We start from the raw sequence: 57,671 nt of genomic DNA on the forward strand, positions 1-57,671 counted from the left end.
AATGAAGCGATTGAATTGATCGAGTGGTATCGGGCGAGATGGGAAATCGAGATCCCGTTCAACGTTCTGAAGAATGGCTGTCAGGTCGAAGAGCTGCAGTTGGGCACGATCGAACGACTCGAGCGTGCGTTGGCGCTGTTTCTTGTGGTGGCTCGGCGTGTGACCTATCTGATGCGGCCGTGCCGGACCTGTCCTGATTTGGACGCACATCTGTTCTTCGATGCCGATGAACTTCGGGCCGCCCACTTGCTCACGAAAACACGAATGCCTGTGCAACCCAAGCTCAACGAGGTGTTACGCTCGGTCACACGCCTCGGCGGTTTCCTCGCTCGCAAGGGCGATGGCGAACCCGGCGCGGAGACAATCTGGAAGGGGCTCACAAAAGTTCATATCACCGCGCAAGCCATGCGCTTATTGCGCGATGACGGTGATGCCGACACTTCTGTATAACGACATGTGCTAGACCAGGCTTTCGATAGCCACGGCCGCCGGAGGCAGAAATGAAAGCCACATTTTGCGTCGATATTGCCACGGACTATGGCCACCCGTGAATGAACGGTATCGGATACTCGCTTACCTCGATCCGGTACCTGCTAGCGGCCCAGACACTTTAATTCGCGCTAAAGTCCTAATTTACGGACGTCCTGATGGCACGCTTGCAGCAAAGCTCGGTCGCAGAAATGCGATGACCTCGGCATCCGTAATCGGTTTGAGATGCAATCCGAATGCGGCGTTCAACGAAGTGACAAGGTGCTGCGTCCAAAGCGTATTCCAGACTACGCCGGCATGACCGTCAGAAACGATGGCGTTGTGCGGATCGTCGCCTGACGTATTGGTGATCGCCCAGCCAGGCGACAGATGCACCGTCTTGTAAAGCGGACGACCCTGACCGTCACGCGTGCCCCACAGGCTCCTGAACCACGCGCGATCGTCAAGAAAGTAGACACGGCGATCCGCCGCGGCCAGCTTGCGCAAGCCATTGTCGAAGAGACCCATGCCGGTGTCGATATTGGCTATCTCCCTGCCTGATTGCCATTTGTCGAATTCGTTCGACCCATCCGCATTGCTGAGCACACCTACAAGCACAACATAGGTATCCGGGTGGCGCCTGCGGATCAGGGCAACTGCCTCGCCGATTGCGTCGACACAGGCGTTGGTCAAGGCCCTCGGACGCGACGCAGTCCAATCACGGGATAGTTCGTCGAGGACGTCGTGCGCACCGATATCGTTGACACCGATCCGGATCAGCACGATGCCGCCTCTCCAGGCTTGCGGCTCTGTGTCCATCAATTCGACGAGACGAATTGCCTCGCGCAGTGGATGTCCCATCAGTTGGTTGCAGGTCGCGCCGCTCACGGCAAAATTGTAGCGGTAGTCATCTTTGGGAGGCGTGCGGGCGAGAAAACCGAAAGCTTCGTCGAAATAGGCGCGATACTTGCCGGTTCCCCAAGCCCCCCATTCGCCGAGATCGATCTGGTCGCCCCGCAGCCGGGCCAGCACCTCGGTCCACTGCCACGTGGTCGCGCGCCAAGGGCCCCCTCGATCGCCAGGATCGCCCAACATCAAGGTGTCATGGTAGGACTGGCTATCGGAATCCCCGAGCACCGCAAATCGTATCCTGCCAGATGGCACCTCCGACCCGGCAGCAACGGCGGGGGGCGGCCAGTGCAACAGCCCGGACACTGCCAGTTTGATAAGAACCAGGCCAGCCACGGTTAGTGCTCCGCAAAACGCGACTATTAACACTTTATGCAAACGGGACATAGCACGATTTCCAACGCAGCCTTTCGACACTTACTTTGTGTCAACCGTTGATTTTTCAGTTAGTGCCGACCGCTCGCGCTGGTCTCACGAAGTCAGTTCCGGCTGGCGAATCCGCGATCTCTTGCCCTCGAACAAGGCAAGAACCGGCTTCTCCAGGTACAGGTGAATACCCAGCGCAAGCGCAACCGCGAGGCCCGTCACGCAGCAGGCAGCCACATAAAGGCCGAGCGGCTTGTGAAACTCCCCAGATTTGATGGCCTTGGCGAACAGGATCATGAAAAATCCATGAGTCAGATAGAGTACATAGGACGCGTTGCCGAGCACGGTCAGGGCACGCCCTATGCGGCTACCTCTATCCTCCGTTCGCGCGAACGCGGCCACGAGGAGGGTCGCCGGAAGCCCCCAGGCCCACCATCTAAATGAGAACGGCAGGCCAAACGTTGCTTCAGTAGGTGAGGACACCGTAGCCCACCAAAAGAGCGCGACACATGTCACCGACACAATCCACTTGATACCGGGGCTTGATTCAGGCAGCCGCTTGCTTACCGAACCAAGAAAGATACCGCCCAGAAACTCGATCACAATTGGGCTTCCGTAATACTGGCCTTGCGCGGTGTCGCCGACCATATTGAGCGCTACGGGAACGCCCGCGAGCAGAGCGACAATCGCCACCACCTTGTACCTTTGCAACGGAAGACAAAGTGCGACCGTACAGATGAGGTAAAAGTAAAAATTCACAGACGAGCGTCCACGCAACGCCGATGACCAGGCCAGCCGATGTAGTGGGCGGAAGCAACAAGATCGACTCGCTCAGGCCTATTGCGCCAAGCTGCACATGCCGAAACGCAAGACGGCTGGAAGTCAGTGCAACGACAATAGCAAGGCACGCCCAATAAGACGGCATGATGCGCGTGAAGCGACGGGCGAAGAAGCGCTTGGCCGACGCTTGCGAGGAGAAACCCCCCGTTGTGTGCCACATCACCAGCCCGCTGATTACGAAAAAGATGTCGACGCCGCACGCTCCCAAACGCTGCACGGCGAGCGGGATGTGCGCCAGCGAGCTCCCCGAACTCTCTTCAAGGATATGGTGTGCCAACGCCGCAAAAGCGGCTACGAAACGCAAATGTTGCAGACCATCGAGTCTGGTATAGCGTTCCATATGGATAGCTAATAAATCCAGTGGATTGGAAAAAGCGGAAAACCGGCCCTGGTGGCTGCGGTTTTTGACCAAGGAGATCCGCAACTCATATCGGCGACGCTGGTCCAGGTCGGCGAGCTGTACGCGTTCGTCCAACTCGAGGCACCCGGCACCCTATCGGTGATATTTCCGCAAGTTTATAGAAGTGCGTGGTCTGCACACGCGAATTAACTGCTCGGGAACGTGGTATGGGTCACATTGTCTGGGCGCTTGCGCCTGCCCTCCCCCTTTCATCAGAATGAAAGGCAGTCTACGGGGTCAAATTCAATGACCTCTGTCATTCAAACTCCAGGAAACCTTTCCCAAGCATAGCCCAGCCTGTCGAGTTGGTCCGCCATGTGGCTCAGTCTATCGGTAGACCTGTCGAGATTGATGACGAATATCTTTACGGACTCTGGCAACGTGCTCCGTCGCACTCCCAATTTTGCGTCGCATGCGAATATCAGCGTCGGCGGTCGCCTCAGCACACGGCGCTGAAAGCCGTCAGCGATCATAAGAGGGTTTGCGGGAACCGTTCCGTGGATTGTCCAACAATTCCGTGGGAAAGGCAGTCTCGCAGCAATCGCGCGCCGCGAGTCCTGGCGGCCTGAGGGCCGGGGGCGCAAGCGCCGCGGGGGTGCACGAGCGTACGCAGGCGCACAAACAAGGCACGATCCGGCCGGCACAATTACATCCAACCTACATGCCGGACGGCCGCGTGCGCTGTTCCGGGATGGCCAATACTGCCACAGATCATGACCGCCAAGCCCAATCTCAAACGAAGCGCGATTTTCAATTTGCTGGGCAGTGTACTACCCCTTTTTGTTTCACTCGTCTGTACGCCGGTCTATCTGCATCACATTGGCGTGGAGCGCTACGGCATACTCGCCATTCTCTGGATGTTGCAAGGATATTTCGGATTCTTCGATTTCGGCTTTTCCTTCGCCACGTCCAACCGCATCGCGCAGCTTTCTCGAGCGACACCGGCCGAGCGGGAATCCGTATTCTGGACAGGGTTGCTGCTCAATCTCGGCTTCGGTCTCGTCGGGGCGCTCCTGTTATTTGCGCTCATGCATATCATGCTCGCCCAATTTGACATCGGCCCGATTCTGAGCGCGGAACTGAGGCCCGCACAGTCCTGGATCTGCGCCCTCGTCCCGCTCACGAACCTGACTGCCGCCTGCAATGGGGCTATGACGGGCCGCGAGCAGTTCGGCACCTGCAATTCAGTACAGTTTATCGTCGGAATGCTGCACCAGCTTGTTCCGATATGCGTTGCGATGGCCTTCGGGCCGAGCCTGCACTATCTCGTGTTCGCAACCCTGCTCGCCAGCGTGATGTCGCTCATCCTCACGTTCGGCACGATGGCCTATGTTTTCCCGCTGCGGCTTGCCGCGGGGCCCGACCGGCGGCATGTCCGGCAACTCTTTTCCTATGGCGCCTGGATTAGCATTACGAGTTTCGCAAACCCGGTGCTTGAGACAGCCGATCGCTTGCTGATCGGCCGCGTTCTTGGCGCCCAAGCCGTGACCTACTATCAGGTGCCGTTCAATCTTGCCGGACGCGCGCGTCTGGTGCCAAGCGTCATCACCCGTACTCTGTTCCCGCGTCTGTCTGCCCTGGACAGTCACGATGCCGCCCAACTTTCCCTCCTGGCCTTACGCGGACTCACGCACGTGATGACGCCGGCAGTCGTCTTCGGTATTTTTCTGATGCGGCCGTTTCTTTCGTTGTGGGTGGGGCAAGACTTCGCGAACAGGGCCGCCTCGGTCGGTGAGACCATTCTACTCGGCGTCTGGATCAATTCCCTCGCGTCTGTTCTGTCTTGCCACCTGCAGGCAAAGGGGCGCCCAGGCGTCGTGGCGCGGTTTCAGCTGGTCGAAACCGTGCTTTTCATCGCTAGCCTCTGGTGGGCGCTTCACGCCCTCGGTGTACTTGGTGCGGCACTTGCGTGGAGCGCACGTTGCGCGCTCGATGGTGCACTTCTCTTTTGGGCCGCGCATTTCGGCCGCGAGCATCTTCGCCAGCTCTGTGTGCCAGTGCTGTTGATTCTTGCCGCCTACGGAGGCTCGTTCGTTCTGGATTCGCTCTCGCTCGTGGGACTGACGGTCTGGATCGGTCTAACCTGCACGGCAATCGCATGGTCGATTTCCGCGGAACCTCGCGCGAGCACCCAAATCGTTCAGGTGCTCGCGTCTTTCTTCCAGCGCAATCGCGAGCGCATCAGGAAACGGAGAAATCCTCGGGAAGCCGGCAACGAGATAGCCTCCAACAGAGCAACTCGTGAATCCGGCCAGTAGCAACATGTCTTCCGGAAGCGATACCAGAAGCCACAATTTGCAGCGATGCGAGTTTCCGGAAGGATACGTTCAACGTCTCCACACATGCATCGGTTAAGGCCTGCGTATCAGGCCCCACTGAATCGGTGTATTGCGCGACGAAGTCTTCTCTTTCGAGAAGCAGAAAAAGCGCGTTGCGTTTCGACGCAAGAACAGCAGTACGACCGGTGGGACGCCGGAAGTTGGCTGTGGAGCGAAGGTCCGTTGATTTCCGTTTACAAACACATCGAAGGTCATCGATGCACCGGCGCCCAATGTGCACGCAGTGGTATTGAAAGTCACCTTGCCATCGAGCACATGCTTGCCGGTCGACCGGGGGGCGACGGTGCCGTTGAAAGCGCAGCCATCATTTGAGCCGGTAAATGTCCCATCGGACAGAACAGTCAGGGTAACGCTTGATCCGGACGTCTGTCCCGTCCAACTTCCCACCGCTTCCGCTATCGTTGCGGGTGTATCGAGTTGTAATTCCAGTTCGGACTAGACCTCCGGTACGACACGTTCAAAGTAATACCCGAAGTAACTATCAACTTCGTACTCTTCCTTAAAGGGTATGCGCATGCGGCGCTCCCTCAGGTCCCAGTGATCTCGCACCCGATAGCCATGGGCTTGCATGTCGGCGACCAGGCGCTCGATCGATTCCACACGGTACGGGCATACGGCGAACCCCAGATTCTGCAAGGTGAAGAATGCCTTTTCGGGATGCAGGGGTGTGATGTTAAACAAAACGTGACGCGGCGGGTGTGAAAGCTCTCCAATAAGCGAAGGCAGGCTGTATCCAAGATACTGAAGCGCGCCGGTACTAATGAGAACATCGAAGCCATCAACTTCGTGCGGCGTTTCGCAAAATTGCAGTGCTCCCAATTTGTCGCGTTCAGAAGCCAGGCGCCTGCCTGCGGCCACCACGTGAGGCAGGTCATGCACGCACCAAACCAGGCCGGCCGGAAATGAGATGTAATGCTGATATGCATAGTAGGCGAGACCGAGGTGGCCACCGAGATCAAAGACCCTGCGCCCACCTTCGTTCAGGATCCGATTGATCCAAAAGAGTGCTGGATAGTCGCATGTCGGCAGCGTGTGCAACTGATCCAGATAACTGGTGGTCACCGCTTCGACGTCGTAGGTAGACGGCAATCTCGCCGAAGAGATGCGGTGCGCCTCATTCAGCGCTTCTTGATATGTGCCGTAGACGCCAAAGTACAAGTTCCCACTACGATAGGGTTCGCGAAAATAGCGTCGGTACAGCGGTGCGCTTAAGAGCCTTATGATGGGGAATTCCGAGATCTCACGCGCAATGCGCAGTAGTCCTCGACGCAAGTGCTGCCGTCTCACGGCAGAATCGTTTGTGCTCATACCCTATCTCCTAGGCTAGCAGGATGTTGACTTGCGCACCGTGTAAAACGGGTGCGGAGGGCCGGGCGTTATGTAGATCGTGTTCGTAATCAAGGGCGCCCCGGTGATCCTGTGCTACCACGGGCACGTGCTGATGGAGAACCGCTCGGGGTTGATGGTCGGCGCCGCGGTCAGCCACGCCTACGGCTTCGCGGAACGCCCAAATGCGTTGCGCCTTCACGCCACCGCGCCGGCTGGGATGGCTGTCAGCGGTTACGACGTGCTGCTTGAAGAGAGTTTCGGAATCGCGCAAACGGTCGTCCGTGAGGATCACGGGTATCGCGTTGTTGATCGGATCGCCGATGAGGCCGCGCTCACAAAGACGATTGAGTGCATCGCAACCGAAGCTCTTCCAGGCGCGGCTCTGATCGCACAAGGTTAAATAAAGGGGTGCGAGGATAGTGTCGCCAATCGCAACTGAGTCGAGATTCATAGCGTTCATCCGGATACCATTTAGGCTCCTGCACAAAATCATCCAAGGCTCGCGAGAATGTTATCGGCCGACTTGCTCCAAACGAACGGCCGAGGATTCGCGTTATAGACGGCGAGATAATGCCGGAGCGCATCCTCAAGCTGCCACGTCTCACAGACATGGCGCACCTTCATAGGTTAGAGAACACTGCTTGTAGCCTACTACCCCGCCCGTCGGCCACATGTGCGGTGACAAACATCCACATCTATGTGGACGTTCACCCGAAATTGACCATCGTCTATACACAAATCCGCCCGCAGCGTGACGTCCGATAACGCCACGCACTCGCACCAATGACGGGAGGTCATCTCGCCGCTGCCGTTCACTTTTAGTGCAGCATCGTTTCTTCGCAAATGCCGCGCAGGGGAACGCCTCACTGGTCACCTCCAGCAGGCTGCGCTCGATCTCGAAGGCCTCTTCACCCGTGGGCACTGCGAGGCCACAGCGCAAGAGCAACTTCAGTCCTTCGAGACACTCGGCGGGCAACGCCGAGAGGCTGGCCCAGGATGCGCTTTTTTTACGTGGCTCGCGCCGCAAGCATTACCGGTTGGCCGCTTTCACCGCCTCCAACAGGTCTCGTGCTGCCTGTTTCCAGGTAAAAGCGGCAGCCTGCCGGCGACCATCCGCGATCAACGATTGACGCACCGCTTCATCGTCGAGCACCATTCGAATCTTTAAAGTCCACGCGTGCGGGTCGAAGGCGTTCGCATAAAGCGCGGCGTCGCCACAAACCTCAGGAAGCGCACCGAGCGGAGCAGCCACAACTGGACAGCCGAGCGCCATTGCCTCTAATGGCGGCAAGCCAAATCCTTCTGTCAGTGAAGGGAAGGCAAGCGCCCCAGCGTTGCTCAGCAACCCTACGAGCTCCGAATCGGAAACGCGGCCGGCGAATCGCACGTTCGGAGGCACCATGTGCCCGAGCGCTTCGAAGTTGGCTTTGGTCGCGCCACCGAACAGCACAAGCGCAACATCGTGAAGCGCCGGCGAGGCAAAGGCCTTGAACAGCATGGCAATGTTCTTGTGCCTCTGGGTGTTTGCGAGCGCAAGCACATAGCGCCTCGGCTCGAGTTCCAAAATCGCAAGCGGCCGCTCGTCAGGCTGCAGCTGCAAGATATGGTCACATCCATTATGTATGACCATAATCTTTTCGGCGCGGGCAATGCCATATCGCACGAGTTCATTTTTTGAGAACTCGGAAACTGTGAATATAACTTTGTGCCGTCTGCCAATGAAAAAGAACTGAAACTTGTACCACAGCCGAAAAGGCATGGAATAGGACTCTGGCGCGGAATAGACCTGAGCGTCATGTATCATCGTCGCGGAGTCGCGATGCAGCAGTGGTCCCAGGTTGCAGAGATTGAGAATGAAGTCCTTTCTGCGCGCAATCGGAAGGTAGCATTGCTCCCACGCTATGCGGTGCATCCTGCGAGCCAATGGATTTTCGCGAATGCACAGAATGTTACGGTAAGGCGGGACCTTCATGCTATTTCTGATCACCAGCGCATAATCGAGGCCGTTACCGGTTTGTTCTGCAATCAAGGCATCCGTCGCGGCGATGAGCTGTTCGGCTACTCTGTGCACACCCGTTGGTGCTGCCCCGAAGAACTTGCCGTTGAACGCTATTGTTTTATATTCAGCAGTTCTCACAGCTTCTCCGCTCGCTCAGGCGTCAGTCTGCCTCGCACACAGTCCCAAAAGCCGATCAGATTGCCGCTCAGGCGGCCACGACGGTCGATCCAGGGCTCCGGCGCGAGACTTCGCACAAAATTGCTGACGACATTGCGCGAAACATGATGGAGCGCATCGCGCAAAGACATCGTCTTCCTGCTCACCAGGTAGAGCGGATTGACGACCTGCGAATAGCCCAATTTGCGCCCGGACACCCTTCCCCCCTTGGTTCCCAAGTGCACTCCGAGTGCGGTATTGATGTGAACGACGCGACCGCCCCTGTTCCAGATCTGGCCACCGAAATCCCGATCCTCCTGCCAACCGTAGAGCACGAGGCGCTCGTCAAAGCGCAGGCCGGCAATGCTACTCGCCCGGAACGCCATGTTGCACCCATAGGGACCAGCGGTAGGCACCGCACTCAACTGCTCCGTGATGGCGCTCGCCCGCGCGAGAATTGCCCGTCCCTGTTCGAAAGAATAGCCCGGCCCGTGAATGCCGTCCGCGAGTAGTGTTCCAGTAACACAAGCGATAGTGGGATCGCTATCCAGCGCATTGAGGATTTCCGAAATCCACGTGCAATGCATCAGGAAATCATCGTCCAGAAAAATCACGATGTCGAAGCCATCGGGCACATGATTCAACGCCGTATTACGTTGCGCGGTGAGGCCGGGTGGTCCCTTGACCACGAGCAAACTGGGGTGATCGGCAAGATCGCCGACATCCTCGTGCGACACGCAGGAGACGATGATCAGATCTGGCCTTACAGTCTGCACATCGACGGAGGCGATCACATGCTTAAGGAGTTCGGCGCGGCCCCGCGTGGCGAAGATCAGGCAAATTCTTGATGCTTTTCCGGGCGACGGCTGACCTTTCTTTTCGGACATGATTTCTCGCGGGTTGAGACTCGAATCCATCATTCACCTCGTGGTTCAAAAGTCCATGGCAGTCCATCGCTCGAGCTCTGAACGCGCGTCTTGGTGCAGGCAGCGAGAGTGCGCCCGCTGCGGCCGCAAGCAAGTAGAAGCACGTGCCGAGATCGAACACCGAGCTCGCAGCCGAAGCGACGATCAACGCCGAAATCGCGCTATGTCGCGCCGCATAGCAAACGGCACGTTCGGTGAACGGGTAATGGGCCGGCACCGGCGAAAGGACAGATTTGCCGATAAAAAATCCGTAGCAGATCACCCCCACGATACCGAGGTTTGCCAGCAGCGCCACCAGGAAACTCGACGCGCGAATGCTGCCGAGTCCGACACCTATCCCAAAGGTATCGAGGAAGTTGGTCACACCTTGAGCGTTCCACCCCATTCGCTCGACGCCCGATGAGCTACCGGCCTTGTTGAATATCGTGGTGTCGACGAATTGCGTGAGCGCGTCCGCCACCGCCGGTAGAAAAAGTACAACGTAGAGCGCCCCCAGCACGCCCATGCAGAGGGAGAAGGCCCACATACGGTTCTTGCGCGCGCAAGCGGCACGCGCAATGAGGTGAGGCCGGCTAAACAGCAGTACGACCAGATACCCGCCCAGCCCAACATAGGCTGTCCCTGAAGTGGACAGCAGGAGCAGCATTCCCGACGCGGCAGCAAGCACGCCAGATAGTTTCGGCCGAAAGCCGACCAGCCAGAGATTGAGACAGAAGACAAAGAGCGGGAGCGTGAAACCCGAAAAACTCGAAGTTTCACTGAACGTACCGCTGATGCGTACCAATCCGCCCATCTCGGCGCCAGGCATGTAAGCAAACTGTGCTGTCTTGACGAACGCAAGCGCATCGACGCCAACAGTGTGCGACGCGATATCGATCATGCCTGCGAGCACATTTAGCGCAGTGAGCAGGAGAATCGCGTTCGCGAGCGTGCGGTACGCACCGCGAAATTGCAGAAACGCATACATACAGCAATAAATCAGGGTGTCTGCAATGCAATAGATGGCCTGCGACAAATTTCCGGCAACGGGGCCGAGCGGGCGCAGCAGGACATCCTGGCCGGCACCCGTAGCATCGCGATCGACAGGAAACACTAGCGTAGAACCGCCCAACAGGCGCGGCAGCACGATGGCGCCCGCGACACCCCACACGCAGGTACAGAGCAGCCAGAATCCTGGCTTGTCCAGCGAGAACGCATCGATCAGCTTTCGCCCACCGACCAGATTGAAGGCCCTCAGTGCAAAGAAGGCTAGAAAGAGTTGAGCCGGCATCACGCCGGTACCGCCCAACGACAGCGCAATCGCGCATCCGAGCAACGAATACACCGCGATCCCGTAGATCACGCCGCGATACGATGCATAGAGCGCCGCCAGGCCGCTGACGATTACCACGATCCCGAATATCGACAGTCCCACTTGCCTCACCCCCATCCGTTCACCACACGCCTGCGCGTGTGCAAACGATCTCGTCTTTGCGCCATCTCATGCAGAACGCCACTGCCGGGTCGGCGGCTTGCTCGCGAACGCCTCGCTGGCGTCCATCGCGCGCTCGACGACACTCAGAAATTCGCGCCTGAAACGCTCTGTCGTAAAGCGCATGGCATTACGGCGGCAGACTTCCGGACGCAACGCCGGGTGCTGCTCGAAGCGCTCCACCGCGTCGACGATGGACGCCACGCTCTGCTCGCTGAAAAAGAGTCCCGTGCCGCGCTCCGGGTCCGGCGATTCGACGACGATCTCCCGCACACCTCCACGGCCAAACGCAATGACCGGGGTACCGCACGCTTGCGCCTCGACCACCGAAATGCCGAAGTCCTCTTCTGCTGCGAAGACGAACGCGCGCGCACGCTGCATGTAGTCCGCCAGCACCGCGTCCGGCTGATAGCCAAGCACCGTCACGTTGCATGCCGCAGCTGCACTGGCGCGCGCCAGATCGGGGCCGTCGCCGATCACTACGAGACGACGCGAGGGCATTGACGCAAACGCTTCAATGATGAGCGGAACGCGCTTGTAAGGCACCATGCGCGAGGCAGTAAGATAGAAGTCCTCATGTTGCGTGCGCATTTGGAACCGTTCGACGTCGACCGGTGGATAGACCACGACGGCTTCGCTGCCGTAGACCTTTCGGATGCGCCGCCCCACGAAGGCCGAATTGGCGACGAACGCGTCGACGCCACACGCGGTACGCTGGTCCCAGATGCGCATGTAGTGAAGCAAGGAACGCACGATCCAGTTCTTCACTCCGTGCTGCAGGCCGGCTTCGGCCAGATATTGATGCTGCAGATCCCACGCGTAGCGAATAGGTGAATGCACGTAACTCACATGTATCTGATCTGGACCGGTTAGCACGCCCTTTGCCACGGCATGGCTCGACGAAATCACGAGATCGTAAGCTGAGAGGTCGAACTGCTCGATCGCCAGCGGCATGAGCGGAAGGTAGTGGCGAAACGATCTGCGCGCTCGCGGAAGATGCTGGATGAACGAGGTGGTCGCATGTTTTCCGCCCAATGCACCCCGCTGCGACTCCGGAAAGAAGTCGACGACACTGTAGAGATCGGCCTGCGGAAACAATTGAAGAATCTGCTCAACGACCTTCTCCGACCCCGCATAGGTGACGAGCCAGTCATGCACCAGGGCCACCCGGCCGAAACGGCGCGTGTCGTTAGCAAATGCGGGAGCGAGAGTTACATTAGCCACGGCGAAATCTCCTCGATCAACTTGACGACGGAGGCGCGCCAGGTCAGCTCCTCGGTCCGCGCGCGACCGCGCTCGCGCAAACACGCACGCAACGCGGCGTCGCCCGTAATCCGTTCGAGCAGTTGCGCGAGTTCAGCAGGATTGTCCGGGGAGGTGTACAGAACGGCATCCCCGCACGCCTCCTGCACGGCCGGCAACCGCGAAGCGACGACGGGACAGCCGAGAGCTAGTGCCTCGACAGGCGGCAGCCCGAAGCCCTCGTAACGCGACGGGTAGACGAAGCACGCTGCGCGCCGGTAAAGCGCGGCCAACGCGCCATCGCTTACATAACCGAGGTACTTCACGAACCCCGGCAACGCGTCCTGACCCGTGCCATAAACCCGCGAATCGCCTCCACCCACTACCACGATGTCGAATTGTGCGTTGCGGATGAGGCGCGCAGCCTCGGCGACGAGTTGAAAGTTCTTGTGCCGGTTGAGGCTTCCCACAGCAAGCACGAATGGACGCCCGTTCAGCGTGTGCGCCACTTTGTCTTCATCCTGTTGCACACGCAACATATGCTCGCCGCTCTCCGACACCACGCCGATCTTTCCCGCTGGAATCCGATAAGCGTCGCATAGCTCGCGCCGCGAAAATTCCGACACGGTGATCACACGCTGCGATACGCGGCCGATGCGCGGCGCCATCAGGCGGTACCAGGCAACAAAGGACCTGCTGTAGCTTTCGGGAACACGCGCAGGCGCCGCATCGTGCAGCACCGTCACCTGGCGTCGGCACAGCAGCGGCCCGGAATTGCAAAGATTGAGCAATAGCCGCCCGCGCGCTGCCTGCGGCAACGCGAACTGCTCCCAGCGCAGACCGCCACCTTTACCGCTTGCCCGAAGCCCGATATGCCGAAACGGATTCGCCATGCCAGCCAGTGCCTCGGGCACGACGATTTCAGCCCGCACTTCGGCAACGATCGTTTCGCGCGAATCGAGCAACTGATCGAGTGCCCGAAGAGTCTCGAATGCGAAACGATCGACCCCGGTCGCGCGGCGTCCGAGGAAGCGGCCATTGATCAACAGATTGGGAGGATGTACGGGTTTCATCGACGGCTTCCAGGGCATCGCTCGGGCCCGGTCGTCTTCCGTACGCAAAGTCACCGCGACACAAAGCCGGATTAGACGGGTCACGTCATGCAAGTCATATGGTCCAGAGTGTGAACGGCCCGCATCGCTAACAATGTTCGCCGCCGCTCATCCCGGGTCAGTTTGCGAACAGCGCCGCGTTGGTCATGGTCTGCACTTTCTCTTCAAGGCCTGAAAGCACTCGCTAAGGTTTCCTCACGGTCATGACGTCCCACGACACGGCGCACGAAATCATTCGTGCAGGAAACCATGACCTTGCGAGGGGGGTTATCTGCACGGCGTGACGCCACTGCAGAAGGGGCCAGCGCACTTACTGGTCCGTCGACCCCACGTCCTTCGCGAAGCCGTAACTCGTATAGCCGTATGCGCCGTACTCGTTGCCATAGCGGCCCGGACGCGATGTCATGTCGTTGAAGATCACGCCGCGAATCGGCACGCCAACCTGTTCGAAGCGGCGCACGGACTCTCGCAGTTCAGCCACGCTCGTGGCACCCTGGCGCGCGACCACGAACACCGTGCCTGCGAGCTTGCCGACGATCCCCGCATCCGCGACCGGCAAAATAGGCGGCGCGTCGATCAGCACGAGGTCATACGCATCATTGGCCCAGATCACGAACTCATTGAAACTGTCTTCGCGCAGCAGCTCGCTGGCATTGGTCACATAGCCACCCGTCGCGACGAAGTCGACGCCCGGCATGACTTCGCGATGCACCGTCTCGCCGAAGTCCTGCCGGCGCTCGACAATGTCCGTGACGCCAGGGGCGCTCGGCACGCCCAGGTAACGGTTCAGTGAGCCGCGCCGCAGATCGGCGTCGACCAGTAGCACCCGCTTGCCCGATGCGCCAAACACGGACGCCAGATTGACGGAAACGAACGACTTGCCCACCATCGGCGTGGGCCCCGCCAACAGCACGACATGATTGGCCGCATTCTGCAGCGAATATTCGAGCGCGCTGCGGAAGCTGCGCAGACTTTCGACTGCCGCGTCGAACACGGCCGTATGCGCGAGCACCGTGTTCGCACCTGGCTCAGCGCGCGGCAGGCGCCGCGCAATCGACTGTTGAATGCGGCTGCGCGGTACGGCCGCGAAAACGGCCAGCCCCGTCCCCACTTCAATTTCGTCCACCATGGAAACGCCGCGGTTGAACCTCTGACGCAACAGCACGATGCCGACACCGACAAACAAACCGCTAAAGAACGCCGCGATCACCAGGACGGCGCGCTTGGGCCGAACCGGGCGTTCCCCGGGCACTGCGGCGTCGATCATGCGCACGTTCGACACGCGGCCGGCCTTGAGCAGACGCATCTGCTCGCGATTGTTCAGCAGATTCGTGTAGATGTTCGTATCGACCGTCACTTCCCGCTGCAGGCGCACTAGGCCTTGCTCGATCGGCGGCAGCGCGCGCGTCTGCCCCACAAGCTCGCCCAGCGACTTCTGCGCTTCGGCCAGTTGCCCGTCGACAGCGACCAGGGCGGGATTGTCCGGGGTGAAGCGGGCCATTAGCAGCGCGCGCTGTTGGCGCAAATCGGCGATGCGCTGCTGGGCGAGCGCCGAACTCTGCAACAGCGCCGTAGCTTCGGCGCCCAGATTCACCGCGGCATGCTGCGAGCGGAACGTGTTGTACTCGTTCTCGGCCTTTTCAAGCTGGGCCTTGAGCAGCGGCAGTTGCTGGTCGAGAAAGGCAATAGACTTCTGCGCTTCCTCCTGCGTACGCTGCGCATTCTGCCGTATGTATTCGTCGCCAATCGCATTGAGAATGGTACTGTTCAGAATGGGGTCGTCACCCTCCATAGCAACACCAATAACATCGGACTCCTTTCCTTTTTCAGAAATCAGCAGCGCGGTCTGCAGAGCCTGGATTGCACTCAATTCGGATAGGCGCATCAGATCAAATGTCGTGCCTGGCTGCCCGTCGATGCGGTTCACCAACAGATCGATTGCACCGCCCACAGCCGGCTGGTGCAGCGCTTCGCCCACACGCCCTTCGAGCATCAGGCTGCCGGCGGTGAGCGTGTAGGCGCCGTCGCCCCGGTAGGTCAGGATGAATGGCCTGCCGTACATGCGCTCCGGCACGTCGAATTGCGTCACGTCGATGGCTTCGTCGGTCCACGCGTAGCCGCCCCAGCCGGACCAGCCGGCCAGGTTCAGATGGCGCGCGGCCCAGCGGCCCACCACCGGAAAATAGTGTGGCGCCGCGTGGATATAAAGCTTCGTCGCATTCACGGCAGACGATACGACCAGCCGCGAGCGCAGCACCTCCATCTCTGCCGTGGCTTCGGTCTTGACCGCAAACTGTGCCGAAAGATCGGCGAGAGCCGTTTTTGCGGGGTTCTGCCCCTCCTCCACCTGAATGAGCATGTCCGATTCGTAGACAGCAGGCGCCAGTAGCGCATACGTGCAGCCGATCAGCGTGAAAATCGCCGTGACGATCAGGATCGTCTTGCGGCCCGCGTATAGCACGTCGAGCAGATTGCTCATATGCCCGCCCTCAGGCGCTTGAGGCAAAACCACTTCTGCTGGCCCTTCAAGCATGTAATCGCGCTGAATCATTTTGTCCTCTTCATACGGTGACGCGCCGCCATGGCGGGCGCGCGTTCATGCCGGCATCAATAGCCCACCGCGCGGGAGGCCGCGGCGGCTTGGGTCGTCGGTAAGATCAGGCTGATGACACGGCTCCACTTCACGAGAGCAGACGTATCGACGAACACGACATCGTTGGGCTTGAGATCGAACGAATCGGCCGTAGCCATTGCGGCGGCATTGCTGGCGTCGAGGTGGAACACGACCGGCTTGCCGGTATCGCGTCCGCGCACGACATAGACCTGAGAGGCATCGCCCGACGCCTGGTTAATCCCGCCCGCGTTGCCGATCGCCTCGTTCAGTGACATATGTCCGTTGTTGAAGACCACGCCGCCCGGGCGCTCCACTTCGCCGACCACGAATACCTTGCTGTCCGTCTGCGCGTAGACACGCACGAGATCGCCGTCACCCAGCATGACGCGATCGGGATTGAAACCCTTGCGAATCATTTCCGGCATGTCAACGTTCACCGTGGTGTCGCCGCGCGTCACCGCGACATGCGAACGGTCGGCGTTGGCGGTGAAACCGCCCGCCCGGTTGATCGCCTCGGGCAAGGTCATGGGTCTGTCGTTGAGCACCTCCACACCCGGCGTCTTGACCTCACCATCCAGATACACGCGCTTGCTGCGGTACGTCTGGATGCGCACAGTGACCTGCGGCTCGCGCACGTAGCGCGCAAGCTTCGCCGCAAGGGCGTCGCGAACGCCCATCTCCGAGAGACCCTCGACCTTCATCGGACCAATATAGGCATACTGAATATAGCCGTTGGTGTCGACGGTATAGCCCGGCGCAACGGTATTGGCCCCCGCGGCGCCGTCGCCGCCGCCGCCCGTCGGGGGCAAGTTGAGTTCGGGATGGTCCCAGACCACAATGCTGAGAATGTCGCCAGGCCCGATCTCGTACGGCTTGGGGTTGGAAAAAAGCTTCTCGACATCCGCGGGAATTCCCTTGGGCCGCTGCGCGGCTTCTTTTTCCACCAGCTGGCCCGTGATCTCGATGACCTGGCCGGATGGCGCACCCACGACCCCCTTGGCCACTACGCTGTCCGGCACCGGCGCACCGGATGTCGTGCTAGCCGCGACGTCGGCGCCACCCCGCGGCGCGTTGAACGTCATGCCCGGCGACAGGGCGCAACCGCTCAGCCCCGCGAGCGCCAGCCACACGACACACCTCGCCTGGCGGCGTAACGCTCCAAACGCTGCACAATTGTGCGCGATGCGCGCGAGCGTAGCTCCGCTCGATTCCTTCGCATTCAGTCCCATTGCGATACTCCAATTCCCGCTACATCCAACCCCGTTGCAGACGTGCCGGCTCGTTCCCGATCGCTCCGGGAAGCTGGCATCCTTATCCGGCGCAGCGTCTTTGTTCTGCTCAATACGCGCCGTTACCGCGAATCACCACGAAGAACGTCTTGAACAGGATTCCCATATCCGTGTGGAAGGTCCAATTCTTCACATAGGCAACGTCGAGCAACACCCGTGTCGCGTAGTCAATGTCGTTGCGCCCGCTCACCTGCCACAGGCCGGTGATGCCCGGCGTCACCATCAGGTAGTACTGACTGGCCTCGCCGTAGCGCGCCAGTTCCTGGTCGATAATCGGCCGCGGGCCGACAAAGCTCATCTCGCCGCGCAGAACATTCCAGATCTGCGGCAATTCATCGAGACTCGTGCGGCGCAGAAAGTGGCCGATCCGCGTCACGCGCACGTCGTTCTTGAGCTTGAATTCGCGCTCCCATTCGGCGCGCGCCTCGGGATCGCTCGCGAGCAGCTCCTTGAGTACCTGCTCCGAATTCACCACCATCGAACGAAACTTCAGACAACGGAATGTTTTGCCGTGACGCCCGATTCGGGTGTGCCCGTATAACACCGACCCGCCATCACACCGGACCAACAGTGCGATGACAATGAGCACTGGAGAAAGTACGATGATTCCTCCCACTGCGGCGACGATGTCGAAGACCCGCTTCATGGCATGCCCCAGGACGGCACGGCGCACTGCGCTGCGCGGCGCGACCTCGAGCGGCTCGCGGCGCCACCACGCACGCGTGAGCCGCAGCACGCTGAATTCTGCAAAGAACAGCGTGTGCGACGCCAGCAGCGCAATACCTGTAGTCAACGTCCAGTAGATGAACCACGGCAACGCGAGCAGATGATCGTGATGAATCGCGTAGAGCAGCACGAGGCCACAGAACTGCACCGCGAGCCAGGCGAGGGCGGTGCGGCCCGCAACACTGAAAAGCGAACGGCTGCCGCGCGAGCCGTAGGTCCCGCAAGCGGGGAACACGGACAAGGCGAGCGCTGCGCAGAACGCCACCAGCGTTGGGTCGGGGTGATGCACGGCACCCGCCAGCGCGAAATTCGGGTTCAGGTGGACGGCGCATATAGCGCCAAGCACAATCAGCGCGATGTCGATCGCGCGCTGCGTTAGCTCATACATATCCCTACCCCAGTGCGAGTCGTATTCGTCAGACTTTCATGGTCGGTCGCAGTCGTCGGCTGCAAACGAACGACCTGATAAGCCACAGCAACACATTACGAAACGAGCAATCCTGGAACCGTGCGCAATCCCACCAACTTCGTATGATCGTTTTCAAATCCCGCTTGATCGCTGAACGCTCTGGGTAAGACGATTGCCTATTTCGCAGACGAATATGGCCTGTGCACGGGAGGTGGATCTGCAAGTGCTGGTTATGCATTTGGGGCTCGTGCGGCTCGCCCCGCTTTAGGTATATGCACGCGTGATCTGTGTCGCCAGCGTGACCTGCGTTGCAAATGGAATGCGAGCGTTGCTCGTCATGCCCGCCCGTGCGCCGTCCCACACACGAGCTCGCCGCGACACGTCAAAATGGCTGCGCTGCACAAGCAACGGTTCAGCGACGCCCGCATGAGGCAAGGTGCTCGAAGCCGGCGGTCGCCCCACGCGAGGAATATGTCGTGAAGGATCCCGTAGTAATCTCGACCTGGCTGCTCGCTCACACAACCATCTCGGATGAATCACGACACCGGCGCATCGCAAAGGCGCGCATAGGGTTTGGTACGTGCATGGCGAATATTCTCGCGACGGCCCTTGTCGCGCTCGCGTGCGCGTCGTCGGCGCAAGCTGGCGATGCGGTGCGCGCCATGTCCGCCGACGCCTTCATCGAGACGCTTGCCGTCAACACGCACGTCAATTACACAGACGGTGCTTACGCGAATGTGCACAACGTCGCCGACGATCTGGCATGGCTCGGCATTCGCCATGTTCGCGACGCGTCGCCCGCCAGCGGCGCCGCGCCGTTCTCGAGCTATGTCTATCTCGCGCAGCGCGGCATCAAGTTCGACTTCCTGATTCACCAGAACATTGCGGAGTCGATCGAACAAATCAAGCGCCTGAGCATCGCGGTACCGGGCCGCGTCGCGTCCGTCGAGGGCTTCAACGAGATCGACAACTGGCCGGTGACCTATGGCGGCCTAACCGGCCCCGCCGCCGGACTCGCCGCCCAACACGAGCTCTACACGCGCGTACACGGTGCTCGAGAACTTGCGGGCGTGGCGGTCTACGACCTCACCGGCTACGCGACCAAGCCCGTCGAAAGCCGCGCGAACGCCGCCGACTACGCGAATCAGCACTTCTATCCGCAGAATGGCGAACAACCCTCGTACGAAGCGAACGGCGACAAATGGCTGGGCTACGCTATCGAAAACGTCAAGAAGTTCGAACTGCCGATAGTGATCACCGAATTCGGCTACTTCTCGTTGCCGCAGTCGGGCTGGTACATGATTGGCGTCGACGAGCCAACGCAGGCGAAAGGCGTGCTCAACGGCTACATGGATGCGGCAGCGGCAGGCGTGAAGCGGACCTACGTCTACGAACTGCTCGACCAAAAGCCCGATCCGGAGAACAAGAGCAGCGAGATGCACTTCGGACTCTTTCGCAACGACAACAGCCCAAAGCGCGTGGCTCAAGCAATCCATGATCTCACGTCGATTCTGCGCGCCGACTCCGGGCATCAGGTCAACGGGGCAGCACATGGCGCGCTGGCCTATTCGTTATCCGGCATGCCGGTGTCGGCAAACAGCCTGCTGCTGCAGAAGAAGGACGGCCGCTTCGTGCTGGTGCTGTGGAACGAAACGCGGATCTGGGACCACGCGACAGGCACGCCGCTCAGCAGTCCGCCCGCAAATGTGGAAGTCGACTTCGGAACGATGGCAAGCCGTGTCGATATTTACGATCCGAGTGTGTCGGCAGCACCGCTCGCCAACCATCGGGACGTGCGCAAGCTCGGTGTAGCCGTACCTGACCACCCGCTCCTGCTGGAAGTGACGCTCGCTGGCGCACCCCGCTCTTGAGCCTTGTTGAGCTGTTAGTGCCTCACGAAATCACGCAGTGCAAAAAACGGCCGATACACGCCGGGACACGCTGCATAAAGGAACATCCGGATGCGAAAGCCGAGCTTCAGATGCGGTCTGCGCAGTGCCAGCGCGAGGCGCGCGGCAAATCCAGACGCTGCGATGAGATCGCGCACGTAGCGTTCGCGCGCAAGCTTGGGCACGAGGAGCGCGCGCATGCGCTCGCCTGGTTGTGGGCGATGAGCCGCATCGACACGAGCGGGCGCTCAGCGTCGTTCGCGGGAGGCTGCCCGGTGCGTTCGGCGTGCCGGTGATCTTGAGCGCGATGTTGAGCGTGCTCCTGGGGCATCGGCAATAAAGCGCCCGCGAGCGCGGGCGCAATGGCGGAATAGGTTTGACGCAGCGGTGGCCCTTCAATGGGCGCCTGACCCGGCGTGGGCGCGCCATACTATCACGCGTATTCGCCGCCGCCGAAGCGCCAGAAACACGCATGGCGGGCAGCCGCCCCCCTTTAAAGCCCGGCTGCCTCCACCCCGGCGCTGGCCATCGCGAACACGGGCTCGCCTTGCACGGCGCGCGCGATCCACCCCTCGGCGCCCGCGAGATCGATGCCTTGCGCCACGAACCACGCGTCGTCGTAATAGGTCGACCGATAGCGCTCGCCGCTGTCGCACAAGAGACTCACGATCGAGCCCGATTCGCCGCGCGCCTTCATGCGCTCGGCGAGCCAGAGCACACCGACGAAGTTCGTGCCCGTCGAGCCGCCCACGCGCTTGCCGAGGCGCCCGGCGAGGTAGCGCATGGCCGCGAAAGACAGCGCGTCGGGCACCTTGACCATGGCGTCGATGCAGGTGGGAATGAACGAGCGCTCCACGCGCGGGCGGCCGATGCCTTCCACGCGCGAGCCGGTCTCGAGCGTGAGCCCGGCCTCGGGCCTGCCCGCCACCACGCTGCGGAAATAATCGAAGAACACTGAGTTCTCCGGGTCGGCGCACAGCACGCGAGTAAGGTGCCGCCGATAGCGCACGTAGCGCCCGAGCGTGGCGATCGTGCCGCCGGTGCCGCCGCTCGAAACGAGCCAGGCGGGCACGGGATGCTCTTCGGCCGCCATCTGCCTGAAGATCGATTCGGCGATATTGTTGTTGGCGCGCCAGTCGGTCGCGCGCTCGGCGTAGGTGAACTGGTCCATGAAGTGGCCGCCCAGCGCTTGCGCGATGCGGTGCGACTCCTCGTAGATCTCCGAAGCCGTGTTCACGAGGTGGCAGCGCCCGCCATAGAACTCGATTTCCTCGATCTTCATGCGCGAAGTGCTGGCCGGGATCACCGCCACGAACGGCAGCCCGAGCAGGCGTGCGAAATAGGCTTCGGAGATCGCGGTCGAGCCGCTCGACGCCTCGACCACGGTGCTTTTCTCGTTGAGCCAGCCGTTGCACAGCGCATAGAGGAAAAGCGAGCGCGCGAGCCGGTGCTTGAGGCTGCCGGTGGGATGGCTCGACTCGTCCTTCAGATAGAAGCGCAGGTCGGGATAGCCGGGCAGGTCGAGCGGGACGAGATGCGTGTCGGCGGAGCGGTTGAAGTCCGCGTCGATCTTGCGGATCGCTTCGCGAACCCAGGCGGAATGGGGCATGGGCGAAATCCGTTGGATGAGGGTCCGGCCATCATGGCACAAGGGCACGCGCGGGGCGCCCAGGATGCGCGCCCTGGCGCCAGCTTCACGGGCAGCACTGGTCGCGCGCCGAAAGCGCCACGCCGCCTTTGTATAATCCCGGATTCCCTCTTCTCGCCCTGCGTTCACCTTTCATGCTTAGTTTCGCACTCGGCTTTCTTGTCTCGCTGCTGGTCACGCTGCTGATCGTGCGTTATGCGCATCTGCATGAAAGGTTCTCCGTCGACTCCGACCTTGCGGGCGTGCAGAAATTCCACGTGCGCCCCGTGCCGCGCATCGGCGGCACAGGCATCCTGGTCGGCCTCGTGGTCGCGGCGGCGCAGCTGCATTTCGCGTATCCGGCCGTATCGGGCGGCATCCTCGGCATCGTCGCGTGCGGCATGCCCGCGTTCGCCTCGGGGCTCGTCGAGGACCTCACCAAGCGCGTCTCGCCGCTTGCGCGCCTCATCTGCACCATGGCCGCCGCCGCGCTCGCATACTTCGTGCTCGGCATCGCGGTCACGCGCATCAGCGTGCCGCCGCTCGACTTCCTGCTCTCGTACGCGGCCATCTCGTGCGTCATCACCGTGCTGGCCGTGGCGGCGCTCGCCAACGCGATCAATATCATCGACGGCTTCAACGGCCTCGCCTCGATGGTCGCGTTCATGATGTTCGCCTCGCTCGCCTACGTGGCGTTCCAGGTGCACGACGCGGTCGTCCTCTCGGCCTCGTTCATCATGATGGGCGCAGTGCTGGGCTTCTTCATCTGGAACTTCCCGGCGGGCCTGATCTTCCTCGGCGACGGCGGCGCCTACTTCATCGGCTTCATGCTGGGGGAGCTGGCGATCCTGCTCGTGATGCGCAACCGCGACGTGTCGGCGTGGTATCCCGTGCTGCTGTTCATGTACCCGATCTTCGAGACCTGCTTCTCGATCTACCGGAAGAAGTTCGTGCGCGGCATGTCGCCGGGCATTCCCGACGGCGTGCACCTGCACATGCTCGTCTACAAGCGCCTCATGCGCTGGGCCGTCGGCGCGCGCACCGCGCGCGAGCTCACGCGCCGCAACTCGCTCACCTCGCCCTACCTGTGGCTGCTGTGCCTCGTCGCCGTAATTCCGGCCACGCTGTTCTGGCGTCACACGCTGCACCTGTTCTGCTTCGTGGTGGTGTTCGCGCTCACTTATGTCTGGCTCTATGTGAGCATCGTGCGGTTCCGCTCGCCCAAATGGCTCGTGGTGCGCAAGCGCCATCGCCGCACCTGAGCAAATGGACATCTAGCGGGAAAACGCGCGCAACTGCGCGCAAAAAACCGGCCGGCGCCGCGCCCGCGCATGTGTCCCCGGTTCACGCGTACAATTCCCGCACGCGGCGCACGTGTTTCGGCAAAGCCAATCCAGCGTGCACCCGACGTCCATTGGAAACACCAGGAGAGCCGACATGAGCCGTTATCTTGCGATTGCCCTTGCCCTCTTCGCCGTCACGCTTACCGCGTGCAATACCATCGCCGGCGCCGGCGAAGACATTTCAAAGGGTGGCAACGCCATCACGAACGAAGCAGAGAAGGTCAAGTAAAGTAGCCGGGATCGCTGGGGCCGGCCACGCTTCGCCTGGGCGCTGCCTGACCGGCCCTGTTCGTTTGGCTCGTTCTGGCCTGTCTAATCGCGCACCAACTTCCGCAGGCGCGCCACCTCCGCCTCCAGCTCCCGGGCACGCGACTCCTGCCGCACCACCGCTTCCTCCATCTCCCGGATGCGCTCGTCGCGCGCATCGAGCGCCGCCTTCACGTCCTCGGCCTCGAAGCGCTGCGGAATATGCTGCGGGCAGTTGCTGTCCCATGCCGTCACCGTGAACTCGATCGCCCGCCCGGCGCGCGCCTTGTAGCCCGCCGGCATGAGCCGCTCGACCAGCGCCGCGTCCTCCACGACGCGCGCCTCGCCCCAAATCTTGATGCGCCTGCGCCGCGCATAATCGATCAGGAACAGATACGCCTTCGGGTTGTCCTTCAGGTTACCGAGCGTGATGTATTGCTGATTGCCGATGAAATCCGCAAACGCGACGGTGCGCGCGTCCAGCACGTGCAAAAACCCGGCTGGGCCGCCGCGATGCTGGATGTAGGGCTGGCCATCGGCGTTCGCGGTAGCGAGAAACACACTGCGCTGCGCCTCGATGAACGCGCTCACGTCCGGCGTGAGGTCGGTGCCGAAGCCGCGCTGCGCTTCCATGCGTGCATAGATTTCGCGCGAGCCGAGCCGCGCCTGCATGGCCTTGACTGTTGGCGTGAACGCTACGTCGCTCGTATAACGGATTGCGGAAGGTTCCATTTGCGATTCCCTCACTGCGCGCTCTCGAGCCTGCAAGATAGATCCTTGCATCGGGAAAGAGAATCCCACGCCCACGGGAATCATCCTCCCGAAACCCGGAAGGACACGGCGCGTGCCGCGGGTCGCCATGAAGCACCCGACGACGCACGCCCGGGCGCATCCGACGCACCGGCCGCGCATGCCGCGCCGCCGCAAATCGCGAACGCGCTACCCTTGATGTTCGCGCCGCGCCGCGCGAATCCACTCACCGCTTCGGCCCGATGTTGCGCCGAAGCACTGGCAGGGAGGCAAGCATGTCGAACATGATCTGGGTCGTCGTCGCCAACCGCGTGACCGCACGCATCTTCGCGACGGAAAGTCCGCTGGGCGCCATCGAGGAAATCGAGACGCTGCTCCACCCGGAAAGCCGCGTGCCCGAACAGAGCCTCGTGAGCGACCGCTCGGGGCGCACCGAGCGCTCCGCCGCTGGCCGCCAGCAGAGCGATCCCGACACCCAGCACCACGAGCGCGAGACCAGCCTGTTCGCGTCGCAGGTTGCGACAACGCTCGCCAAGGCCCGCAACGACGGCCGCTACGGCACGCTCGTGCTGGCCGCGCCGCCCGCGTTCCTCGGCGCGCTGCGCAAGGCGCTCGACGCGCAGACGCGCAGCCTCGTCACGCTCGAGCTCGACAAGGACCTCGCGCTGCTCGACGCGCGCACGCTGCGCACGCATTTTCCCGAACGGCTGGTGCGGGCACAGGCCTGAGGCCCCTTCGCGGGCTGCGCGCAGTCTGTTGTCCGGGTTGCGCGCGTTGAGTTGGCGGCGCGCCGGCGGCGTCGGCCGGTGGCCTATGCGCCACCGCCGCCGCTGGCACGCCTCGCCCGCGATCAGCCCGCGAGATGGGCAATGCAGGTGCGCGCGAAGCCAAGCACGTGCTCGCCCGCCAGCATGCCGAGCAGGCCGATGAGCGCGATCGTGGGCGGCGCGGGCGACTTCACGTCGAGCAGGCTATAGATGAGGCCTACGAGCGCGCCCACGGCGAACGAAACCAGATAAGCCTTCATCGTCGGGCTCCCGTGCCGGGCTGTGATTGTTGTCATGGGTCGTCGCTGGACCTGGCCTGCGACGGCGAGGCGCATCAGGCGATGTCGATCACGACGCGCCCCGGCGTGCCCGCGGCAACGGCCGCATAGGCATCGCGCGCGCGCTCGAGCGGATAGCGCTCGGCCACCACCGGCGCGGCGAAGCGCCCGGCATCGAACGCCTCGGCGAGCGCACGCATGATCGGCGCGGACTCCACGACGCCCAGCTTGGCGCTATCGGCGCCGAAAAGCTGCGTCTCGTTGTGATAGAAGTCGATCAGATCGAACTCCACGCGCCGCTTGCCCGTGGCGCTGATCTCGACCACCCGGCCACGCCGCTTCGCGAGCGCGAGCGCCAGCTCGAACGCGACGCCGCCCACGGCGTCGTAGACCACGTCGGCGCCCGCGCCACCGGTCAGCTCGCGCACGCGCCGGGCCGTGTCGCCGTCCATCGGCACGAAGGCGTCGATCAGGCGCGCCGCCGGCGAGTCGGCAGGCGGCGCCTCGCGTCCGACACCGATCACGCGCGCACCGCGCGCCTTCGCGATCTGCGTGACCGCGCCGCCCACGCCGCCCGACACGCCAATCACGGCGATCGTCTCGCCCGCGGCGAGCTGCGCGTAATCGACGGTGCCAAGCCAGCCCACCACGAAATTCACGCCGATCGAAGCGGCCTGCTCATGCGTGAGCGACGCGGGCTTGCGCGCGAGCGCCGCCAGCGGAATTTCGATGAACTCGGCGTGCGTGCCGTCGCGCGTGAAGCCGATATCGCCGCCCGTGCCCCAGACTTCGGCGCCGAGCCAGTCGCTCGGGCCGGCCGTCACCACGCCGCTGAAATCGCGCCCTGGCACGCGCGGCGGCGCGGTGTGATCGAAGTGGCCGGAGACGTTCTTCACGTCGCTGGGATTGACCGAGGCGCTTTTCACCTGCACGAGCGCGCTGCCGGCCGCGGGCGCGGGCGTCGGCAGCTCGATGAGCTCGAGCACGTCGGGCGTGCCGAAGGTCTTGAACTGGATGGCTTTCATGGCGTGACTCCGCTTGGATCATGGTGGCCGGCTTCGCCTTGGGTGGGCGAAGCCGCGAGGACATGTTGCGGAGTCTAAATTGCCGGCATGCAGTCGAGTGGACAGATGCTTTCGAATTTCGGACAACCGGCAATCGGAGCGCCCGATCGGAGCGGGAAGTCGGCGCGGGGAATCAAAGCGCGTTCAACGGAATCTTGAGATAACGCACGCCGTTGTCCTCGGGCTCGGGCATGCGCCCAGCGCGAATATTCACCTGGATCGACGGCAGGATCAGATTGGGCATGGCGAGCGTGCGGTCGCGCGCGGTGCGCATCTGCACGAAGGCGTCCTCGGTCACCCCATCGTTCAAGTGGATGTTGCCGCGGCGCTGGGCGTTCACGGTGGTTTCGAAGCTCGGGCCGCGCGACTCGGGCGGATAGTCGTGGCACATGAACAGGCGCGTCTCGCCGGGCATTTCCAGTAGCTTGCGCACCGAGCGGTAGAGCGTGTGCGCATCGCCGCCCGGAAAGTCGCAGCGCGCCGACCCCACGTCGGGCATGAAGAGCGTGTCGCCCACGAACAGCGCGTCGCCGATTTGATAAGCAAGGTCGGCCGGCGTGTGGCCCGGCACGTGCATCGCGCGCGCCGCGAGCGGGCCGACTTCGAAGCGCTCCTCGTCCTTGAAGAGATGGTCGAACTCGCTGCCGTCGGCGGCGAGCGTGGCGTCCATGTTGAACACCGCGCCGAACACGCCTTGCACGTGGCGGATGTGCTCGCCGATCGCAATCTTGCCGCCCAGCTGCTGCTTCAGGTACGGCGCCGCCGAAAGATGGTCGGCGTGCGCATGCGTCTCCAGCAGCCATTGCACCGTGAGCGCATATTCGCGCACGAACGCGATCACGCGCTCGGCCGATTCCGTGGAGGTGCGCCCCGACTTCGGGTCGTAGTCGAGCACCGGATCGACGATCGCGCACACCGAGCCGCGCCCCGAGTGCACGACGTAAGTGACGGTGGCCGTGACCGGGTCGAAGAACGGCTCGACGATGGTGCCGGCGGTGGCGGTGGTGCCTGGCACGGCGGGCGCGGCGCTCGTGAGAACGGGGGCGGACTCGGACATCGGGGACTCCATGCGGCCTTGACGTGATGGTTGGCTGCTGAATGCGTGGGAAATACGCGTTGAAGACGAGGCTCGACCGGCCTATGATTTATTGAAACACATATTATTAATCGATATAATGTTTGTCAACCAACTGTCAGGCGACGAACGTCAATGTTTCCGTACCCCGCGTTCATCGCCCCATTCAGCGCTCAGCGCCACGACACATGAATTCACCGCTCCCCCCTGAAGCGCGCGAGGCGCTGCGCGAATCCGCAGAGAAGTGCTGCGCCCTGCTCAAGGCGCTCGCGCACGAAGACCGCCTGCTCCTCTTGTGCCAGCTCACCGAAGGCGAGCGCAACGTGGGCGAGCTCGAAGCGCTCGTCGGCGTGCATCAGCCGAGTCTCTCGCAGCATCTCGGCGTGCTGCGCGAGGAAGGTCTCGTCGAGACGCGCCGCGAAGGCAAGTACATCTACTATCGGCTCGCAAGCCACGAGGTCATCCAGGTCATGCAGACGCTTTCGAGCCTCTACTGCGGCCGGCTCAAGCTCCATTCGGCGCAGCCGGTGCGTTCGTCGTGAACCTCGACCTGGCCCACTTCACGCCGCTCACCTCCTTTGCGGGCGGCCTCATGATCGGCGCCGCCGCCGCGCTCTTCGTGCTCGGCAACGGGCGCGTCGCGGGCATCAGCGGCATCGTCGGCGGCCTGCTGCAGAGCGTGCGCGGGGTGTACGGGGAGCGCGCCTGGCGTCTCGCGTTCGTCGCGGGGCTCGCCGCCGCGCCGTGGCTCTGGCGGCTCGTTGCCGCGGGCGCCACCGCAGTAGGCACCGGGTTTGCCTCCCTTGGCGCTGGCGCCATGTCGCCCACCATCGATGCCTCGCCAGCAGCGCTCGTCGCCGCCGGACTCCTCGTCGGCGTCGGCACGCGCTACGCCTCGGGCTGCACCAGCGGCCACGGCGTATGCGGCATCGCGCGCGGCTCGCTGCGCTCGTTCGTCGCCACGGGCCTGTTCATGGCCGCCGGCTTCATCGTCGTGTTCGCCGTGCGCCACCTCGCGGGAGCCTGACATGGACAAGCTCAACGCCAATGTCCCGCGCAACGCCACACGCCATGTCCTGCGCAACCTCAGCGCCTTCGCCTGCGGCCTGCTATTCGGCCTCGGCTTGATCGTCTCGGGTATGGCGAACCCGGCCAAGGTGCTAGCCTTCCTCGATCTAGCCGGGCGCTGGGACCCGTCGCTTGCCTTCGTGATGGCGGGCGCCGTCGCCATCGCGGGCATCGGCTTTCGTCTCGCCCGCACGCGCAGCGCAAGCGTGCTCGGTGCGCCCATGCAGTTGCCCACGACACGCCGAGTCGATGCGCGCCTGATCCTGGGCGCCGTCACCTTCGGCGCGGGCTGGGGCCTCGCGGGCTTTTGCCCCGGTCCCGCGCTCGTCAGCGCCGCGAGCGGCCAGCCGCGCGCGTGGCTCTTCGTGGCCGCCATGCTCGCGGGCATGGCGCTGTTCGCCGCGCTCGAGCGCCTTGCCGCGGCCCACGCGCAGCGCCGCCATTCTTCAAGCTAGTCAGGAGTATTCGAGTCCATGCAAATCGTGCAACACGACGCGCGCTTCGCGAGCGCCGACCAGATCACGCCCGCCGATCTCGCGGATATCGCCGCAGCCGGCTATCGCTCGGTCATCTGCAACCGGCCCGACGGCGAAGGCGGTCCGTCGCAGCCGGCTTCGGCGCAAATCCGCGAAGCCGCGAAGCAGCTCGGCCTGCAATTCGCTTATCTGCCTGTCACGCCGGGCAAGATCGGCCCCGATGAAATCGCGCGCTTCGCGCAGTTGCTCGCCGACATGCCCGCGCCCGTGCTCGCCTATTGCCGCACCGGCAACCGCGCGACCAACCTGTGGCAGTTCGGGCAGGCGAGCGCGCAAGCGCATCCCGTGGCGGCGCCGGTCGAGGCGGGCACCGCAGCGGCAGCAGCGTGCGATTGGGACAACGGCAAGGGAAACGGGGGCGAACACCGCACGGACAAACACGCCGCGCCGGGCGGCACCGGCAAGCGCTGGGACGTGGTCGTGATTGGCGGCGGCCTCGCGGGCATCTGCGTGAGCGCGAGCCTGCTGCGCCGCCAGCCGGGCTTGAGCATCGCGATCATCGAACCGAATGACCACCACGACTACCAGCCCGCGTGGACGCTCGTGGGCGGCGGCGCCTACGACGTGAAGAAGACGCGCCGCCCGATGGCGAGCGTGATCCCGCGCGGCGCGACGTGGATCCGCGCGGCGGCCGAGCGCGTGGAGCCGCAAGCGGATCTCGTGCGCCTCGCGAACGGCGAAACCATCGCGTACCGCCAGCTCATCGTGGCGCCCGGGCTGCGGCTCGCCTGGGAGCGCATCGAGGGGCTCGAAGCGACGCTCGGCAAGAACGGCGTCACGTCGAACTATCGCTACGATCTCGCGCCCTACACGTGGGAGCTCGTGCAGCAGATGCGAAGCGGCACGGCGCTCTTCACGCAGCCGGCCATGCCAATCAAGTGCGCGGGCGCCCCGCAGAAGGCCATGTATCTCGCCTGCGACCACTGGCTCAACGCGGGCGTGCTCGGCAAAGTGAACGTGGAATTCGATCTCGCCGGCGCGGTGCTGTTCGGCGTGCCGACCTTCGTGCCGCCGCTCATGGAGTACGTGAAGCGCTACGACGCGAAGCTCGCGTTCTCGTCGAATCTCGTCGCCATTGACGGTCCCGCGCGCCGCGCCACCTTCGAAGCGAAGGACGCCGAGGGCAACGTCACGCGCATCGAGAAGCGCTTCGACATGATCCATGTGGTGCCGCCGCAGGTGCCGCCCGATTTCATCCGCGACAGCGAGCTCGCCGATGCAGCCGGCTGGTGCGAAGTCGATCACGCCACGCTCCAGCATCCGCGCTGGCCCAATGTGTTCTCGCTCGGCGACGTGTGCTCGGCGCCCAACGCGAAGACGGGCGCGGCAGCGCGCAAGCAGGCCGTGATCGTCGCGGAGAACCTGCTCGCCGCGCGCGCGGGTGAAGCGCTGCGCTATCGCTACGACGGCTATGGCTCATGCCCGCTCACGGTCGAAAAAGGCAAGGTCGTGCTGGCCGAGTTCGGCTACGGCGGCAAGCTGCTGCCCACCTTTCCGCTCGATCCCACGCGAGCGCGCCGCCTGATGTGGTTCCTCAAGGCCAGCGTGCTGCCGCGCTTTTACTGGAGCGGCATGCTCAAGGGCCGCGAGTGGTTCACGGGGGCCGCGCCCGCCGAAGCACAGCGCTGAGCGCTGCCAGCAACTCTGGCTGCTTTGCAGGGGCCCGGAGTAAGGAGCTTTGCTCCAACTCTGGTCGACCGCGAAGTATGGGACCAGAGTAAGGCGCTTTGCATGGGGCTGGAGTAAGTGCTGAAGCACTAACTCCAGCCGACAGCTAAAACGCCAACTCTGGTCGACCGCGAAGCATGGGACCAGAGTAAGGAGCTTTGCATGGGCCTGGAGTAAGTGCTGAAGCACTAACTCCAGCCGACAGCTAAAGCGCCAACTCTGGTCGACCGCGAAGCATGGGACCAGAGTAAGGAGCTTTGCATGGGCCTGGAGTAAGTGCTGAAGCACTAACTCCAGCCGACAGCTAAAGCGCCAACTCTGGTCGACACACAGGAGATCACGGATCATGGACGCCGCCACGCTCGTGAGCGCCGCACTCGGCTCGGTCGTCGGGCTCATCCTCGCGCTCACGGGCGCGGGCGGGGCCATTGTCGCCGTGCCGCTGCTCGTGTTCGGCCTCGGCCTGGGCGTCGCGCAAGCCGCGCCAATCGGCCTGTTCGCCGTCGCGCTCGCGGCCGGCATCGGCGCCCTGCTCGCGCTGCGCGAAGGCAAGGTGCGCTACAAGGCCGCCGCGCTGATGGCTGCAACCGGCGCCGTCATCTCACCCGCCGGGCTATGGGTTGCGCACCGCGTGCCCGACGCGCCGCTCACGCTGGTGTTCGCGCTCGTGCTGGCGCGCGTGGCCTGGCGCATGTTCCGGCAGAAGCGTGGCGCGCAGCACGATCTGCAAGGCGGCGCCGAACCCTGCCCCTCCGATCTGCCGTGCCGGCTCAACCTCGAGCGCGGCAAGCTCGACTGGACCGCACCCTGCGCGCAGGCGCTCGCCCTCTCGGGCGCGGCGGCGGGCTTTCTCTCGGGCCTGCTCGGCGTGGGCGGCGGCTTCGTGATCGTGCCCGCGCTCAAGCGCGCGTCGGACATTCCGATGCAGGGCATCGTGGCCACCTCGCTCGCGGTCATCGCGCTCGTCTCGACGGCGGGCGTGGCCGCGTCGGCGGCCAGCGGCCACATGCTCTGGCTCAATGCGCTGCCGTTTGCGGCCGGCGCGCTCGCCGGCATGCTGGGCGGCCGCGGCTTCTCGCGCCATGTGAGCGGCGCGCGGCTGCAGCAGTCGTTTGCGGTGTTCGCGGGATGTGTGGCAGTGGGCATGGCCGTGAAGGCCGTTCATGCGATGACGCTCGCGGGCGGCATCTGACGCGTGCGTGCATGTGTCGCGCAGCTCAGCCTTCGAAATCGAGCCCGCCAATCAGCACTTCCGGCTCCCCTTGCGTGCGGGTCGTGAAATCCACCGGGCGCGCCGTCTCCCATGAGGCCATCTTGCGCACCGTCGCCTCCAGATAGTGCTCGAAGCGCGTCTCGCCGCCAGGCTCCATGAGGCGTTCGATCTCGTCGACGTCCCACGTGAGCGACACATTCAACGCAAACGCGTAGGGATGGCGCACTTCGCTCGGCACGCCCCACAGACGCACGCGAGTGGGATGCCCGCGCCCCTCGTGGGGCACGACCTCCGCGCGCACCTCCGGACCGAACTGGCTCGCGAGCCGCGCGGCGATGCGCGGCGCGAATTCTTCTTCGAAGCGGTAAACGGCAGCGCTGCTCATGCGCGGGTGTCTCCTGCTGTTTGTGCCGATCGTCCTGATCGTGGCGGCTGGCCGGATCGACGACCGCGAAAGCCCGCCATGTGGCAACCCAAGCGGGTCATGCATCGAAACATGCTAGCGCGAGGCGGGCGCCGGAGCCAACCCCTGTCAGACGATCCGTGACCCGCACAGCCTGTGTGTTGCGCGCTGCCGGCGCTCAGGCCGCCTCCCGTGCGCGCCGCGCTGCGATCAGCGTCGCGCGCAGCCCCTCGAACGAGTAGAGCGCGAGTGCGACCCAGATCGCGCCATAGCCGATCGCGCGCACCGAGCCAAACGGCTCGCCATAGACGAGCACGCCGGTGAGCAGCTGGAGCGTGGGCGTGACGTACTGGATGAGGCCGAGCATCGAAAGCGGGATGCGCCGCGCCGCGGCCGCGAAGAGGAGCAGCGGCACGGCCGTGATCGGCCCGGCTGCGGCCAGCAGCAGTTGCAGCCCGAGCGGCGCGTGCGCGAAATGGCCCGCGCCGGCCATGCCGATGATCGTCAGATAGACGATGGCGACTGGAAACAGCAGCACCGTCTCGAGCGCGAGACCTTCTAGCGCGCCCAGCTGCGCGGTTTTGCGCAACAGGCCGTAGCCGCCGAAGGTCAGCGCGAGCGCGAGGCTGATCCACGGCGGCGCGCCGTTCTGCCAGGTGAGCCAGGCCACGCCGAGCGCGGCGACCGCCACCGCGCACCATTGCAGCGGGCGCAGCCGCTCGCGCAGGAAGGCATAGCCGAACAGCACGTTGATGAGCGGATTGATGAAATAGCCGAGGCTCGCCTCGACGATATGCCCCGCATTCACGGCCCAGATGTAGATGCCCCAGTTGGCCGAGAGCAGCACGGCGCTCGCGGCGAAGCGCGCGATGAGACGCCTGTCGCGCAGCGCGGGCCGCAGCCAGGCCCAGTGGTGCCGCACGAGCAGCACGGCGAGGATGAACACGAGCGACCACGCCATGCGATGCGCGAGCATCTCGAGGGCGGGAATCTGGTGCAGCGTCTTGAAGTAGACCGGAAAGAGCCCCCAGATGGTGAAGGCGGAAAAGGCGTAGGCGATGCCGGGATTCATGACTCTATTGATTGAGGCGGGTAGGCAACCGTGCGCGGCGCGCGTTATCCCGCAAATTTTGGGGGGAGATTTGAACCGACCCTGCGCCGATCCGCCGGTTTTGCGACAATAGCGGATTTTCGCCGCCAGCCTTTGCGGCTGTCCAGCCTGACGCTACGCTTACGATCTTCCGGTGGGCGGCACGGAGATCGCCGAGGCCCGGTCTATGAGACCCGGCCTGCGCGGCCCGACCTGGGCGGCCCAACGCAGGCGCCCCCACCTGGGCGGCCCCCTCTTTTCAACAAAAAGCAGCGCAAGAACCCCGATTAGCGACACCCGCGATGGTCCTACCTCATATCGATCCGCTCTATTCGCTCTCCGGCCTGCTGGTCGGATTTCTGGTCGGCCTGACTGGCGTGGGCGGCGGCTCGCTGATGACACCCATCCTCGTGCTGCTGTTCCACGTGCATCCCGCCACGGCGGTGGGCACCGACCTGCTCTACGCGGCGGCGACCAAGTCGGCGGGCACGCTCGTGCACGGGCTCAAGGGTTCGGTGGACTGGCGCGTGACCTTGCGCCTCGCGGCGGGCAGTGTGCCTGCCGCCACGATCACGCTCATCCTGCTGCACCGCTACGGCATGGACACGCCGCGCGCCGGGCATCTGATCCAGTCGGTGCTGGGGGTGGCGCTGCTCATCACAGCCGTCGCGCTGATCTTCCGGCCGCAGCTCGCCGCATTCGCCGCGCGCCATCGCCATGGGCCCAGCGAGGCGCGCACGCTGTTCTTCACGATCCTCACGGGCGCCGTGCTCGGCGCGCTGGTGTCGCTCACCTCGGTGGGCGCGGGCGCCATAGGCGTGACCGTGCTGCTGCTGCTCTATCCGGCGCTGCCGACGGTGCGCATCGTCGGCTCCGACGTAGCGCACGCCGTGCCGCTCACGCTGCTTGCGGGCGCGGGGCATTGGCTGCTCGGCTCGGTTGACTGGTCGATGCTGCTTTCACTGCTCTGCGGCTCGCTGCCCGGCATCGCGATCGGCAGCATGCTCTCCACGCGCGCACCCGAGAAGCTGCTGCGCGGCCTGCTCGCCGCGACACTCACGCTCGTGGGCGCGCGCCTCGTGCTCGCCTGAAGGTCCACGCAAGAGCACGCGGCGCGCGCGAACGCGCCTCTGCCCGCCCTGCCTGAAGCCGTTGGGCGCGCGCACAAGGTCGCCCGCACGGCGCGCTTGCCGCGCGGCGAGCTTTTCAGCAGGGGTGCCGGCGCCGTTCAGGCGTACGGCGCGCTGCTGAAGAAGCGGCCATTCAAATCGGTCTCGAACTGGCGCAGCCACTGTCCACGCGCGTCGATGCGGTACGCCTGAGCCCAGGCGCCGCGCCGCACGATCACGAACTCGCCGTGCTCGGGGTCATCGGGATCCGTTTCCCCATGCACGTCGAAGTGAATCGGAGCGAAGCCGTGCCGCGCGCACGCCAGCTCAAACGCCGCCCGGTCGACGAGCGGCAAGTCGGTGTAGGTATGGATAGTCATGGCATTTCCCCGCAGTGTAGCCATGCGTGAACTCGCAGAGCCCGCGCAATTAGAAGGTATACCCCCAATCGCAGGAATGCTGTGTGTCAGTCCGCACATGCGCCACCCGCCAGCCATCAGCGCTGCCATCGCCCCAAAAAAAACCCCGGCAACGTGCCGGGGCCTGTTCGCGCGGTTCGTGCCCGCGGCTCGCACCCGCGGTGCGCACCCGTCTGGCGCCGAACCGCGGGCAGTACGACGTTTTACTGCTGCTTGACCGACAGCTTGTTCGACACCGACTTCACGCCAGCCACGCCCTGTGCGACCTGGCCAGCCTGGTCGATCTGGCCCTGATCGGGCACGGTGCCGGTCAACGTGACTGCGCCGCTGCGCGAGCGCACCGTGATGTCCTTGACGTCGAGGCCCTGCGCCTTCGAGAGCGCCTTGCGCACCGTATAGCCGAGCTTGCGGTCGACCTTCTTGGCCGAGGCCGGGGGCGCTGCCATCGTCGTGTCGGCCGCGCCGCTGGCCGCCGAGTTGTCCTGGGCATACACGCTGCAAGCGACCGTCACGCAGGCCACGGCAGTCAGCGTCTTCAGAAAAGCGACCGATTTCATGTTTTCTCCTTGTTGCTTTCGCGTTGTTGCTTCACTCATTGCGAGGATGGACCGCCACCGGCCCGCCGGACGGACGGGCTCGCCGTCCGCCAGACCGGGTCTGACGGCTTCGTTACGACACCCACGGGCAGCGTGCGAGCGCGCACCGCGCGCCCAGAGACACTGTCATGGCCTGGACACGCTGCGGCGAGAGGCAAGGATTGATATGGCACGCGAGCGCATCGCGACGGCAGGAGCGGCGCACAGCGCCTGCATCGATTGCCTGATTATGCCTGGTAGCTTGTTATGGGCTGGACGGCCTTGCGGCGCGTACCGCATGGCGCAAGCGCCATGGCGATCCACAATTTAGCCTGGGCGCGGCACGAGTGCAAAGGGTTTAGCGGTGCGCCGCTGGCGGAGCGCCCGGAGCGGAGCCCCCCGGCGGTGCGCCCTGGGCGGTACGCCCCGGCGGAGTGCCCAAGGCGGTGCGGGTCGTGCGGTGGCAGCGCACATGCCGTTGCAACGGCCAATCTAATGTAACATCGGCGGGCATATCAGCGCGGGCGTACCGGCGCGGGCGTACCGGCCTGGATCCACCAGCGCCAGCACGATCGCCTGGCGCGATCCAGGACGCACCGCGCAGCGCAACGTTTCCCCCAACCTCCCGAGGCCCGCCATTCCCCAATGAAGTTCCGTACCGGCCGCAAACCTCCTCCCCGTCTCGTCGCGCGCTTCGTGGCGATTTCGTGGCGCGACCTGGCCGTCACCTTCGGCCCCATCCTGCTGATAAGCGCCGCCGCGATCTGGCTGGCCGTGCGCCTGATCCAACCCGCGCCGCCCAGCACGCTCACGATGAGCGCCGGCCCCAAGGGCAGCACGTTCTGGAATGCCGCGCAGAAGTACAAGACGATCCTTGCGCAGAACAACATCACCGTGAACGTGCTCGAATCGGAAGGGTCGGCGCAGAACCTCCAGCGTCTTTCCGATCCGGCCTCGCATGTGGACGTCGCGTTCGTCCAGGACGGGCTCGCCACCAAGCCGCCCGCGGGCCTCGCCTCGCTCGGCAGCGTGGCATACGTGCCCCTCGCGGTGTTCTATCACGGGCCACCGGTCAGGCTGCTCTCGGAATTCGAGGGCGAGCGCATCGCCATCGGCGCCGAGGGCAGCGGCACGCGCGAGCTCGCGCTCACGCTGCTCAAGGCCAACGGCATCGAGCCGGGCGGCAAGACAAAGCTGCTGCCGCTCTCCGGCGACGATGCCGCGCGCGCGCTCGTCGAGGGCAAGATCGACGTGGCCTTCCTCGCGGGCGACTCCGCGCAGCCGCCGGTCATGGGGCGCCTGATGCGCATGCCGGGCGTGCGCTTCTTCGATTTCGCCCAGGCCGACGCCTACGCGCGACGCTTCCCGTACCTCACGGCGATCACGATCCCGATGGGCGCGTTCGATTTCGGCCGCAACCTGCCCGCGGCGCCGCTGCACTTCATCGCGCCCACGGCGGAGCTGGTCGCGCGCGATTCGCTCCATCCAGCGCTCTCCGATCTCCTGATCGATGCGGCGAAGCAGGTGCACGGCCGCTCGACGCTCTTGCAGCGCGCGGGCGAGTTCCCCGCGCCGCGCGCGCAGGACTTCCCGATCAGCGACGACGCCGCGCGCTACTACAAATCGGGCAAGAGCTTCCTGTACCGCGTGCTGCCGTTCTGGCTCGCGAGCCTCGCGGACCGCCTCATCGTCGTGCTCGTGCCGATCATCGTGGTGCTGATTCCGGGCCTGCGGCTCGTGCCGAGCCTCTATGCATGGCGGGTAAAATCACGGATCTACCGCTGGTACGGCTCGCTCATCGCGCTCGAGCGCGCCGCGAACGCCGACAACTCGCCCGCCGAGCGGCGCACGCTGACGCGCCAGCTCGACAAGATCGAAGAGTCGGTGAACGGCATGAAGATGCCGCTCGCCTACGCGGGCCAGTTCTACGTGCTGCGCGAGCATATCGGCTTCGTGCGCGAGCGGCTGCTGGCCGTGCGCGAACGGCTTTCGGCCATGGACGACGATGCTGATAGCGACGCCGATAACGGGAGCGCGAACGACGAAGGCAGCGAGCAGGACGAAAACAGCGCCGGCGGCGACGGGCGCGAGGACGGCCGCGAAGGCACGGGCGCGGCCGGCAAGGACAGCGCAAGCGCCGATGCGCCGCGCGACACGCCGGCCAACAACACGCGCACGCGAAGCACGTAGGCGACGCAAATGGCGTCGGGCACGTGAGAAACGTGGGCGAAAAAAAGCAGCACGCAGCAGCGAATACGATCAATACTCAAATAACGGGTCGCCGAAGCGGCCCACATGAAGTCCATCTCGGAGGAACAGCATGATCAGCGGCATCGACGCCAACCGGCCGGCGTGGTTCTACGACTTCGTGTCGCCGTTCTCGTACCTGCTGCTGGAGCAATACGACAAATGGCCGGGCTTCGACTTTGCGCCCACGCCAGTGGTGTTGAGCGATCTGTACCGCCACTGGGGCACGCCGTATGGCTCAGCGATTCCGACCAAGCGCATGTTCACGTACCGGCACGCGCTCTTTCGCGCGGAGCAGCTTGGCATTCCGTTCAAGATGCCGCCCGCGCATCCGTTCGACTCGGTCAAGCCGCTGCTGCTCGCCATCGTGGCAGGCGGCGAGTTTGCCTGCGTGCGCGAGATCTTCCGCTTCATCTGGCGCGAGGGACGCGATCCGTCGAGCGACGAGGGTTTCGAGCAGCTGTGCGAGCGCGTGGGCATCGCGCATGGCGAAGCGATGATCGAGCAAGAAGCAGTGCGCGCGCAACTGCGCCGCAACACCAACGACGCCATCTCGATGGGCGTGTTCGGCGTGCCCACCTTCTGGATGAACAAGCAGCTCTTCTGGGGCGAGGACGCGCTGCCCATGGTGCTCTACTGTGCGCGCACGCCGAACTGGCTCGATTCGCGCGAAGTGAAGCGCATCAGTGTGCTGCCTTCGGGGCTCGTGAAGCAGGAGACGGCCTAAAAGCGGCCTAAAAGCGGCCCGGAGGCGCTGCGCGCACCGGGTCGCGCCGGCCGGCCCTGCTGATGCCGGTCATACCAGGCACCCTATGGCGGTCGCGCGCGCAGCAGAATAAGGTTACAAATCCAGCCGTGCGCGAGAGACGCGCGGCACCGCTCCCCACGCTTGACGCATTGCCATGGACGACACTGCCCTTTCCCTCGATATCTGGCTCGTGCGCGTGCTGCGCACGCTGCTGCTCGAGCGCAGCGTCACGCAGGCCGCGCTGCGGCTGAACCAGACGCAGCCGGCGATCAGCACGGCGCTGCGGCGGCTGCGCGAAATTCTCGGCGACCCCATCCTCGTGCGCGGCAAGGCCGGCATGGTGCCGACCGAATACGGCGAGTCGCTGCTGCAGCACGCACAACGCGTGCTGCGCGACGTCGACTTCGTAGCCACGCCGCACGGCGACTTCGACCCGGCGCGCTCGAAGCGCACCTTCCGTGTGGCCGCGCCAGACTACCTCAACGACTTCTTCATGCCGACGCTGATCTCCTGCTTTCGCGAGGCGGCGCCCTCGGCGCGTCTGGAGATCCTCTCGCTCTCGCCCACGCTCGATCATCACGCCGCGCTGGAATCGGGCGAAATCGACATCGTGATCGGCAACTGGCCGAAGCCCGACCCTCACTTCGCGCGCAGCGACCTGTTCACGGACAAAATCGTCTGCATGATGCGCGCCGACCATCCGCTCGCGCGCGCGCCGCTCACGCGCGATGCGTATCTCGCGGCAGCGCATCTCGCGCCCACGCCCTATACCGGCGCGAACGCGAGCCCCGTCGACCTGGGCTTCGCGAAAGCGCGCGCCCAAAGGCGCATCGTCGCGACGCTGCCCTACTTCGGGCTTGCGCCCCAGGTGCTGCTGCAGTCGGACCTGATCTTCACGACCACGCGCCGCTTCGCGACGCATTACGCCCGGCTCATGCCCATCGCCGTGGCCGAGCCGCCGTTCTCGTTTCCGCGCATTCGCTGCTATCAGATGTGGCACCCGCAGCCCGACCGGCCGAGCGACATCGACTGGCTGCGCGAGCTGATCGACACGGTGTCGGCCAAGCTCACCGAACCCGTGCGCAAGGCGAAATCGCGCAAAACTAGCGCCAGGCTTGCAGCCGGCGCCAACGGCAAAGACGCGGCGCAATCCGTCTCGATAACTGGCGAATAATTTCGCCAGAAAGAGCACGCACGCCGCCCGCGTGCCGATAAAAGCGCTAAAGGCGCGGCTTCATTGCACGGCGTTGCGGGCAAAAAAAGCACCCCAAGCGCAGGACCGAAGTCCAACGGTTGGGGTGTAGCTCACGGCAGACACTGGATTTTCCACGCCCACCGTCACATCGACATTCGGTGGGCGCTCGACATCAAACTCTCACAAGCATCGGTGTGCTCGCCCGGTGTTGCGCCTCGGCGAGCGGTGCGCGCATTTGCATGAGCTGCGCGGCCACCGCCACGGCAATCGACGAAGGCGCCTTGTCGACGATGCCCGGCACGCCGATCGGGCAGGTCATCTCGCTCATGCGCCCGGCCTCGACACCGCGCTCGATGAGACGGCGCTCGAACTTCACGCGCTTGGTCTTCGAGCCGATCAGCCCGAACCACGCGAAATCGCGCCGCTGCATGATGCGCAACGAAAGCTCGAAATCGAGCGCGTGATTGTGCGTCATCACGATGAAATACGCGCCGGGCGGCACCTCGTCGACGATCGCGGCGGGCGTGTCGGTCGCCTCGATCTGCACGTTGGGCGGCACTTCATCGGGGAACAGCTCGTCGCGCTCGTCCACCCACTGCACGACGCACGGCAGCATGCCGAGCAGCGTCACAAGCGCGTGGCCCACGTGGCCCGCGCCGAACAGCACGACGTGCATCGGCCCGTAGTGCGGCACCGGCGTGCCGCGCCGCCCGATCACGACGCGCCCGGTGGCGTCGATCCGTTCGCAATGATTCGCACCGCTCATCATCTCACGAGACTCCTTCGAAACTGCACGTTCAATCACATTCAGCCGCGCGCCATCGCCCGCACCGCACGCACGCCCTTGAGGATTTCCTCGGCGGTCGCGGGCGCATTCATCGGCGGATTGAAGCGATAGTCGGCCACGCTCGCCACGGCGTCGCGCAGCGCGAAGAACACCGAGAACGGCAGCAGCAGCGGCGGCTCGCCCACGGCCTTCGAGCGATGGATGCTGTCCTCCGCGTTGCGGTTGTTGAAGAGCTTCACGTTGAACTCGATCGGCGTGTCGTTCACGGTCGGGATCTTGTAGGTGGACGGCGCGTGCGTCATGAGCTTGCCATCCGGCTTCCACCAGAGCTCTTCGGTCGTGAGCCAACCCATGCCCTGAATGAAGCCGCCTTCCACCTGTCCCACGTCGAGCGCGGGGTTCAGCGACGAGCCCGCGTCGTAGAGCGCGTCGGCGCGCAGCACGCGCATCTCGCCCGTGAGCGTGTCGATCACGACCTCGGAAACCGCCGCGCCATATGCGTAATAGTAGAACGGCCGGCCGCGCAGCGTCTTCTGATCCCAGTACAGCTTGGGCGTCGCGTAGAAGCCGTCCGACCACAGTTGCACGCGCGCGAGATAGGCCTTCGCGATGAGCGCCTCGAACGGCACGATCTCGTCGCCGACGATCACGCTGTCGTTGGCAAAGCGCACGTCGCCTGCGTTGACGCGGCCCTCGCCCCACGTGGTGGCCGCGAGCGCGGCAAGACGCTCGCGCAACTGGCGCGCCGCATCCTGCGCGGCCTTGCCGTTGAGGTCGGTGCCCGTCGATGCGGCGGTGGCCGAGGTGTTGGCCACCTTGCTGGTGTCGGTGGCGGTCACGCGCACGCGGCCGAAGTCGATGCCGAGCTCGTGCGCCACGACCTGCGCGACCTTGGTGTTCAGGCCCTGACCCATCTCCGTGCCGCCGTGGTTCACGAGCACGGAACCGTCGGTATAGATATGGACGAGCGCGCCCGCCTGGTTGAAGTGCGTGACGTTGAACGCGATGCCGAACTTCACCGGCGTGAGCGCGATGCCCTTCTTGAGCACGTCGTTGTTCGCATTGAATTCGCGGACCGCGGCACGGCGCTCGCGATAGCCGCTCGTTTGCGCCAGTTCGTCGATGATCTCGTGAATGACGTTGTCTTCGAGCGTCTGGCCGTACGGCGTCTCGTTGTTCTCGGTCTTGCCGTAGAGATTGCGGCGGCGCACGTCGAGCGAATCGAGGCCGAGCGAGCGCGCGACGTCGTCCATGATGTACTCGATCGCGAACGCGCCCTGCGGGCCGCCGAAGCCGCGGAACGCGGTGTTCGACTGCGTGTTGGTCTTGCCGCAGTAGCCGGCGATGGAGACGTCGGGCAGCCAGTAGGCGTTGTCGAAGTGGCAGACGGCGCGCGTCATCACCGGGCCGGAGAGGTCGGCGGAGAAGCCGCAGCGCGAGGTCATGTCGACCGAAATGCCTTCGATCGTGCCATGGTCGTCGTAGCCCACTTCATACGTATAGTGGAAATCGTGACGCTTGCCCGTGATCATCATGTCGTCGTCGCGGTCCGGACGCAGCTTCACGGGGCACAGCAGCTTCCACGCGGCGAGCGCCGCGCAGCACGCGAACAGGCCCGACTGCGATTCCTTGCCGCCGAAGCCGCCGCCCATGCGCCGGCATTCCACGAGCACGTTGTGCGAGTGCACGCCCAGCACGTGCGCCACCAGATGCTGCATTTCGCTCGGGTGCTGCGTCGAGCACCAGACGTGCATGCCGTCGTCGTCCTTGGGCACCGCGTAAGCGATCTGCCCTTCCAGATAGAACTGCTCCTGGCCGCCCAGCAGCATTTCGCCTTCGTGGCGGTGCGCGGCGCGTGCGGCGCGCGTGGACGCGTCGCCGCGCGCGAGCTTCATCGGCGGCAGCACGTATTGCTCGGCGGCGCGCGCCTGCTGCGCGGTGAGCACCGCGGGCAGCTCTTCGTATTGCACTTCGGCGCGGCGCGCGGCAAGGCGTGCCGTGTCGTGCGTGGTGGCCACCACGATGAACATCGGCTGGCCGACGTACTGCACGACGCCATCGGCGAGAACCGGATCGTCGTGGATGATCGGGCCGCAGTCGTTCACGCCGGGAATGTCGCCGGCGGTCAGCACGGCCACCACGCCCGGCGTCGCGCGGACCTTGGACAGATCCATCGAGACGATGCGCGCGTGCGCCTTCTGCGAGAGGCCGAGCGCCGCGTGCAGCGTGCCCGCCACGGTCGGAATGTCGTCGGTGTAGGTGGCGCGCCCGCTCACGTGCAGATGCGCCGATTCGTGCGCACGCGAGACGTGCACCTGCGCGAAAGGTTCGCGCGCCTTCGCTTCTTCCAGGAACGGTTCGGCTTGCTGGTTCATTGTTTCGATCTCCGTATGTTTTCCGTTTCCTGGTGTATCAAGCCGCGCTTTGTGCGGATTCGGCCGCGACGGCGCGCACGTTGAGCGCTTGCGGCGCGAGCGGATTGTTCGGCCGCGTTTCGAGCCAGAAGCGATAAAGCGTGTTCTTCGCGGCTTCGAGGCGGTAGTCGCTCGTCGCGCGCATGTCGGAGAGCGGTGCGTAGTCGTTGGCCATCGCGATCATGGCCGCCTGCGCGGTGGCTTCGTGCCATTGCGCGTCGGCGAGCACGCCTTCCGTGTGGGTCGCGCGCTTGGGCGTGGCCGCCATGCCGCCGAACGCGATGCGCGGCTCGCGGACCGTGTCGCCATCGGCGATGAACGAGAACGCTGCGCACACCGCCGAAATATCGGAGTCGAAGCGCTTGGACACCTTATACGTGCGGAACTTCAGGTTCGCGCGCGCGCCGGTGCGAGTCGGCACCTTGAGCGCGAGCACGAACTCGTGCTCGGCCATGTCCTTCTTCTGGTAGGCCAGGTAGAGGTCTTCGAGCGGCAGCTCGCGCACCGTGTCGCCCCCGCGCAGCACCACGTGCGCGCCGAGTGCGATCAGGCCCGGCATCGAGTCGCCGATGGGCGAGCCGTTCGCGACGTTGCCGCCGATCGTGCCCGCATTGCGGATCGGCAGCGAAGCAAAGCGCTGCCACATCTCTTCCAGTTCGGGATAGTGCTTCGCGAGCTCCGCGTAGCCGCGCTCGACGCTCACGCCCGCGCCGATCTCGATCCACGCGTCGCTCACGTCGATCTGGCGCATCGACTCGACCTGGCCCACGTAGACGATGTCGCCCAGTTGGCGCATCTGCTTCGTGACCCACAGGCCAATGTCGGTGCTGCCCGCGAGAATGCGCGTGTTGGGGCGCGCGGCCTTGATCTCGGCGAACGCGTCGACGGTGCGCGGCGCATCGTATTGCTGGCCCTTGTGCTCGTAGTGGAACGTCTCGCCGCGCTCGAGCGTGGCGAGCGTCTGCGCGAGCGCCTTTACGTCGACGGGCTGCTTCGGCGCGTCGGCCTTGAACATCTGCTCGGCGGCGTCGAGGATAGGGCGATAGCCCGTGCAGCGGCACAGATTGCCGGTCAGCGCGTTGGCGATCTCGTCGCGCGACGGCACGCTGCAGGCCGCCTTGCCCGGGCAGCCCTGGCCTGGGTGTCCCGCATGACCCGCCGCGCCGGCGTGCTCATGGCCGTGCTTTTCGTAGAGCGCCCACATCGACATGACGAAACCGGGGGTGCAGAAGCCGCATTGCGAGCCGTGGCAGTCCACCATCGCCTGCTGCACGGGGTGCAGCGACCCGTCGGGCTGGCGCAGGTCTTCGACGGTGAAGAGCGCCTTGCCGTCGAGCGTAGGCAGGAACTGGATGCAGGCGTTGACGGCCTTGAAGCTCACGCCGCCTTCGGCCGTGCGCTCGCCGACGACGACGGTGCAGGCGCCGCAGTCGCCTTCTGCACAGCCCTCCTTGGTGCCGGTGCAGCGCGCGTCTTCGCGCAGATACTGGAGAACGGTGCGGGTGACATCCGCGTCGCTGACTTCGCGAATCGCGTTGCGGTGATAAAAGCGGATCGGCTGCTGACTCATGATTTCTGTCTCGTCGTGTTCTGCGGCTCGCTGGACTGCCCGAGGGGGGCTGCGTTTGCCGCTCTTTCAGTGGACGGTTCGAAAGCTATCACTGCCAATATTGAGAACCCATAGGCAGAGGTACATGGGGGATATATCGTTGATGCGATAAATCGTCGGATTGCGGTTTCGCTGCGCTTATGTGTTGTTGTCCGAATCGCGCGAATAGCGACTAGATTCACGCGAAACCGCCAATTCTGGGCCTGGACCTATGCACCACGAAGAGGCAAGCACGCCGCGGCACACCCTTCCATGGCCCGTAGCCGCGTGAAGTTCGCGCATCGTCGCTCAAATCCACGCATTCTCTCCTGAGCACGCCGCGCTGCGGCGAACGCGAAAACGCACGGAAAATCGCCTGTTCAACCCGTTGGAACGCCTTTTCAACATCTGCGGAAGAACCGGTTCCATGGGACAATCACGCCTTTCCCGCCGTTATCCATCCGCGTTTTCCCCATGTCCGCTGATTCAGCGCCCGAGCGCAACGCCGCGTCGACGACCTTGCAGATCATCCCGGTCGTCTTTTTCACTTTCCTCTGCTACCTGACCATCGGCATTCCGCTCGCCGTGTTGCCGGGCTACGTGCACAACGACCTCGGCTTCAGCACGATCGTGGCCGGCGGGGCGATCAGCGTGCAATACATCGCGACACTCTGCTCGCGCGCGCTGGCCGGGCGTTCGGCCGATACGCTCGGGCCCAAGAAGACGGTGACGATCGGCCTGATCGGCTGCGGCGCGAGCGGCGTGCTACTGCTGCTCGCGACGCTCGTCGCGCACTGGCCGGCGCTCTCGCTAGCACTGCTCGTGACGAGCCGCTTGATGCTCGGCTGCGGCGAGAGCTTGTGCGGCACGGGCGCGATCCTCTGGGGCATCGGCCGCGTGGGCACCGCGCACAACGCGCGCGTGATCTCGTGGAACGGCATCGCGACCTATGGCGCGCTTGCGCTCGGCGCGCCGCTCGGCGTGGAAATGGCGCATTACCTCGGCTTCTGGACGCTCGGCGTTTCGGTGATCGCGCTGGCCGCGCTCGGCTTCTGGCTCGCGCGCCCGATCGCGCCGGTGCCGGTCGTGCACGGCGAGCGCATGTCGTATCGCAGCGTGCTCACGCGCGTGCTGCCGCATGGCCTCGGCCTTGCGCTCGGGTCGGCGGGCTTCGGCTCGATCGCCACCTTCATCACCCTCTTCTATGCGGCGCGCCACTGGCCCAATGCGGCCTTCTCGCTCACGCTGTTCGGGCTGATGTTCATCGGCGCGCGCCTCTTGTTCGCCAACACGATCAAGAAGTTCGGCGGATTCCGCGTGGCGATCGCGTCGTTCTCCTGCGAATGCCTGGGCCTTTTGCTGCTGTGGCTCGCGCCCACGCCGCATGTCGCGCTGCTGGGCGCCGCGCTCACGGGCTTCGGCTTTGCGCTGGTGTTCCCGGCGCTGGGCGTGGAAGCGGTCGGTCTCGTGCCTGCGGCGAGCCGCGGGGCGGCGCTATCGGCCTACTCGGTGTTTCTCGACCTTTCGCTCGGCATTACGGGGCCGCTTGCGGGCTATGTCGCAAATCTGTTCGGCTATGGATCGGTGTATCTGTTCGCCGCCATCGCGGCTGCGGCTGGCGTGGCGCTTTCGGTCTCGCTGCATCGCAAGAGCGTGCGGGAAGCGGCACTCGCGCAGCCGGTTACCTCGGACGCGCAGTAGCAGTCCAGCAGTAAAAAACCGCACCGGGCAGCGCGCCCGATGCGGTTCATCCTCTTTCGCGTGGCGACGCGCCAACCGCCGCCATGCCGGTCATCGCCCTTCCTTACTTCTTCACTGCTTGCGGATCGATCTTCTTGCCCGTTTCCGCGTTATAGCGCTGGACGTACTCCTCGCTGAGCTTGCGCATCGCGCGGCCGATCTTGCGATAGTCCGCTTCGTTCAGGTTCGCGAGCGACACGCGGCCCGACGGATGCGCCGTGCCAAAGCCCTTGCCCGGCAGCAGCACGACGCGGGCCTCGGCCGCGAGACGGAACAGCAGTTCGTTGGGCTGGACCTGCTTGAGCAGCCAGTCGACGAATTCGCGGCCAAAGCGCTTCTCGCCCAGGTACTCCATGTCGATGATCGTGTAGTAATCGACCTGGTTCGGATCGCCCTCGTCGACGGCAATGCCCATCTCCTCGTAGAGCGCGCGCTTGCGGCTTCGGATCAGGCGCTTGAGCGCGTTCTTGTAGGCGTCGGGCGTGTCCATCAGAGAGAACAGCGAGAACAGCACCATCTGCACCTGCTGCGGCGTCGATAGACCGGCCGTGTGATTGAGCGCAACGGTGCGGCTGTCGGCCACCAGACGGTCGATGAACTTGAGCTTGTCCGGCTCCGTCGTGATCGATTCGTAGCGCTTGTGCAGGATCTTCTTCTCTTCCTTCGGCAGCTTCGCGAGCGTGGCGTCGAGCACGTTGTCGCGATGCGTCGCGATCGCACCCAGACGCCAGCCCGTCGCCCCGAAGTATTTCGAATAGGAGTACACGAGAATCGTGTTCTTCGGAGCGAGTGCGAAGAGCGACACGAAGTTGTCGGCGAAGGTGCCGTACACGTCGTCGGTCAGCAGGATCAGGTCCGGGCGCTCCTTGATGATCTCCGCGATGTACTCGAGGCTTTCATCGTCGATCTTCACCGAAGGCGGATTGCTCGGATTGACGAGGAAGAACGCCTTCACCTTCGGGTCGCGCAGCTTGTCGAGTTCCTTCTTCGAGTACTGCCAGTTGTTCTCGACGGTGGCGTTCAGATGCACGACGTTGAGCTGGTAGTCGTTGAGTTCGGGAATCTCGATGTAGGGCGTGAAGATCGGCATGCCCAGCGCGATGGTGTCGCCCGCCTTGATCAGGAAGTTCTCGCGCATCGTGTTGAAGATGTACGTCATGGCCGCGGTGCCGCCTTCCACCGCGAACACGTCGAACTCGCCGACGAACGGATGCTTGCCGATCATCTCGCGGCGCAGATACTGGCCGACGATGATTTCGGACAGCTTGAGCATGCGGTCCGGCACCGGATAGTTGCAGGCCAGAATGCCTTCGCACATTTCGTAGAGGAAGTCGCCCGCCGAAAGACCGAGCTGGTCGCGCACGTACGACACCGCGCCGCCGATGAAATCGATGCCGGGCTGGCCCTTGTTCTCACGCAGGAACTGGTCGAAGCGCTCGACGATGCCCGCGCGTTGCGGGAAGCCGCCCACGCCTTCGGGCATGTACGAGAACGAGCGCTCCGATTCGCGCATCGCGAAGAGGCCGAGCTGCCAGAAACCGTGACGCGGAATCGTGGCGAGGAAGTTGGGATTGCCGCGGCCGGCGTTGAGCATCGAGAGGTTGGCCGGGCGCTCGGTTGCGCCGCCGCCGGCCGCCTTGATCAGCTCGTCCTTGAGCTCGAACGGGCTCAGTGCGTCGAGGGCTGCCTTGTCCTTCGTGTCGTTGCCTTTACCTTTTGCCATGATGCTCTCCGTTGGAAGACGTTGGGCGTGCCGCCGTTGCTTGCGCTTGACGCATTGCGCGGGAACGGCACGCGATTTCGACAGATCGATGCGCCCGGGCCTGCGCAACTACAACCCTTCGCGTAGCCCGACCTGCGCGGCGCGACCTGCGCGGCCCGACCTACGCGGCGCGATTGACTTCATGTCATGCGAGACCCACCACGAGCGGCCCGAGCAGCGTGAGCAGCACGTTGGCGATCGCGTAGGTGATGGCGAACGGCACCGTGGGCACGGCGCTCTCGGCCTTGTCGAGAATGCCGCCGAAGGCCGGATTCGCACTGCGGGAGCCGGACAGCGCGCCCGCGAGAATCGCCGCGTTGTTGTATTTGAGGACGTAGCGGCCAAACAGCATCGTGAGGATGAGCGGAACGATCGTCACCACCACGCCGAGCAGGAAGATCGTGATGCCGCTCTGCTTGATCGTCACCACGGCCTGCAGGCCCGAGTTCAGCCCCACCACCGCGACGAACGCCGCGAGGCCGAAGTCCTTGAGCAGCTGCGAGGCCGCCGGCGGCATCACGCCGTACATCGGGTGCTTGCCGCGCATCCAGCCGAACAGGAGGCCCGCGAGCAGGCACCCGCCGCCCGAGCCGAGCGTGAGCGGAATGCCGGCCACGTTCACGACGATCAGACCGATCAGCAGGCCCAGCACGAGGCCCACACCCATGTAGATGAAGTCGGTCTTGTTGCTGTAGGCGAGCTCGTAGCCCGCGGACTGTACGGCGCGCTTGGTGTCGGTCGCGGTGCCGTAGACGGTCACCACGTCGCCGTGCTCGAGCTTCGTGCCCGGCAGGATCGGCACCGGCTGCCCCGCGCGCTCGATCTTCTCGATGTACACGCCGTGCCGCAGATCGCGGTCGACGTTCTTGCGCACTTCGGCAATCGTCGTGTGGTTCATGCCCTTCTTGCTGAACACGACCTGGCGTGTCTGCATCACGAGGCTCATGCCGCCCGAGTCCGGCATTTCCGGGCCGATCAGCGGGCCCACTTCGACCATCTGCTCGCGGCGGCCGACGACGAGCACGAGGTCATCGCGGCTCAGCACGAAGTCGGGCGTTGGATCGACGAGCTTGCCCGCGCGGCGAACCTTCTCGATGGCGACAAAATCCTGCTCGGCCACTTCGATCTGCTTGACCGTCTTGCCGGCCGCTGCTTCGACGCGGAAGACGCGGCCGAACAGCTCGGGCAGCGCGGCGAGCTGGCCCGGCCCCGCCGTGGCGGCGTCGCCGGCCATTTCGCGTTCGGCGTCCATGGAAGCGTCCTTCAGGCTGCGGCCCATGAACTTCGGCAGGATGTTCACGCAGACGATGATCGCGCCAAGCGAGCCGAACACGTAGGTAACGGCATAGCCGATCGCGACGTCGGCCTGCATGGCCTTCACCTGGTCGGGCGGCAGGCCGAGGCGCGCGATGGCGTCGCCGGCCGTGCCGATGATCGCCGACTGCGTCATGCCGCCCGCAGCGAGACCCGCGGCGAGGCCCTTGTTGAGGTGAAAGAGCTTCGCGCAGACGAGCACGGTGGCCAGACCCGCGAGCGCCATGAACACGGCCATCGCAATCTCGCGCAGCGTCTTGCGGTTGAGCGAGTTGAAGAAGCCCGGCCCGGAGTCGTAGCCCACCGCGTAGATGAAGACCGCGAACATCACCGCCTTCACGCCGTTGTCGATCGTCACACCCACCTGACTGATCAGGACCGCGGCGAGCAGCGACCCGCCCACGCCGCCTAGCTGGAACTTGCCGAAGTTGATCTGGCCGACCCAGTAGCCGACCGCCAGTGAGAGAAATAAGGCGATTTCCGGGGATTTGTGAAAGATGTCATGTAGCCATTCCATCGTGCCCTCGCTTTGGAAGATGTAACTGCTTGCTGCCGTTGAAGTTGGACGGCCGGTTGGACGGCCGGTTGGACGGCCAGTTGGACGGCCCGCAGGACGGTCAGTCGGACGGCCTGATGAAAGCGCGCCAATTTTTGAGATATCGCGGCCGTCATCGACCGCGGACGGGTTCGGCGCGCGCGATGTCCGTGAGCACTGCGCGCGCCGCTGATCAAGCAAAAATCAGCCAAATTTCGTCGCGAGGCCGACCACCACCGGCCCCATGAGCGGCAACAAAATGTTCGACAGCGCATAGGTGATCGTGTAGCCGATCACCGGCGTCGAATTGCCCGTCACGCCAACGAGCGCACTGATCGCGGGCGTGCTGCACTGCTGGCCCGCAATCGCGCCGAGCAGCATCGGCGCTTCGAGCTTGAGGAACATGCGCCCGATCCACAGCGAGAGCAGGCCCGGAATCAGCACCATCAGGATGCCGGCGAGCGGCAGCGCGAGGCCGTATTCGCGCACGAGCTTGATGGCGTCCGATCCGGCCGAGAGGCCCACGGCCGCGATAAAGGTTGCGAGGCCGAAGTCCTTGAGCACCTGCGCCGCAGCCGAGGGCAGCGAGCCGACCACGGGGAAATGCGAGCGCAGCCAGCCGAAGAAGAGGCCCGAGAGCAGGCATCCGCCGCCCGTGCCGAGCTCGAGCGCCACGCCGCCCACCCTCACGCCGAAGCGGCCGATCATCATGCCCACGAGCACGCCGAGGCCGAGGTAGACGAAGTCGGTCTTCTGGGTCTGCTGGATCACGTAGCCGAGGCGCTTCGCGCCGCGCGCGACGTCGGTGGGCGCACCGATCAGCGTGAGCACGTCACCGCGGTGCACCACGGTGCCGGGCAGCGCGGGCACCGTGGTGTCGAGGCGTGTGATCGCGCCCACGTAGATGCCGCGCCCCGCTTCCGGCTCGGCGCGCTCGCGCATCTGCGCAAGCGTGAGGCCGTTGGCTTCGCGGCGCGTGAGCATCACGTCCGTGCGCTGCGCGAAGAGCTTCACGAAGCCCTCGCCCGAGACTTCGGCGCCGAGGCTGCCTGCCGCCTCCACCACGGCCTCGCGCCGCCCCCCGATGAACACGATGTCGCCCGCCTGCAGCACGAACTGCGCGTCGGTGTCGATCTGGCGCTGCTCGCGCAGAACCCGCTCGACCGTGATGTTGTTGCCAAAGCGCGCCTCGAATGCCGAGACCCGGGTGCCCGCGGCCGGCCCCGCCTCGAACGCTCGGCCCTCGAGCGGCGGCAGCGCGAGCCGCTGGCCTTCGTCGAGCACGCCGTCGCCGCCGAGCTTGCGAAAGAGGCGCGCGGCCTCCTCGCGCAAGTTCACGCGCATGAGGATGGGGGCGATCTGGCTCGTGAACAGCACGATGGTGATCAGGCCAAAGAGGTAGCTCACGCTATAGGCGGTCACCACGTGCGCCTGCAGCGTGCTCACCTGGGCGTCGCTCAAGCCGAGCTTCGCGATGGCCTCCGAGGCCGTGCCGATCACCGCCGACTCGGTGGCGGCGCCCGCCAGCAGGCCGGCGGCCGTGCCCGCGTCGAGCTTCATCAGGACGACCGCGATCATGATGAGCGTCATGACCGAGACGATTTCGATGATCGACAGAAGTCCATAGCGCCAGCCGCGCCCGACATTCGCGAAAAACTGCGGGCCGCCCGTGAAGCCGAGCGCGAAGATGAACAGAGCAAAGGCAACGTTCTTGAGATCGGGCGAGATGCGTGCGCCCGTCTGGCCCAGCACGAGCGCGACGATCAACGTGCCGCATACTCCGCCGAGCGAAATCGGCCCAAAACGGACGGAACCGATCAAATAACCGAGCGCGAGACTCGCAAACAGCGCTATCTCGGGCTGCGACTTCAGCAATTCAACGATCATGTCTGGTCTGCCGATTTACGTTTTAGTTTTCGAGAAATATGCATAACGAACATGCACGCGGCATGCCCATCTCTATTCCTGTGCTTCGCGATATTTTTGCGCAAAGCACAAAAAAACCCAACCGGCCTAAATCAAACCTATGCGAAAAACGTTAAGCGAAGCCGCAACAAAACCTTCAAATCATTGAAAACAAACATTTCGGAACAGCCGAAGCCAAAGCGCCACCAGACAGGACCGCGTGCGAAGCGCGCCACACGGGCAAAGCCGCCGCGCATCGCCTGCGCCCGATTGAATGACGCGATTGGCCCTGATTACGCGTTTCATTGCCCAATACCCTTACTCATCGGCCCATACTCGTACCACCCGGAAATCAAATCCTTTACAAGAGTGAAACGCCGCTGCCGTTTGAGATAGATATTGCAATTCCCGACAACTGTCAATATTATTTTCATTCTAATTATCGCCACACCAAGGTCCGACAAGTGTGTTCTATTACCGGACGACAGAGTTGATAGCGCGACATTGTCAAACAGAACACCCCTTTACCCGGTAAATGCAACCAGCATACGAGGCGAAATTCGATGAATCAAATACACGCCATGCGAGTCTTCGTCACAGTTGCGGAATCGCAAAGCTTTCGCCGGGCCGCGCAACAACTCGACGTCTCGAATGCACTGGTCACCCGCTCGGTTGCCATGCTCGAAGCGCACCTCCATACGCGGCTCATCAACCGCACCACGCGTAATCTTTCGCTTACCGAAGCAGGCCTTCGCTATCTCGACGGCTGCCGCAGCGTGCTCGAGGAACTCGACCACCTCGAAAATGCGCTCGCGCACACCGAGCGCGAGCCGAGCGGCACGCTGCGCGTGGCGGCGGCCAGCACGCTGTCGCTCGTCACGCTCACGCCGCTCATCGACGGCTACCGGCGGCGCTATCCGCGCGTGAACGTGCACCTCACGCTCGCCGAGCGGCAAATCGATCTGGTGGAGGACAGGTTCGACGTGGGTATCGTCGCGGCCTCGCCCGCGCGCAGCGGCCGCAACGACGACATGGAGATCATCGAGCAGGCGCTCGGCCTGGCAACGTTCGTGCCATGCGCATCGCCCGCCTGGATCGCCGAGCATGGCGAACCAGGCACGCCCGCACAGCTCGCGCGCCATGCCGCGGTGACGTTGCCGCCCGAAGAGCGCAGCGTCAGCTGGCAGTTCGCGAAGCCTGGCGAGCAAGCGCAACAGATCACGCTGCGCCCCGCCTATGCGGTAAATAACATGCTGATGGTGCGGCACGCCGCGCTCGCGGGCATGGGCGTGGCAGTCGTGCCCGCGTCGCTCGTCGCCGACGACTTCGCGGCCGGCACGCTGATCCGCCTGTTGCCCGAATACGAGATCGACGACCCAGAGGCCCACATGTCGATCGTCTATCCGAACCGCCAGTATCTGCCGGCAAAAACGCTGCGCTTCGTCGATTACGCCGTCGAGCATTTCCAGCATGCAAGCGATGGCGGCGGCAAAGCGACGGCCCAGCCTGCTGCGGCCCTTGCGGCCAGTCCAGCGGCGCTGCTGCCGGTTGGTGGCACGGTTGGTGGCACATTCGGCAGCACGCTCGGCAGCAGTCCGGCGCTGCACGCGATGAGCGGCAACTGAACGCCGCCTGAGTGCAAATCAGGCGCAGGCCAGACACAAACCGGGCAACACCCAAGGCGGCGCTTGACCGGTAGTCAAGCGCCGCTATGCCAGGTTCTGCGCCCCGCCTTCCCCGGCTTCGTCGAGGCCCACGGCGCCGCACAGCTCGCGCAGCAGCGGCGCTTCGCGCTCGTGCACTTCCACCGGCAGCCACGTCGCGCCCGCCCATGCGAGGTAGCGCGCACGATGCTGGCCGTTGCGAAATGCCACTACGCCCACGTGCGCGAGGCCGAGCCAACCCGCGAGCCCGGCCGCGCGCCGCCTCGCGATCGTCACGTAGGGCATCTGCGGCACCCGCTCGTTGTGTGGGTCGAGAAATTCGCGGATGCCGCGCACCTTGCCCACATGCCAGTCGTCGACCGGCTTGAGCACATAGTCGGTGTCGTCGCGCTCGGCGCAGACCAGCAGCTTGTGCAAGTCGACGATCACCACTTCGTGACGCGTGCCGTCGGTTGTGAAGACGCGCTTGAAGCGCACATAGTCGTAGGGATGATGGGCCGGCACCGGCACGACCCAGAAGGGTCCGGACGCGGACGGGTGCGGTGACGGGGTCGAAGGCATCTCGGTAGGCGTGGACAGGGACGTCGGCGGCATGCGGAGGGCGCGTCTCTCGTAGTAGTCGTGAAAAGCGGCCTAAGCTACGAGGGATTCGTGAAATTTTCGTGACCTATGCACCACGAATGCGCATGCCTCGCGCCTCAGGAAAAAAAACCGATGGACAAAGCGAACCCCATCCATCCCGCAAGCACCGAGACTTTTGGCAACCACGTGCGCATCGAAGCACGCGCTCAGGTTGCCACCATCGTGCTCGAACGGCCCGAGCAGCGCAACGCCATCGACCGCCCGGTAGCCGAAGCGCTGGCCGCCGCCTTCGCGCGCTTCGAAGCGAATCCGCAATGGCGCGCGGCGGTTCTGTTCGGCGCGGGCGGCACATTTTGCGCGGGCGCCGACCTGGGCGCGCTCAACGACGACGCAAGGCGCAACGAAGTCCACGCCGACGGCAGCGGCCCCGGCCCCCTCGGCCCCACGCGCATGACGCTCGCCAAGCCGGCCATCGCCGCCATCGCGGGATACGCCGTCGCGGGGGGCTCGAACTCGCGCTCCTTTGCGATTTGCGCGTCGTGGAAGAAGACGCCGTCCTCGGCGTGTTCTGCCGGCGTGTGGGCGTGCCGCTCATCGATGGCGGCAGTGTACGCCTGCCGCGTCTCATCGGCCTGTCGCGCGCGCTCGATCTGATCCTCACCGGGCGCGCCGTGAACGCCCAGGAAGCGCTCGCCTTCGGGCTTGCGAACCGCGTCGTGAAGCCGGGGACGGCGCGCGAGCAAGCCGAGGCGCTCGCGGCACAACTCGCGGCATTCCCGCAGGCGGCCTTGCTGGCTGACCGCCGCTCGGCCTGGGAAAACAGCACGCTGGCCGATCTCGGCGAAGCGTTGCGCCGCGAAGGCGCAGGCGGCTATCGCGCGGTCATGGACGAAGGGCTCGCGCTCGCCGCGCGCTTCGCCGCGGGCGCGGGCCGGCATGGCGATCCGCTCGATGGCTGATTCTTGAAGGTCTCCGCGCGAGCCGCTAAATTTGAATCAGACAGCCAACTCGACTGGCTGCCCGCCCCGCGCGCGCCGTCGGGATCGTCCACGCCGTCTGCTGCACGGCGGGACATTCCTAAGACGAGACGCCGCCGCGCACGACCCATGATGCCGCATCAGGGGATCCCTACATGCCGACGGATCGAATCATCCGCTTCGCGGATTTCGAGCTCGACGTCGAGCGCTACCAGCTTCGGCGCGCGGGCGAAGAAGTGCGGCTGGAGCGGTTGCCGATGGATCTCCTGATCCTGCTCGCCTCGCGCCACGGTGAGTTGATCTCGCGCGCGGACATTGTCGAGCGGCTATGGCACGGCAATCCATATCGCGACAACGAGAACGGCATCAACACCGCGATCCGCAAGATCCGCATCGCATTGGCCGACGACCCGGCGCGGCCGCGCCATCTCGTCACTGTGAAGGGCAAGGGCTACCGGCTCGACGGCGCGAGCTTCGCGAGCCGCTCAGACAGCACGGACACCGAGCCCATCGGCACGCACGGCGCCGTGCGCGTGCTGGTGCTGCCGTTTGCAAACCTCACGGGCGATGGCAAAGAGGCCTATTTCTGCAGCGCCCTCGCCGATGAGATCTCGGCCACGCTAGGCGCGCTCGGTGCGGATCGACTGCGCATGATCGCGCGCACAACCGCGGCGCGCTATCGCGACACGGCCAAGAGCATCGGCGAGATTGCGCGCGAGCTCAAGCTCGACTACGTGCTCGAAGGCTCGTTCTCGCGCCTAGCGCACAAGGTGCGCATCCTCACGCGCCTGATTCGTTGCGCCGACGAGGTTCAGATCTGGAGCCGCGCCCATGAGCCGGTTTCGCAGGACGCGCTCGACATCATCAAGGAAGCCGCCGGCGCGCTCGCGCAAGAGCTCACCTCCACGCTCTCCGAGCAACAGCGCTCCTTGCTCGCGCGGCGGCTGCCTGTCGACCCGGCCGCCCATGACGCCTATGTGCGCGGGCGTTACTTCTGGTACCGGCGCGTGCATTTCGATGCGGCGTTCTGCGCCCATCATGGCATCGACGGCGAAGACTTCGCGCGCAGCCGCGCCTATTTCGAGGCGGCGCTCGAGCACGATCCGAACTACGCGCTCGGCTACGCAGGGCTGTCGAACTACTACGGGGCGTCGGTCGTGCACGGCCTGTTCGCGCCCGACGACGGCTGGCCCGTCGCGCGCGCCCTCGCGCAAAGCGCGCTGGAGCTCGACCCGGACCTGCCCGAAGCCCATCACGCGCTTGCCGCCGTGCGCTACTTCTTCGACTGGGACTGGCCACGCGCCGAGGCGGGCTTCAAGGAAGCGCTGCGGCGCAATCCAAGCTATCCGGAGGCGCACCGGCTCTATGCGCGGCTGCTGCTCGCGGCGGGCCGCCATGCCGAAGGCCAGGTGGCGATGGCGCGCGCCGAGAAGATCGACCCGCTCGCGTTCCAGGGCTCGCGCGCCTTCGGCATGATTCTCGCGGGACAGCATGCGCAAGTCGTGCGCGAGTACCTCGCACCGGGTCACATGGAGCATTCGCCGCTCGTGTACCAGGTGCTGGCGACCGCGTTCGAAGTGAAGAAGCTCTTTGCGCAGGCCGTGGACGCCACGGTGGAAGCGCTCGAACGCTGCGATCTGCAAGCGCGCTCGACGGCGGTCCGTTCCCACTGGGAAGCCGGCGGCTACGACGCGGTATTGCACTGGTATCTGGACGACCTGCTTGCGCGGCGGCGCAGGCAGTACACCTCGCCCTTGTTGATTGCCGAGGCCTATGCGCGGCTCGCCCAACCCAACGAGATGTTCCAGTGGCTGGACGCGGCCCTCGCAGAGCGCGCTTCGCGCCTGTGCGAGCTGCGCATGAATCCCTGGTTCCAGCCGTATCGCGCGAGCGGGCGCATGCGGCGCGTCGAACAGCACATCGGGGGCGCACAGACGCATTGAAGTGCGCACAGGCCGCTTTTACGCGCTTTATAAGGGCACCTCTGGCGGCGCCCCATGGGCATGCCCCGGCAACGACAAGGGCGCCTCATGAGCGCCCTTTGCGTGTCTGGCGGCCGACCTGTGGGATGCCGGCCGCGCTCCGTGGCCGGCCACGGCGGCGGCCGGCCCGGCCAGAGTTTCGTTCGAGGTCTGCGTGCCTGCCTCAGTTGCCGTGGTACAGGTCGTTGTTCAGGCGGTCGCGTTCACCGGACTTGGTGGAACGCACGAGGTCCTGATACACCTGCGCATGGGTCAACCCTATCGGCGCCCCTGAGGCGCTATTGGTCATGGGCGTGCCGCCCACGTCCTGCGAAGCCGACGGTGCGCCCTGAGACGGATCGGACGACGTATCGGCAAACGCGAGTCCTGCGAATAAGGCGGCCGCGCAGGCCACCGCGATGCGTACTGTGTTCATCGTGTTCATGTCATCGCTCCAGGAGGAAAGCGCATGCACCCCACCCGCCATGCGCGGCGCGGACGAAGCCAGCTGTCTCACCCGCAAACTGAAGAACGGGT

Annotated in this window: 47 protein-coding genes and 4 pseudogenes; 20 read left to right on the forward strand and 31 right to left on the reverse strand. The window is 64.3% G+C overall.

The genetic code is table 11. The features are described 5' to 3' along the window. The coding region (locus tag EYW47_RS31095; protein ID WP_276322970.1) for an IS4 family transposase at window positions 1–450 on the forward strand (450 nt) is incomplete at its 5' end. Window positions 451–633: 183 nt separating this feature from the next. Here the strand turns inward: EYW47_RS31095 and EYW47_RS31100 are convergent. The 3 genes and pseudogenes from EYW47_RS31100 to EYW47_RS42160 form a co-directional block, all read right to left on the reverse strand. Continuing rightward, a complete protein-coding gene (locus EYW47_RS31100; RefSeq protein WP_240763990.1) occupies window positions 634–1,713 on the reverse strand; it encodes an SGNH/GDSL hydrolase family protein in 1,080 nt (359 codons plus the stop codon). A gap of 135 nt (window positions 1,714–1,848) precedes the next feature. Next, a complete protein-coding gene (locus EYW47_RS42155; protein WP_338117853.1) occupies window positions 1,849–2,502 on the reverse strand; it encodes an acyltransferase family protein in 654 nt (217 codons plus the stop codon). A gap of 46 nt (window positions 2,503–2,548) precedes the next feature. After that, window positions 2,549–2,923, reverse strand: a pseudogene (locus EYW47_RS42160) (acyltransferase family protein); the annotation flags it as partial. 773 nt (window positions 2,924–3,696) lie between these two features. On the opposite strand from EYW47_RS42160, the gene EYW47_RS31115 reads away from it, so the two are divergent. Then, a complete protein-coding gene (locus EYW47_RS31115) occupies window positions 3,697–5,241 on the forward strand; it encodes an oligosaccharide flippase family protein (protein WP_133198653.1) in 1,545 nt (514 codons plus the stop codon). Window positions 5,242–5,757: 516 nt separating this feature from the next. Here the strand turns inward: EYW47_RS31115 and EYW47_RS31120 are convergent. Next, the gene (locus EYW47_RS31120; protein ID WP_133198654.1) at window positions 5,758–6,630 is read right to left on the reverse strand and encodes a TIGR04325 family methyltransferase; all 873 of its coding nucleotides are present in this window, start codon (window positions 6,628–6,630) and stop codon (window positions 5,758–5,760) included. Between the two features lie 91 nt (window positions 6,631–6,721). On the opposite strand from EYW47_RS31120, the pseudogene EYW47_RS31125 reads away from it, so the two are divergent. Then, a pseudogene (locus EYW47_RS31125) lies at window positions 6,722–6,862 on the forward strand (IS5/IS1182 family transposase); the annotation flags it as partial. A gap of 9 nt (window positions 6,863–6,871) precedes the next feature. On the opposite strand, the pseudogene EYW47_RS42165 reads toward EYW47_RS31125, so the two are convergent. The 9 genes and pseudogenes from EYW47_RS42165 to EYW47_RS31170 all read right to left on the reverse strand — a co-directional run. After that, a pseudogene (locus tag EYW47_RS42165) lies at window positions 6,872–7,102 on the reverse strand (DUF6429 family protein); the annotation flags it as partial. Window positions 7,103–7,681: 579 nt separating this feature from the next. Next, window positions 7,682–8,788: a glycosyltransferase family 4 protein gene (locus EYW47_RS31135; protein WP_133198655.1), complete on the reverse strand. Its 1,107-nt coding sequence runs from the start codon at window positions 8,786–8,788 to the stop codon at window positions 7,682–7,684. Continuing rightward, window positions 8,785–9,693, reverse strand: coding sequence for a glycosyltransferase family 2 protein (locus tag EYW47_RS31140; protein WP_133198656.1), 909 nt, complete (start codon window positions 9,691–9,693; stop codon window positions 8,785–8,787). The genes EYW47_RS31135 and EYW47_RS31140 overlap by 4 nt, the downstream gene beginning before the upstream one ends. Then, window positions 9,605–11,146 carry a hypothetical protein gene (locus EYW47_RS31145; protein ID WP_205710186.1) on the reverse strand — a complete coding sequence of 514 codons (1,542 nt, stop codon included), beginning with the start codon at window positions 11,144–11,146 and terminating at the stop codon, window positions 9,605–9,607. Before EYW47_RS31145 ends, EYW47_RS31140 begins: the two co-directional genes overlap by 89 nt. A gap of 66 nt (window positions 11,147–11,212) precedes the next feature. Further along, window positions 11,213–12,427 (reverse strand): glycosyltransferase family 4 protein, encoded by a 1,215-nt coding sequence (locus tag EYW47_RS31150; protein ID WP_133198727.1) that lies wholly within the window; start codon window positions 12,425–12,427, stop codon window positions 11,213–11,215. Continuing rightward, window positions 12,415–13,518: a glycosyltransferase family 4 protein gene (locus EYW47_RS31155; RefSeq protein WP_133198657.1), complete on the reverse strand. Its 1,104-nt coding sequence runs from the start codon at window positions 13,516–13,518 to the stop codon at window positions 12,415–12,417. Before EYW47_RS31155 ends, EYW47_RS31150 begins: the two co-directional genes overlap by 13 nt. A 349-nt stretch (window positions 13,519–13,867) precedes the next feature. Then, window positions 13,868–16,036 carry a GNVR domain-containing protein gene (locus EYW47_RS31160; protein WP_240763993.1) on the reverse strand — a complete coding sequence of 723 codons (2,169 nt, stop codon included), beginning with the start codon at window positions 16,034–16,036 and terminating at the stop codon, window positions 13,868–13,870. Between the two features lie 128 nt (window positions 16,037–16,164). Next, window positions 16,165–17,400 (reverse strand): polysaccharide biosynthesis/export family protein, encoded by a 1,236-nt coding sequence (locus EYW47_RS31165; protein WP_240763994.1) that lies wholly within the window; start codon window positions 17,398–17,400, stop codon window positions 16,165–16,167. Between the two features lie 109 nt (window positions 17,401–17,509). After that, entirely contained in the window at window positions 17,510–18,574 is a 1,065-nt protein-coding gene (locus tag EYW47_RS31170; RefSeq protein WP_133198659.1) for a sugar transferase, read from the reverse strand. Window positions 18,575–19,071: 497 nt separating this feature from the next. Between EYW47_RS31170 and EYW47_RS31175 the strand changes: the two genes are divergently transcribed. Beyond that, a complete protein-coding gene (locus EYW47_RS31175) occupies window positions 19,072–20,466 on the forward strand; it encodes a calcium-binding protein (RefSeq protein ID WP_240763995.1) in 1,395 nt (464 codons plus the stop codon). A gap of 14 nt (window positions 20,467–20,480) precedes the next feature. On the opposite strand, the gene EYW47_RS31180 is transcribed toward EYW47_RS31175, so the two are convergent. Together EYW47_RS31180 and EYW47_RS31185 are read right to left on the reverse strand one after the other, a co-directional pair. Continuing rightward, window positions 20,481–20,684, reverse strand: coding sequence for a hypothetical protein (locus EYW47_RS31180; RefSeq protein ID WP_133198660.1), 204 nt, complete (start codon window positions 20,682–20,684; stop codon window positions 20,481–20,483). A 293-nt stretch (window positions 20,685–20,977) separates the two neighbouring features. Beyond that, window positions 20,978–22,093: a PLP-dependent cysteine synthase family protein gene (locus EYW47_RS31185; protein ID WP_133198661.1), complete on the reverse strand. Its 1,116-nt coding sequence runs from the start codon at window positions 22,091–22,093 to the stop codon at window positions 20,978–20,980. A gap of 173 nt (window positions 22,094–22,266) precedes the next feature. Here EYW47_RS31185 and EYW47_RS31190 point away from each other — a divergent pair, with 173 nt between their 5' ends. Both EYW47_RS31190 and EYW47_RS31195 read left to right on the forward strand, forming a co-directional pair. Next, the gene (locus EYW47_RS31190; protein ID WP_133198662.1) at window positions 22,267–23,373 is read left to right on the forward strand and encodes an MraY family glycosyltransferase; all 1,107 of its coding nucleotides are present in this window, start codon (window positions 22,267–22,269) and stop codon (window positions 23,371–23,373) included. A gap of 175 nt (window positions 23,374–23,548) precedes the next feature. Further along, on the forward strand, window positions 23,549–23,683 hold the full coding sequence (locus tag EYW47_RS31195; protein WP_133198663.1) for an entericidin A/B family lipoprotein: 135 nt from the start codon (window positions 23,549–23,551) through the stop codon (window positions 23,681–23,683). Between the two features lie 83 nt (window positions 23,684–23,766). Here EYW47_RS31195 and EYW47_RS31200 read toward each other — a convergent pair whose 3' ends face one another. After that, entirely contained in the window at window positions 23,767–24,432 is a 666-nt protein-coding gene (locus EYW47_RS31200; RefSeq protein ID WP_133198664.1) for a pyridoxamine 5'-phosphate oxidase family protein, read from the reverse strand. A gap of 293 nt (window positions 24,433–24,725) precedes the next feature. Here EYW47_RS31200 and EYW47_RS31205 point away from each other — a divergent pair, with 293 nt between their 5' ends. Further along, the gene (locus EYW47_RS31205) at window positions 24,726–25,178 is read left to right on the forward strand and encodes a host attachment protein (protein ID WP_165976726.1); all 453 of its coding nucleotides are present in this window, start codon (window positions 24,726–24,728) and stop codon (window positions 25,176–25,178) included. A 122-nt stretch (window positions 25,179–25,300) separates the two neighbouring features. Here EYW47_RS31205 and EYW47_RS31210 read toward each other — a convergent pair whose 3' ends face one another. The 3 genes from EYW47_RS31210 to EYW47_RS31220 all read right to left on the reverse strand — a co-directional run bounded on the left by EYW47_RS31210 (window position 25,301) and on the right by EYW47_RS31220 (window position 27,616). Beyond that, window positions 25,301–25,477, reverse strand: coding sequence for a DUF1427 family protein (locus EYW47_RS31210; RefSeq protein ID WP_133198666.1), 177 nt, complete (start codon window positions 25,475–25,477; stop codon window positions 25,301–25,303). A 74-nt stretch (window positions 25,478–25,551) separates the two neighbouring features. Then, entirely contained in the window at window positions 25,552–26,520 is a 969-nt protein-coding gene (locus tag EYW47_RS31215) for a quinone oxidoreductase family protein (RefSeq protein ID WP_133198667.1), read from the reverse strand. Window positions 26,521–26,692: 172 nt separating this feature from the next. Then, on the reverse strand, window positions 26,693–27,616 hold the full coding sequence (locus EYW47_RS31220) for an MBL fold metallo-hydrolase (RefSeq protein WP_133198668.1): 924 nt from the start codon (window positions 27,614–27,616) through the stop codon (window positions 26,693–26,695). A gap of 206 nt (window positions 27,617–27,822) precedes the next feature. Between EYW47_RS31220 and EYW47_RS31225 the strand changes: the two genes are divergently transcribed. The 5 genes from EYW47_RS31225 to EYW47_RS31245 all read left to right on the forward strand — a co-directional run bounded on the left by EYW47_RS31225 (window position 27,823) and on the right by EYW47_RS31245 (window position 32,098). Further along, entirely contained in the window at window positions 27,823–28,176 is a 354-nt protein-coding gene (locus EYW47_RS31225) for an ArsR/SmtB family transcription factor (protein ID WP_133198669.1), read from the forward strand. Further along, window positions 28,173–28,661: a YeeE/YedE family protein gene (locus tag EYW47_RS31230; RefSeq protein WP_133198670.1), complete on the forward strand. Its 489-nt coding sequence runs from the start codon at window positions 28,173–28,175 to the stop codon at window positions 28,659–28,661. The genes EYW47_RS31225 and EYW47_RS31230 overlap by 4 nt, the downstream gene beginning before the upstream one ends. Before the next feature lies 1 nt (window position 28,662). Then, window positions 28,663–29,157: a YeeE/YedE family protein gene (locus tag EYW47_RS31235; RefSeq protein WP_133198671.1), complete on the forward strand. Its 495-nt coding sequence runs from the start codon at window positions 28,663–28,665 to the stop codon at window positions 29,155–29,157. An 18-nt stretch (window positions 29,158–29,175) separates the two neighbouring features. Next, window positions 29,176–30,867, forward strand: coding sequence for a bifunctional protein tyrosine phosphatase family protein/NAD(P)/FAD-dependent oxidoreductase (locus EYW47_RS31240; RefSeq protein ID WP_133198672.1), 1,692 nt, complete (start codon window positions 29,176–29,178; stop codon window positions 30,865–30,867). Between the two features lie 385 nt (window positions 30,868–31,252). After that, the gene (locus EYW47_RS31245; RefSeq protein WP_133198673.1) at window positions 31,253–32,098 is read left to right on the forward strand and encodes a sulfite exporter TauE/SafE family protein; all 846 of its coding nucleotides are present in this window, start codon (window positions 31,253–31,255) and stop codon (window positions 32,096–32,098) included. Window positions 32,099–32,123: 25 nt separating this feature from the next. Here the strand turns inward: EYW47_RS31245 and EYW47_RS31250 are convergent, their stop codons facing one another. Together EYW47_RS31250 and rarD are read right to left on the reverse strand one after the other, a co-directional pair. Further along, window positions 32,124–32,504, reverse strand: coding sequence for a DUF5594 family protein (locus tag EYW47_RS31250; RefSeq protein ID WP_133198674.1), 381 nt, complete (start codon window positions 32,502–32,504; stop codon window positions 32,124–32,126). 196 nt (window positions 32,505–32,700) lie between these two features. Continuing rightward, a complete protein-coding gene (gene rarD, locus EYW47_RS31255; RefSeq protein WP_133198675.1) occupies window positions 32,701–33,594 on the reverse strand; it encodes an EamA family transporter RarD in 894 nt (297 codons plus the stop codon). A gap of 320 nt (window positions 33,595–33,914) precedes the next feature. Between rarD and EYW47_RS31260 the strand changes: the two genes are divergently transcribed. Then, on the forward strand, window positions 33,915–34,703 hold the full coding sequence (locus EYW47_RS31260; protein WP_133198676.1) for a sulfite exporter TauE/SafE family protein: 789 nt from the start codon (window positions 33,915–33,917) through the stop codon (window positions 34,701–34,703). A gap of 137 nt (window positions 34,704–34,840) precedes the next feature. Here EYW47_RS31260 and EYW47_RS31265 read toward each other — a convergent pair whose 3' ends face one another. Further along, the gene (locus EYW47_RS31265; RefSeq protein ID WP_133198677.1) at window positions 34,841–35,101 is read right to left on the reverse strand and encodes a hypothetical protein; all 261 of its coding nucleotides are present in this window, start codon (window positions 35,099–35,101) and stop codon (window positions 34,841–34,843) included. Window positions 35,102–35,343: 242 nt separating this feature from the next. Beyond that, window positions 35,344–35,697 carry a BON domain-containing protein gene (locus EYW47_RS31270; RefSeq protein ID WP_133198678.1) on the reverse strand — a complete coding sequence of 118 codons (354 nt, stop codon included), beginning with the start codon at window positions 35,695–35,697 and terminating at the stop codon, window positions 35,344–35,346. 663 nt (window positions 35,698–36,360) lie between these two features. On the opposite strand from EYW47_RS31270, the gene EYW47_RS31275 reads away from it, so the two are divergent. The 3 genes from EYW47_RS31275 (at window position 36,361) to EYW47_RS31285 (ending at window position 39,884) form a co-directional block, all read left to right on the forward strand. Then, window positions 36,361–37,905: a TAXI family TRAP transporter solute-binding subunit gene (locus EYW47_RS31275; protein WP_133198679.1), complete on the forward strand. Its 1,545-nt coding sequence runs from the start codon at window positions 36,361–36,363 to the stop codon at window positions 37,903–37,905. Between the two features lie 130 nt (window positions 37,906–38,035). Beyond that, complete coding sequence (locus EYW47_RS31280; protein WP_133198680.1) at window positions 38,036–38,689, forward strand: 2-hydroxychromene-2-carboxylate isomerase; 654 nt, start codon at window positions 38,036–38,038, stop codon at window positions 38,687–38,689. 175 nt (window positions 38,690–38,864) lie between these two features. Next, the gene (locus EYW47_RS31285; RefSeq protein ID WP_133198681.1) at window positions 38,865–39,884 is read left to right on the forward strand and encodes a LysR family transcriptional regulator; all 1,020 of its coding nucleotides are present in this window, start codon (window positions 38,865–38,867) and stop codon (window positions 39,882–39,884) included. Window positions 39,885–40,077: 193 nt separating this feature from the next. Here the strand turns inward: EYW47_RS31285 and xdhC are convergent, their stop codons facing one another. The 3 genes from xdhC to xdhA are packed head-to-tail and all read right to left on the reverse strand — an operon-like array spanning window position 40,078 to window position 44,676. Next, window positions 40,078–40,674, reverse strand: coding sequence for a xanthine dehydrogenase accessory protein XdhC (xdhC, locus tag EYW47_RS31290; protein WP_133198682.1), 597 nt, complete (start codon window positions 40,672–40,674; stop codon window positions 40,078–40,080). A 38-nt stretch (window positions 40,675–40,712) separates the two neighbouring features. Further along, window positions 40,713–43,067, reverse strand: coding sequence for a xanthine dehydrogenase molybdopterin binding subunit (gene xdhB, locus EYW47_RS31295; protein WP_133198683.1), 2,355 nt, complete (start codon window positions 43,065–43,067; stop codon window positions 40,713–40,715). A 37-nt stretch (window positions 43,068–43,104) separates the two neighbouring features. After that, window positions 43,105–44,676, reverse strand: coding sequence for a xanthine dehydrogenase small subunit (xdhA, locus tag EYW47_RS31300; protein WP_133198684.1), 1,572 nt, complete (start codon window positions 44,674–44,676; stop codon window positions 43,105–43,107). 492 nt (window positions 44,677–45,168) lie between these two features. Between xdhA and EYW47_RS31305 the strand changes: the two genes are divergently transcribed. Then, on the forward strand, window positions 45,169–46,395 hold the full coding sequence (locus EYW47_RS31305; RefSeq protein WP_133198685.1) for an MFS transporter: 1,227 nt from the start codon (window positions 45,169–45,171) through the stop codon (window positions 46,393–46,395). A gap of 103 nt (window positions 46,396–46,498) precedes the next feature. Here the strand turns inward: EYW47_RS31305 and EYW47_RS31310 are convergent, their stop codons facing one another. The 3 genes from EYW47_RS31310 to aspT (EYW47_RS31320) all read right to left on the reverse strand — a co-directional run bounded on the left by EYW47_RS31310 (window position 46,499) and on the right by aspT (EYW47_RS31320) (window position 51,932). Continuing rightward, entirely contained in the window at window positions 46,499–48,157 is a 1,659-nt protein-coding gene (locus EYW47_RS31310) for a bifunctional aspartate transaminase/aspartate 4-decarboxylase (RefSeq protein WP_133198686.1), read from the reverse strand. Between the two features lie 184 nt (window positions 48,158–48,341). Then, window positions 48,342–50,027, reverse strand: coding sequence for an aspartate-alanine antiporter (aspT, locus tag EYW47_RS31315; RefSeq protein WP_133198687.1), 1,686 nt, complete (start codon window positions 50,025–50,027; stop codon window positions 48,342–48,344). A gap of 222 nt (window positions 50,028–50,249) precedes the next feature. Continuing rightward, a complete protein-coding gene (aspT, locus tag EYW47_RS31320; RefSeq protein WP_133198688.1) occupies window positions 50,250–51,932 on the reverse strand; it encodes an aspartate-alanine antiporter in 1,683 nt (560 codons plus the stop codon). A 581-nt stretch (window positions 51,933–52,513) separates the two neighbouring features. On the opposite strand from aspT (EYW47_RS31320), the gene EYW47_RS31325 reads away from it, so the two are divergent. Beyond that, the gene (locus EYW47_RS31325; protein ID WP_133198689.1) at window positions 52,514–53,575 is read left to right on the forward strand and encodes a LysR family transcriptional regulator; all 1,062 of its coding nucleotides are present in this window, start codon (window positions 52,514–52,516) and stop codon (window positions 53,573–53,575) included. Between the two features lie 84 nt (window positions 53,576–53,659). Here EYW47_RS31325 and EYW47_RS31330 read toward each other — a convergent pair whose 3' ends face one another. Next, window positions 53,660–54,208 (reverse strand): plasmid fertility inhibition factor family protein, encoded by a 549-nt coding sequence (locus EYW47_RS31330; RefSeq protein ID WP_377785263.1) that lies wholly within the window; start codon window positions 54,206–54,208, stop codon window positions 53,660–53,662. A 120-nt stretch (window positions 54,209–54,328) separates the two neighbouring features. Between EYW47_RS31330 and EYW47_RS31335 the strand changes: the two are divergent. Both EYW47_RS31335 and EYW47_RS31340 read left to right on the forward strand, forming a co-directional pair. Beyond that, window positions 54,329–55,155 (forward strand): annotated as a pseudogene (locus EYW47_RS31335) (crotonase/enoyl-CoA hydratase family protein). A gap of 173 nt (window positions 55,156–55,328) precedes the next feature. Beyond that, window positions 55,329–57,116 carry a winged helix-turn-helix domain-containing protein gene (locus EYW47_RS31340; RefSeq protein WP_133198690.1) on the forward strand — a complete coding sequence of 596 codons (1,788 nt, stop codon included), beginning with the start codon at window positions 55,329–55,331 and terminating at the stop codon, window positions 57,114–57,116. A gap of 202 nt (window positions 57,117–57,318) precedes the next feature. Here EYW47_RS31340 and EYW47_RS31345 read toward each other — a convergent pair whose 3' ends face one another. After that, window positions 57,319–57,579, reverse strand: coding sequence for a hypothetical protein (locus EYW47_RS31345; RefSeq protein ID WP_133198691.1), 261 nt, complete (start codon window positions 57,577–57,579; stop codon window positions 57,319–57,321). Window positions 57,580–57,671: the final 92 nt, after the last annotated feature.

This window comes from Paraburkholderia silviterrae, from assembly GCF_004353915.1.
In the GTDB taxonomy this organism is placed as follows: Bacteria; Pseudomonadota; Gammaproteobacteria; order Burkholderiales; family Burkholderiaceae; genus Paraburkholderia; species Paraburkholderia silviterrae.

Bases quoted from the DNA above. Each gene is read 5' to 3' on its own strand.
- EYW47_RS31115 (WP_133198653.1), top strand. From the start codon at position 3,697: ATGACCGCCAAGCCCAATCTCAAACGAAGCGCGATTTTCAATTTGCTG.
- EYW47_RS31120 (WP_133198654.1), bottom strand. From the start codon at position 6,630: ATGAGCACAAACGATTCTGCCGTGAGACGGCAGCACTTGCGTCGAGGA.
- EYW47_RS31140 (WP_133198656.1), bottom strand. From the start codon at position 9,693: ATGTCCGAAAAGAAAGGTCAGCCGTCGCCCGGAAAAGCATCAAGAATT.
- EYW47_RS31155 (WP_133198657.1), bottom strand. From the start codon at position 13,518: ATGAAACCCGTACATCCTCCCAATCTGTTGATCAATGGCCGCTTCCTC.
- EYW47_RS31160 (WP_240763993.1), bottom strand. From the start codon at position 16,036: ATGAGCAATCTGCTCGACGTGCTATACGCGGGCCGCAAGACGATCCTG.
- EYW47_RS31165 (WP_240763994.1), bottom strand. From the start codon at position 17,400: ATGGGACTGAATGCGAAGGAATCGAGCGGAGCTACGCTCGCGCGCATC.
- EYW47_RS31170 (WP_133198659.1), bottom strand. From the start codon at position 18,574: ATGTATGAGCTAACGCAGCGCGCGATCGACATCGCGCTGATTGTGCTT.
- EYW47_RS31180 (WP_133198660.1), bottom strand. From the start codon at position 20,684: ATGCGCGCGCTCCTCGTGCCCAAGCTTGCGCGCGAACGCTACGTGCGC.
- EYW47_RS31185 (WP_133198661.1), bottom strand. From the start codon at position 22,093: ATGCCCCATTCCGCCTGGGTTCGCGAAGCGATCCGCAAGATCGACGCG.
- EYW47_RS31190 (WP_133198662.1), top strand. From the start codon at position 22,267: ATGCTTAGTTTCGCACTCGGCTTTCTTGTCTCGCTGCTGGTCACGCTG.
- EYW47_RS31195 (WP_133198663.1), top strand. From the start codon at position 23,549: ATGAGCCGTTATCTTGCGATTGCCCTTGCCCTCTTCGCCGTCACGCTT.
- EYW47_RS31200 (WP_133198664.1), bottom strand. From the start codon at position 24,432: ATGGAACCTTCCGCAATCCGTTATACGAGCGACGTAGCGTTCACGCCA.
- EYW47_RS31205 (WP_165976726.1), top strand. From the start codon at position 24,726: ATGTCGAACATGATCTGGGTCGTCGTCGCCAACCGCGTGACCGCACGC.
- EYW47_RS31210 (WP_133198666.1), bottom strand. From the start codon at position 25,477: ATGAAGGCTTATCTGGTTTCGTTCGCCGTGGGCGCGCTCGTAGGCCTC.
- EYW47_RS31215 (WP_133198667.1), bottom strand. From the start codon at position 26,520: ATGAAAGCCATCCAGTTCAAGACCTTCGGCACGCCCGACGTGCTCGAG.
- EYW47_RS31220 (WP_133198668.1), bottom strand. From the start codon at position 27,616: ATGTCCGAGTCCGCCCCCGTTCTCACGAGCGCCGCGCCCGCCGTGCCA.
- EYW47_RS31225 (WP_133198669.1), top strand. From the start codon at position 27,823: ATGAATTCACCGCTCCCCCCTGAAGCGCGCGAGGCGCTGCGCGAATCC.
- EYW47_RS31235 (WP_133198671.1), top strand. From the start codon at position 28,663: ATGGACAAGCTCAACGCCAATGTCCCGCGCAACGCCACACGCCATGTC.
- EYW47_RS31240 (WP_133198672.1), top strand. From the start codon at position 29,176: ATGCAAATCGTGCAACACGACGCGCGCTTCGCGAGCGCCGACCAGATC.
- EYW47_RS31245 (WP_133198673.1), top strand. From the start codon at position 31,253: ATGGACGCCGCCACGCTCGTGAGCGCCGCACTCGGCTCGGTCGTCGGG.
- EYW47_RS31250 (WP_133198674.1), bottom strand. From the start codon at position 32,504: ATGAGCAGCGCTGCCGTTTACCGCTTCGAAGAAGAATTCGCGCCGCGC.
- rarD (WP_133198675.1), bottom strand. From the start codon at position 33,594: ATGAATCCCGGCATCGCCTACGCCTTTTCCGCCTTCACCATCTGGGGG.
- EYW47_RS31260 (WP_133198676.1), top strand. From the start codon at position 33,915: ATGGTCCTACCTCATATCGATCCGCTCTATTCGCTCTCCGGCCTGCTG.
- EYW47_RS31265 (WP_133198677.1), bottom strand. From the start codon at position 35,101: ATGACTATCCATACCTACACCGACTTGCCGCTCGTCGACCGGGCGGCG.
- EYW47_RS31270 (WP_133198678.1), bottom strand. From the start codon at position 35,697: ATGAAATCGGTCGCTTTTCTGAAGACGCTGACTGCCGTGGCCTGCGTG.
- EYW47_RS31275 (WP_133198679.1), top strand. From the start codon at position 36,361: ATGAAGTTCCGTACCGGCCGCAAACCTCCTCCCCGTCTCGTCGCGCGC.
- EYW47_RS31280 (WP_133198680.1), top strand. From the start codon at position 38,036: ATGATCAGCGGCATCGACGCCAACCGGCCGGCGTGGTTCTACGACTTC.
- EYW47_RS31285 (WP_133198681.1), top strand. From the start codon at position 38,865: ATGGACGACACTGCCCTTTCCCTCGATATCTGGCTCGTGCGCGTGCTG.
- xdhC (WP_133198682.1), bottom strand. From the start codon at position 40,674: ATGATGAGCGGTGCGAATCATTGCGAACGGATCGACGCCACCGGGCGC.
- xdhB (WP_133198683.1), bottom strand. From the start codon at position 43,067: ATGAACCAGCAAGCCGAACCGTTCCTGGAAGAAGCGAAGGCGCGCGAA.
- xdhA (WP_133198684.1), bottom strand. From the start codon at position 44,676: ATGAGTCAGCAGCCGATCCGCTTTTATCACCGCAACGCGATTCGCGAA.
- EYW47_RS31305 (WP_133198685.1), top strand. From the start codon at position 45,169: ATGTCCGCTGATTCAGCGCCCGAGCGCAACGCCGCGTCGACGACCTTG.
- EYW47_RS31310 (WP_133198686.1), bottom strand. From the start codon at position 48,157: ATGGCAAAAGGTAAAGGCAACGACACGAAGGACAAGGCAGCCCTCGAC.
- aspT (WP_133198687.1), bottom strand. From the start codon at position 50,027: ATGGAATGGCTACATGACATCTTTCACAAATCCCCGGAAATCGCCTTA.
- aspT (WP_133198688.1), bottom strand. From the start codon at position 51,932: ATGATCGTTGAATTGCTGAAGTCGCAGCCCGAGATAGCGCTGTTTGCG.
- EYW47_RS31325 (WP_133198689.1), top strand. From the start codon at position 52,514: ATGAATCAAATACACGCCATGCGAGTCTTCGTCACAGTTGCGGAATCG.
- EYW47_RS31330 (WP_377785263.1), bottom strand. From the start codon at position 54,208: ATGCCGCCGACGTCCCTGTCCACGCCTACCGAGATGCCTTCGACCCCG.
- EYW47_RS31340 (WP_133198690.1), top strand. From the start codon at position 55,329: ATGCCGACGGATCGAATCATCCGCTTCGCGGATTTCGAGCTCGACGTC.
- EYW47_RS31345 (WP_133198691.1), bottom strand. From the start codon at position 57,579: ATGAACACGATGAACACAGTACGCATCGCGGTGGCCTGCGCGGCCGCC.